We start from the raw sequence: 55,971 nt of genomic DNA, 5'->3' as shown, positions 1-55,971 counted from the left end.
CCGTACAGCCTCAGCAGCATGGCCACTGCACAGGCCGCACATGTTCCCGGAAACCGACTGGCCAAAACCGTATTGCTTGAAGACGAAGCCGGCTACGTGGCGGCAGTGATCCCTTCGTCGCACCACCTGCAGATGGCGGCGATCTGCGCGCAGACGGGCCGCCAGCTGGTATTGGCCCATGAGGACGAGATCCGCGAGGTGTTCAAGGATTGCGACCTCGGCGCGATCCCGCCGTGCGCGACGTCGTACGGCATGCGGACCTACGTGGACGAAAGCCTGCTGGAAGAGCCGGAAATCTGGTTCGAAGCCGGCGACCACATGGAACTCGTGCATATGGATCGCGAGCAGTTCATGAACCTGATGAGTGACGCCGAACGCGGCCGCTTTTCGCACCGCATGATGTAGGCGGGCTCAAGTGCGCGACAGCGTGGCGGATGCCGCGACGCTGTCGTCCTTCAGATCCACGCCGGACTTGCCCAGCGCCACAGCGCCACGCAGCAGGAAGACCAGCCGGTCCGCCGCCTGCGCATATGGCAGTCCTTCGGGCCGCACATTCGAGATGCAGTTGCGCTGCGCATCGGTACGGCCCACGCGCGGGTCGTAGGTCAGGTAGATGCCGAGGCTGTCCGGCGAACTGAGTCCCGGCCGCTCGCCGATCAGCATCACTACCTGTCGTGCGCCCAGTTGCTCGCCGATATCGTCGCCCAGCGCGACGCGAGATTGCCGCGCAATCACCACCGGGCCGATATGCCATTGCCGCAATCGCGCCAGCACCGCCTGCAGCAGAGGCACCGCGTGGCGCTGCGCGGCCAGCGCGGACAAGCCGTCCGCCACGACAAACACCACGTCATAGGGCCGATCGGGACGCGCCTGCGCACGCAGTCGCGCGCGACTGTCATCGTCCAGACGCCGCCCCAGGTCGGGCCGGCGCAGATATTGGTCGCGATCGGCGGCGGCGCTGTGCACCGGCAATCCTGTCAGGCCGATTTCGCGCAGGGCGGCTTCCACCCCCGTCACATCGAGCGGCAGATGTACGGCGTCGCGCGCCTGCGCATGGGCCAGTCCGAACGACAGGATCGTCTGGGTAGTCTGCGCGTGCCCGGTGCGGCCGATGCCAACGCGCGCGCGCGTGAACTGCCGCAGCCGGCGCCACGGATCGTCGGGCCCTGTGTCTTCCGGGGGCGGATTGATTGGCGTCGATTCCATGCGCGGCTCCGGTGCGTCAAAGCGTCTGCGCCATCGTCAGCAGCGGCTGGCGCGCGGGCGGATCGAGCAGTCGTCCGGCCTCGTCGAAGATTCCCATGCGCTGCAGCCATGCTTCGAATTCCGGCGCGGGCCGCAAGCCCATCACCTCGCGCAGGTAAAGCGCGTCGTGAAACGAGGTGCTCTGGTAGTTGAGCATGATGTCGTCCGCGCCGGGCACGCCCATGATGAAGTTGATGCCAGCCGCGCCGAACAGCGTCAGCAGCGTGTCCATGTCGTCCTGGTCCGCTTGCGCGTGGTTGGTGTAGCAGATATCGCAACCCATCGGCACACCCAGCAACTTGCCGCAGAAATGGTCTTCCAGGCCCGCGCGGATGATCTGCTTGCCATCGTAGAGATACTCGGGGCCGATAAAGCCCACCACGGTATTGACCAGCAGCGGCTGGTAGCGGCGCGCCACGGCATAGGCGCGCGCCTCCATGGTCTGCTGGTCGACGCCATGATGCGCATTGGCCGACAGCGCGCTGCCTTGTCCGGTTTCGAAATACATCAGATCGCTGCCGACGGTGCCGCGCCGCAGCGACAGCGCAGCCTGGTGCGCTTCGTCCAGTAGCGCCAGCGAAATACCGAACGCCTCGTTGGCCGCCTGGCTGCCGGCCACCGACTGGAACACCAGATCGACTGGCGCGCCCTGGTCGATGGCGCGCAGCGTGTTGGTAACGTGGGTGAGCACGCACGATTGCGTGGGCACATCGTAGCGGGACCGGATATCGTCGACCAGCTTCAGCAGCGAGACAATCGCGCCAAGGTTGTCGCTGGCCGGATTGATGCCGATGGTGGCATCGCCGCAGCCATAGAGCAGCCCGTCGACGATCGATGCGGCAATGCCGCGCGGATCGTCGGTGGGATGGTTTGGCTGCAGCCGCACGGACAGCCGCCCCGGTAGCCCGATCGTGCTGCGGAACGCCGTGACCACGCGGCACTTGCGCGCCACCGCGATGAGGTCCTGGTTGCGCATCAGCTTGCTGACCGCCGCCGCCATCTCCGGCGTGATGCCGGGCGCCACGCGCGCCAACGCGGCCGTATCGGTGTCGTCACGCAGCAGCCAGTTGCGGAAATCGCCCACGGTCAGGCTGGCAATCTCCCCGAAAGCGTTGGCGTCATGGCTATCGACAATCAGGCGCGTGACGTCGTCGTCCTCGTAGGGCACCAGCGCCTCGGTCAGGCAATGCGACAACGGCATGTCCGCCAGCGCCATGCGCGCCGCCATCCGCTCTTCCTCGCTGACGGCAGCCAGGCCGGCCAGCGCATCGCCCGAGCGCGCGGGGCTGGCGCGCGCCAGCAGCGTGCGCAAATCGGCAAACACATGCCGGCGCGTGCCGACGGTATGGGTAAAGGCCATGCGGTCTCCGGAGAAATCGTTGCGCCGTCCTTTTGCTCCTCACTATAGGCGAGCCAGTCGAGCGGGGACGCAAGATCCGCGCCCGGCCCGGCATCGCGGTCCATGTATGCTCATGCTGACTTGCCATTGTGATGCGCCACATCGACAATCCGCCTCAGCCATTTCCTCCTCCACATCGCGTCCCCGCCGAAACATGCCGCAGCAGTTGGAAACCGAACACACCCAAGACCGCGCCGACGTGGCCGGCGCCGCCCCCACGACTTCCTCGACCACCCGGCCCTGGCTGGCGCCGGGCAGGTGGTCGCCCGTCACGGCGGTGTCATATGTGATTGCCGGCGGCGCGCTGCTGCTGGTCATGCATGCCAATCTGGTTGCCGCGCTGCTGGCCGGGCTGCTGCTCTATTCGCTGGTCGATGTGCTGGCGCCGCGCCTGACCCATTCGCGACGCGACGCGCTCGCCGTGTTCATCCTGTCGGCGGTCATCCTGCTGGGGCTGACCGGCGGCATCTGGGCGCTGGTGCATTTTCTGAGCGTCGACAGTTCCACCATAGACCGGCTGCTCGACCACGCCGCCAGCATCATCGACCAGTCCCGCGCCCAGTTACCGGCCTGGCTGAGCGAGTATCTGCCGAATGGCGTCGAGGAATTGGCGACCACGCTGATTGCCGCGCTGCGCGAACACGCCCAGATGGCGCAACGGCTGGGCACCGACATCCTGCGCACGCTGCTGCATATCCTGGTGGGCCTGATCATCGGCGCAATGGTTGCGCTGTACCGCGCCATCGCGCGACCCAACCGCCGGCCGCTGGCCGGTGCGCTGATCGATCGCGCCCGCACGCTGCAGCAGTCGTTCGCGCAGTTCATTTTCGCGCAGATCCAGATTTCGCTGATCAACACGGTGCTGACGGCAACCTACCTTCTGGTGGTGTTGCCGATGTTCCACCAGCACTTGCCATTGTCGAAGACGCTGGTGGCCGTCACCTTCCTGGCGGGGCTGCTGCCGGTGATCGGCAACCTGATCTCGAATACCGCGATCGTCGTGGCCTCGCTCTCGGTGTCGCTGCCGATCGCCATCGTGTCGCTGCTGTATCTGGTGGTGATCCACAAGCTCGAGTACTTCCTGAACGCGCGCATCATCGGCGCCCGCATCCAGGCCGCGGCCTGGGAATTGCTGACCGTGATGCTGCTGATGGAAACCCTCTACGGCATTTCCGGCGTGATTGCCGGGCCCATCTTCTATGCGTATCTCAAGCGCGAGCTGACCACCGCGGAACTCGTGTAATGGCCGACAGGCGGCGGCTCCTGCGCTGCAACGGGCGCCGCCAAGTGCTTGATTCGATTGGGTTGTGATACGCAGCAATTGGTACGACCAATTGCCCGGCCCAGCGTTGTCCTTAGCCGCCGCTGCCTTCCACCTTGCTGCGCACGAAATCGATATGCGTCTGCATGGCCGTGCGCGCTTCTTCGGGACGCCGCGCCAGAATGGCCTCGCACAGCGTGCGGTGCTGAAGCAGCAGCAGGTCCGACGACGCCGCGTCGGCCTCGCGCAGTCCCGTGCCGTTGATCGTAATGTGCTCGCGCAGCATCCCCAACACACTGGTATGCAGATGCAGGAACATCGTGTTGTGTGACGCCTGCGCGATGGCGTCGTGCAGTCTGGCATCGGCGCTGGCTTCGCCCGCCTTGTCGTCGACCTTGCGCGAACGCTCCAGCTCCTTCATCAGCGCGCGTATACGTTTGAGGTCTGCGGCGTCGGCGCGCAGCGCCGCGAAATATGCGGTGGCCCCTTCAAGCACGCGGCGAAACTCCAGGATGTCGTCGCGCAGCGCGGGATGGTCCGCTACCAGTTGCCCCCAGGGCGATGCAATGCCGGTGCGCAGTTGGTCGGTCACGTATACACCCGCGCCGCGCCGGCTCTGTAGCAGGCCGCGCGCCGCTAGGCGCTGAATCGCTTCACGGATCGTGTTGCGCGCCACGTCATAGCGCTCGGCCAGCACGCGCTCGGCCGGCAGGCGCGCGCCAACAGGCCAAGTGCCGTCCAGCAACGCCGTTTCCAGCTTGCGCATGATGTCTTCCACGCGATTGCGCGCGCTGCCTGCCATCGATCGATCCCTTGCCTGCCGTATTGTTGCCGTGGCGCCCGAAAATTGGTCCAACCAATTTGCGCCCCGGCGCAAGACCGGGAATTATGCGCCGAAAAATGCCGCAGCGCGTATCACGGGCGGTGCCCCATCCCGGAGACAGACAATGCAAGCCAGGCAATATCCCCCCAACGTGCCGCAGCAGGTGTACCTGTTTGGCACGTGTCTCGTCGACCTGTTCGTTCCGCAAGCCGGTCTCGATGCCGTACGACTGCTGGAACGCGAAGGCCTGACCGTTCACTTTCCGCGTGCGCAAAGCTGCTGCGGCCAACCGGCCTACAGCAGCGGCAATCCCGAGCAGGCGCGCAAGGTGGCGCGCGCCCAACTGGATCTGTTTCGCGAGCCCTGGCCGATCATCGTGCCGTCCGGTTCGTGCGCGGGCATGATGCGGCACCACTGGCCCACGCTGTTCGCCGACGATCCCGAAGCCGCCGAGCTGGCCGCCGACATCGCCGAACGGGTCTTCGAGCTGGCCGAATTCCTGCTGAACGTACTGCATGTGCGCTTCGACATGGCGCCCAACGCGGGAGCGGAGCGCGTGGTCCTGCATACGTCGTGCGCTGCGCGCCGTGAAATGGGCACGCGCACGCACGGTGTGGCGCTGGTCGATGCGCTGCCGGGCGTGACGCGCGTCGAGCACGAACGCGAATCGGAATGCTGCGGCTTTGGCGGCACGTTCTCGCTCAAGCACGCCGATATCTCTGGCGCGATGGTGCGCGACAAGGTCGCTTCCGCCTGCGCCACCGGCTGTGACCGGCTGGTTTCTGCCGATTGCGGATGCCTGCTCAACATTGGCCATGCCGCCGCCCACGCGGGCGCGCCGCTACCGGTCGAACATCTGGCGTCGTTCCTGTGGCGTCGGACCGGAGGTGCGGCATGACCACGATGAGCGCGCGCGAGCGCATGCTGGGCCGTTTGCGCGCGGCTACGCCAACCTCCGGCGCAACGCTGGCCGCCGACACCGCGTCGCTGGATCGACGCATCGACACGCACTTCGACCTGCGCCGCGGGCAACGGCCAACAGTGGCCGCGATGGTGGCGTCGATGCAAGCGGCGCTGACGGCATCGCACGCGGAAGTCGTTTGCGCCGATGCCGCCGATTGGCCGATGTGGGTAGCCGAGCGGCTCGCGCAGGACGGCGTGCGGCGGTTACTGATCGATACCTCCGCGCCCGAAGGCGCCGCGCTGGCCCGAGCACTGCCCGCCGGCGTCGCAACGGTGACCTTCGATCGACCGCTCGAGGACTGGAAGTCCGAGTTGTTCGACACCGTCGACGCCGGTTTCACGGTGGCGCGTTCCGGGCTGGCCGCCACGGGCACGCTGGTGCTGGCGCCCGATGCCGGATCGCCGCGCACGGTGTCGCTGGTGCCGCCAACGCATATCGCGCTGGTCTACGCCTCGACGCTGCACCCCGATCTGCACGCGGCGGTGCGCGCCGAAAACTGGGCCGATGGCATGCCCACCAATCTGGTCATGATCTCGGGGCCGTCCAAGACATCCGACATTCAGCAGACGCTGGCCTACGGCGCGCACGGTCCGCGCCGGCTCTGGGTCGTCATCGTGAACGATCACGCAGGAGACCCCGGACAATGAGCCAGCAAACACTGCATTTCGTACCGAGCGAGGACTTCCGCGTCCGCGCGCGCGCCGCGCTCGACGATCCCAAGCTGCGCCGCAGTTTTCGCGGTGCGATGGACTTTCTGCAGCAAAAGCGCGCCGTGCAGTTTCCCGACGGCGACGAGCTGGAACAACTGCGCGATCTCGGCGAGGCCGTGCGCCAGCACGCGCTGGCCAATCTGCCGGACCTGCTGACGCAGCTCGAAGCAAAGCTCACGCAGGCCGGCGTGCAGGTGCACTGGGCCGAGACCGCTGACGAGGCAAACGCGATCATCCACCGCATTGCCCAAGCGCACGCGGCGACGCGCGTCATCAAGGGCAAATCGATGGCCAGCGAGGAAATGGAGCTGAACCATTACCTTGCCGAACGCGGCGTGGATTGCATCGAATCGGACATGGGCGAGTACATCGTCCAGTTGGCCGGGGAAAAGCCGTCGCATATCGTGATGCCGGCAATCCACAAGACCAAGGCCGACATTGCCACGCTGTTCGAACAGCACATCGCCGATACACGCTATACGGAAGACGTCGACGAACTGATCCAGACCGGCCGACGCGCGCTGCGTCAGGCATTCGTGCAGGCCGATATCGGGCTGTCCGGCGTGAATTTCGCGGCGGCCGATACCGGCACGCTGTGGCTGGTGGAAAACGAGGGCAACGGCAGGCTTTCCACCACGGTGCCCGATGTGCACATCGCCGTGATGGGGATGGAAAAAGTGGTGGCCAGGCTGTCGCACATCGTGCCGTTGTCCAGCTTGCTCACGCGCTCGGCCACGGGCCAGGCGATCACCACCTATTTCAACCTGATCTCGGGACCGCGCAAAAACCACGAACGCGACGGCCCGCGCGAAGTGCATCTGGTGCTGCTGGATAACGGCCGCAGTCAGGCCTACGCCGACGAGCAGCTGCGCGCCACGCTGCAGTGCATCCGCTGCGGCGCATGCATGAATCACTGTCCGGTCTACACGCGCATCGGCGGCCACGCCTACGGCACCACCTATCCGGGACCGATCGGCAAGATCATCTCGCCGCATCTGCTTGGGCTCGAAGCCACGGCGGATCTGGCCACCGCGTCCAGCTTGTGCGGCGCTTGCGGCGAAGTATGCCCCGTGCGCATTCCGATCCCACAGCTTCTGGTGCGCCTGCGCACCGAAGCGAATCGCGATCCGGACGAGGCGGTGCCGCATCCGCTGAAGGGCCAGGGCGCGAAGTACAGCCGCCGCGAGCATCTGGTCTGGCGCTTCTGGAGCGGCGCCTTCGCGCATCCGGCCATGTATCGCGTATTCCGGTGGGCCGCCACGCGTCTGCGCGCGTTCACGCCCGCCGCGCAGATGGGCTGGACGCAGCATCGCAAGCCACTGACACCCGCGCCAAAAAGCCTTTCCGATCTGCTTGCCGAGCGCAATCAGCCCGAGTAGCGGCGCGCGGCACACACAAGAATTCAAACACCATCAAGGAGACTTCCAGTGCAACCCTGGACCCAGATCTATACGCCGCTGGGCAGCCTCTGGCTGTCCGCGCTTGCGGCGGCCGTGCCCATCCTGTTCTTCTTCGTCGCGCTGGCGCTGCTGCGCATGAAAGGCCATGTGGCGGCGGCCATCACGCTCGCGCTGGCCGTGGCCGTGGCGATCGGCGCTTACGGCATGCCTGCGCCGCAGGCGTTTGCGGCAGCCGGCTTCGGCTTTGCCTACGGCTTGTGGCCGATCGCGTGGATCATCGTCACAGCGGTGTTTCTCTACAAGATCGTGGTGAAGACGGGCCAGTTCGACATCATCCGCGCTTCGGTGTTGTCGATCACCGACGACCAGCGTCTGCAGATGCTGCTGATCGGCTTTGCGTTCGGCGCGTTTCTGGAAGGCGCGGCGGGCTTTGGCGCGCCGGTGGCCATTACCGCGGCGCTGCTGGTAGGCCTTGGCTTCAATCCGCTCTACGCGGCCGGACTTTGCCTGATCGCCAACACCGCGCCGGTGGCATTCGGCGCGATGGGCATCCCGATCATCGTGGCCGGCCAGGTCACCGGCATCGACCCGATGCACATCGGCGCGATGGCGGGCCGCCAGTTGCCGCTGCTGTCGCTGGCGGTACCGTTCTGGCTCGTTTTCATGATGGATGGCCGGCGCGGCATCCGGGAAACGTGGCCCGCGGCGCTGGTGGTGGGCGCAAGCTTCGCGGTCACCCAGTACTTCACGTCGAACCACATCGGCCCTGAACTGCCCGACATCACGTCCGCGCTGGTGAGCCTGGTTGCGCTGGCGGCGTTCCTGCGCGTGTGGCAACCGCGCTCGGCGTCGCAGCCGGCGCGTGGCGCGGTCTCCGGCGGCACCGTGGCGCTGGCCCGATTTGGCGGCGGCCTCGGTGCGCCGTCGAACCGCCAGGCCTCGCCCTACAGCTTCGGCCAGACGGTGCGCGCATGGGCGCCGTTCGGCATCCTCACGGCGATCGTGACGATCTGGAGCCTGCCGTCGTTCAAGGCCTTGTTCGCCGCAAACGGCGCACTGGCCGGCAGCGTGCTGAAGTTCAAGGTGCCGATGCTCGACCAACTGGTCATCAAGACCGCGCCGATCGTGGCGTCGCCCAAACCCTACGAGGCCGTGCTGAAGCTGGACCTGCTATCCGCCGTGGGCACCGCGATCCTGCTGACGGCGATCATCTCGGTAATCTTGCTGCGCATGAAGCCCCGGGACGCGCTGGTCACGTTCGGCGAAACGCTGATGGAGCTGCGCCGCCCGATCCTGTCGATCGGCCTGGTGCTGGCCTTTGCATTCGTGGCCAACTACTCGGGCATGTCGTCGACGCTGGCGCTGCTGCTGGCCGGCACGGGCGCGGCGTTTCCGTTCTTCTCGCCGCTGCTGGGCTGGCTGGGCGTCTTCCTGACCGGATCCGATACGTCATCGAACGCGCTGTTCTGCTCGCTGCAACACGCCACGGCCCATCAGATCGGCGTGTCGGACACCCTGTTGGTGGCCGCCAACACCACTGGCGGTGTGACCGGCAAGATGATCTCGCCGCAATCGATCGCGGTGGCGTGCGCCGCGACGGGCCTGGTCGGCAAGGAATCCGAACTGTTCCGCTTCACCGTCAAGCACAGCCTGCTGTTCGCGTTTATCGTCGGCGTGATCACGATGCTGCAAGCCTATGTGTTCACGGGGATGATCCCGGGCTGACGATGCCTCGCCACTTCACGCCCCGCGCGCCCAGCGCGGCGGCGTGGAGCGGACTCAGTCGTTTGCCGCTTCCCTTGGCAGGAACGCGTTGCCTTCAGTCAGCGGCGCGTGGCGGTAGGTGGCCGGCGTGCGGCTCAGCTTGATCGGCGCGCCCAGCCCCTTGTAGCCGCCCGGCATCTCCACCACCATTTCGCGATGCACGGTGTGCGGATGCGTCAGCGCATCGGGCACCGACAGCACCGGCGCGCACGGTACGCCCGCATCGGACAGTTGCGCGGCCAGCGCCTTGCCGTCCCACACCGCCATCTTCGCTTCCAGCGTGCCCTTGAGCATGGCGCGATTGACCGAGCGCGCGCCGGCGGTGGCAAAGCGCTCGTCGTCGGCCAGTTCCGGCACGCCGAGGTGGTCGCACAGGATGCGGAACTGCCGGTCGTTGCCCACCGCCAGGAAGATCGGGTCGGTTGCCGTGGCCACGGTGTCGTACGGATAGATGTTGGGATGCGCGTTGCCGGTGCGGCCCGGCGTCTTGCCGCTCATGAACCAGTTGGCGGCGTGCGGATGCAGCAGCGACAGGCCCGAGTCATACAGCGCCGCTTCCACGAACTGGCCGCGCCCGCTGCGTGCGCGTTCCTGCAGCGCCAGCAGCACGCCCAAGGCGGCGTTGAGTCCCGTCACCATGTCGACCACCGGCAAACCCACCCGCAGCGGATCGCGATCGGCTTCGCCGTTGATGCTCATGATGCCGGCCATGGCCTGGATCGCCGCGTCGTAGCCGGGCAGGCCGCCGAGCGGGCCGTCGGCGCCGAATCCCGATACGCGGCAATGCACCAGCCGCGGAAAACGCTGCGACAGCACGTCGTAACCGAGTCCCCATTTTTCCAGCGTGCCGGTCTTGAAGTTTTCGACCAGCACATCGGCGTCGGCCAGCAGGGCCAGCAGCACCTCGCGATCGGCGTCCGCGGCGAGGTCGAGCGTCATCACGCGCTTGTTGCGGTTCAGGCCGAAGTAGTACGACGCCACGCCATCGCGAAACGGCGGGCCCCAGGTGCGGGTGTCGTCGCCTTGCGGCGGTTCGATCTTCAGCACGTCGGCGCCGTGATCGCCCAGGATCTGCCCGCAAAACGGGCCGCCCAGGATGCGCGACAGATCCACTACGCGAATGCCGGCCAGCGCGCCGGGTTGAAATGGCGTCATGTCTCTTCCCTGTTGTTATGTGCGGCGGTCAGTCCAGCTGAGCGCCCGATTTCTGCACCACGGTACGCCATTTGGCCACCTCGGATTTCACGAAGCTGCCAAGTTGGTCCGGCGATGTGGACGGCGCCAGTTCCAGCCCTTGCGCCAGCAGCGTCTTGCGTACGTCGGGCTGCTGCAGCGCATCGGCAAACGCGTGGTTGAGCTTGCCGATCACGGCGGGCGGCGTACCGGCCGGCGCCACCACGCCGAAGAATACCGAAACATCGAAACCGGCGACACCCTGCTCGGCCACGGTGGGCACCTCGGGCAGCGCCTGCGAGCGGCCCTTGGTGGTCACGCCCAGCGCGCGCACCTTACCGCTCTTGATGAACGGCAGCGCCGTCAGCACATCGGTGAAGGTCATGCTGACCTGACCGCCCAGCAGATCGTTCAGCGCGGGGCCGGTGCCCTTGTAAGGCACGTGCTGGAAATCAGTGCAGGCCAGGTTGTTGAACAGCACGCCGGCCAGATGCGACGACGCGCCGTTGCCGGACGATGCATAGGTGAGCTTGCCCGGATGCGCCTTGCCGTAGGCGATCAGTTCCTGCACGTTGCGGGCGGGCACGCCGGGATTGACCACCAGCACGTTGGGCAGATGGCCGATCTGGATCACGGGCGCAAAGCTCTTGATCGGGTCGTAGTTGATCTTGCGATAGAGGCTGACATTGATCGCCAGCGGCGCCGACGTCCCGAACATCAGCGTGTAGCCATCGGGCTCCGCGCGGGCCACGACTTCCGCGCCGATGTTGCCGCCGGCGCCGGCGCGGTTTTCCACCACCACCGGCTGGCCGAGGCTGTTCTTCAGCGCGGCGGCCAGCGTGCGGGCCATCGCGTCGGTGGGGCCCCCCGGCGGATAGGTCACCACCATCATGATGGGCTTGCTTGGAAAATCCTTCTGTGCAAAGGCGGGCGTGGCTGCGGCAAGCAGCGTGCACGCGGTCATGGAAGCGAATGCGGCCAGGGCCGCGCGGCGGTGCCATTGGGGCATGATGCGTTGTCTCCGGTAAAGCTGTTTTTATGTGCGGGGGCGCAGTGGCGCGCCTGTGACGCCGTTCAGAACACGTTGACCTGATCGACCTGCCCGGCCGCGTGCGCAACGCCATCGGTCGGGGCAGCCACCGTTTCGGCCAGCCATTCGGGTTCGGCGCCGCCCGCCAGCGGATCTTGCGGCAGCACGCGATGCACGAGCACCAGTTGCGCCAGGCGCATGCGGCGCACCGATCCGATGCGGCCCGCTTCCCACGCCATGGCGACGGCGCTGGTCACGTGATAAAGCGCGGAGGCAGCCTGGCGCGCCATGACATCGCCATCCGCGCCGGCATCGGCCGCGCGCGCCGCCAGCGCGGCGGCGCTGTCAATGACCGCCTCGAAGGTGGCGCGGGCTGTGGCATGAAGCGGCGTATCGCGCAGCAGGCCCTGCAAATGCGCCTGCAGCACCGGCAGCGACCCTTCGCGGCGGATCGCGCGCAGCACGTCGAGCGCGACGATATTGCTGGTGCCTTCCCAGATCGATCCGAGATGGGCGTCGCGCACCAGCCGCGGATCGCTCCATTCCTCGATATACCCGCAGCCGCCACGGATCTCCATCGCGTCGCCGGTCACCTTGCGCGCATCGCGGCACGCGCGGAACTTGATCAGCGGCGTCAAGATGCGCATCAGCGGATAAGCGTCGGATTCGCCAGCATCGGCGCGGCGCAGCGCTTCGGCGGTCTGGAACACCATCGTGCGCGCCTGTTCGGTCGGCAGCGTGAGCTTGAGCAACTGGCGACGCATCAGCGGCATGTCCGTCAGGCGCTTGCCGAAGGCGCGACGTTCACGCGCGATGAATTGTCCTTCCGTAAGGGCGCGGCGCATCAGGCCGGCGGCACGCACGCCGTTGGACAGGCGCGAGTTGTTGATCATGTCGGCCATCTGCACGAAACCGCGGCCGGGCTCGCCGACGAGGTAGGCATGCGCGCCTTCGAGGCGGATCTCGCCGCTGGCCATCGAGCGCGTGCCGAGCTTGTCCTTGAGCCGGATGATGCGGTAGTGATTGGCGCTGCCGTCGGCCAGCGTGCGCGGCAGCAGGAACAGCGACACGCCCTTGATGCCGTCCACGGCGGTGCCGTCGGCGTCTTCCACGCGCGCCAGCACCATCGCCAGCGCCGCGTCCGGATTCGAGCAGAACCACTTGTCGCCCACCAGACGCCAGCCGCCTTCGGCGCTGTCGTCGCGCACCGCGCGCGTGGCCGTGGCCGCGACGTCGGAGCCCGCGCCCTGCTCGGTCATGAACATCGCGCCCTGGTAGAGATCGTCGAAAACCTGCGTGGTCAGGTTGGGCAAAAAGCGCTCGACCAGTGCCGGATCGCCGAACTTGCGCAGCGTGCGCGTCAGGGAATCGGTCATCGACAACGGGCAGCACAAGCCGAACTCGGCCTGAACGAACAGATAGGTCAGCGCGTACTTGGCAGCGGGCGGCATCGGCTTGTCCCAGCCGAGCACGCCGCCGCGATGCGATGCCGCGGCGAGGCCGAACTCCGCAAACGCCACGCGTTCCAGTTCGACATAGGCGGGATGCTTGTGGATACGCTGCGCATCGAGGCCGCTGCGCGTGCGATGCGACAGCGTGGGCGGCGCGTGGTCGGCCACATTGGCCAGTTCGTCCAGCACGCCACCGGCCAGGGCGCCCATGCGCTCCAGGTGCGGCAGCAGGTGATTGAAGAGGTCGGCCGGCAGATAGAGCGGCAACAGCGCGCGCAGGTCCGGATCCGCCGTGAAAAGGCTCGCGCCGTGACGGTCGGGGACCGGATGAGCGTCGGGCGGGGCGGCGTGCAAAGCATGGGCGGCGGAGGTCGCCTGAAGGGCAGCGGGGCGGACGGCGCTGGTCGGCATCGAATGTGTCTCCGGAAGCTCCCGCCCTGCGAATTGGGGCGGGATGGTTTGGGACGCATTATTTGATGCGCAACGATTCGTGTCTAATTCTAAAATTGACTCGATCCATATAATTTTTATATCGCCATGGAATTTCGCCATCTGCGCTATTTCCTCGTGCTGGCCGAGGAACTGCATTTCGGGCGCGCCGCGAAACGGCTGTCGATTTCGCAGCCGCCGTTGTCGCTCAACATCCAGCAGCTCGAAGCATCCGTCGGGGCGCGCCTGTTCGAGCGCGATAGCCGTGGCGTGCGACTGACCGCCGCCGGGCGGGCGTTTCGGGAATCCGTCACGGCATTGCTGGCGCAGGCGGAATCGGCGCGGCTGCTGGCGCGCGAGATCGAGGCCGGCGCGGTGGGCCGGTTGCGCGTCGGCTTTGTCGGCTCGATGTTGTACCGCGGCCTGCCGCAACGGCTGCAGGAATTTCAGGCGCGCTATCCGGGCATCCGTGTGGCACTGACCGAACTCAATTCGCAGGAACAGATCGACGCGCTGCTGCACGGCGAACTGGACGCCGGCTTCGTCCACACCAGCCGCGTACCCGACGAACTGGCCGCCACGCTCGCGCATACCGAGCCTTTTGTCTGCTGCATGCCCGCCGATCACCCGCTGACGGCGCGTGCCGAACTGGCGCTGGCGGACCTGCGCGGCGAGCCATTTGTGCTGTTCTCGCGCAAGGCGTCGCCGGACTACTACAGCCGTATCTTCGATATGTGCGCGGCGCAGGGCTTTTATCCGCGTATTCAGCATGAAGTGCGGCACTGGCTGTCGGTGGTTTCGCTGGTCTCCCAGGGCATGGGCGTGGCGGTGGTGCCGGCCGCGATGGCACGCTCCGGCATGGCCGGCGCCGCATTCCGGCCGCTGGCCGATTCCACAGTGCCGTCGGAGGTCTATTGCGTCTGGAAAACGATGCCCGACCATCCCGCGCGCGACCACTTTGTCGAAACGGTCAAGGCTGCGATGGCTGCGGAGGCGGGCTGATCGCCGCTGCGATTTGCACGCCATCGGCGCAGATCGGCGCCGGAGAGAAAAAAGCCACTGGCAAGAAGACCAGTGGCTTTTGAAAGTACGCGTGGAACGGGGTGTTCAGCGTGCCCGCAGCTTATGCTGCCGACTGCGTTCGGCCAATACCGCAAATGCGTTATTCGCAAGAACACGCCGGAATTTCCCGCTCATTGCTGCGAGGAACGAGGGGAATCCCACTGCACCTGATGCCGGCCAGCGCCCCTCATTGCATCGATCTTTTCGCCCGCCAGGTTGCGGCCTCGCTTGCCATAAAGGCACGAAAACGGCGTGGATGCTATACAATCGAGAACGATTTCTATTTACGTACCCGACAGGCGTTTTTGGCCTGTTGCGCGGCGGTGATCCCGCCCTTGGACTGGAAGCATATGCGGTTGTCTGAACTGTCCCGGCGCACGGTCGCCATCGTGAAATCGGTGGACGATGCCACCCCGAACGATCCCGTCGCGCGCCGCCTGCGCGATCTCGGCTTTGTGCCGGGAGAAACCGTGCAGATCATCACCTTCGGTCCGTTTGGCAAGGACCCGCTGGTCGCGCAGGTGGGCTTCACGCGATTTGCGCTACGCCGCTCGGAAGCGGACCGCATTGCCGTGGAGATTGCCTCCGCGACGATTTCCAGCATTGTCCCCGCCAGCCAGGCCGATACGCCTGACGCCGCCAAGCGCATTGCGTGAAGGCCGCCCGACGCCGCCAGGATCCCGCTCATCATGTCAGTTGCACAGCATCCCTCCGCCCTGCGCATTGCGCTGGTAGGTAATCCCAACTGCGGCAAGACCGCGTTGTTCAACCGCCTGACCGGCAGCCGCCAGAAGGTGGCCAACTATGCCGGCGTGACCGTCGAGCGCAAGGAAGGAGTATTTACGTCGCCCGCCGGCCGCACGGTCCGCATCCTCGATCTGCCGGGCGCCTACAGCCTGCACTCGGCCAGCCTTGACGAGGCGATCACGCGAGAAGTCTGCATGGGGCAGCGCCCCGGCGAGGCACGCCCGGACCTGCTGGTGTCGGTGGTCGACGCCACCAACCTGCGCCTGCACCTGCGCTTCGTGCTGGAATTGCGCCGCCTCGGCCTGCCGATGGTGGTGGTGCTCAATATGAGCGATGCGGCTGCGCGCCGCGGCATCCTGATCGACCGCGAGGCGCTTTCGCAGGCGCTGGGCGTGCCCGTCGTGCAAACCGTCGCGGTCAAGCGCGACGGCGCGGCCGGGCTGGTCCGCCTGTTCGACGAGTCACTGCCGCCGGCGCCGCCCGCGCAGCCGCTCGACAGCGTGTCGGAATTTGACACGCACGCCGAAGTGAAGCGCCTGCTCGATATCGCCGTCACCATGCCGACGCGCACCGCGCGCTTCGACGATGCGATGGATCGCGTCGTGCTGCATCCGGTATTCGGTCTGGTCATTCTTGCGGTACTGCTGTTCTTCATGTTCCAGGCTGTGTTCTCGTGGGCCGCGCCGATGATGGACGGCATCGAGGCCGGCGTGCACTGGTTCGGCGAATGGCTGGGCGCGATGCTGCCCGACGGCATGCTCAAGAGCCTGCTGGTCGATGGCCTGATCGCCGGCCTTGGCAGCGTGGTGGTCTTTTTGCCGCAGATCCTGATCCTGTTCCTGTTCATCCTGACGCTCGAGGAATCGGGCTACCTGCCGCGCGCCGCGTTCCTGCTCGATCGGCTGATGATGGGCGCGGGCTTGTCGGGACGATCGTTCATTCCGCTGCTGTCGAGCTTTGCGTGCGCGATCCCCGGCATCATGGCCACCCGCACGATCCAGGACCCGCGCGACCGCCTGACCACGATCCTCGTGGCACCGCTGATGACGTGTTCGGCGCGGCTGCCCGTGTATGCGCTGCTGATCGGCGCGTTCATTCCCGAGCGGACCGTCGGCGGCATGTTCAACCTGCAGGGCCTGGTGCTGTTCGCGCTGTATGTGGCCGGCATCGTCAGCGCGCTGGTGGTGGCATACGTGCTCAAGTGGTTCCGCCGCGACCGCACCGATCATCCGCTGCTGATGGAGCTGCCGTCGTACCGCGTGCCCAATCCGCGCGATATCGCCATCGGCCTGTGGGAACGCGCGCGGATTTTCCTGTCGCGCGTGGGCAAGGTGATCCTGACGCTGACCGTGCTGTTGTGGTTTCTGGCCAGCTTCCCGTCGCCGCCGGCCGGCGCCACCCTGCCGCCGATCGACTACAGTTTTGCAGGCATGATCGGCCAGGCGCTGGAACATGTGTTTGCGCCAATCGGCTTCAACTGGCAGATCTGCGTGGCGCTGGTGCCTGGCCTGGCCGCGCGCGAAGTGGCCGTGGGCGCGCTGGCGACGGTGTACGCGCTGTCCGGCAGCGACGACACGGTGGCCGTGCAGCTGGCGCCGATGATCGCCGCGCAATGGTCGCTGGCCACGGCGCTGTCGCTGCTGGCCTGGTACGTGTTTGCCCCGCAGTGCATTTCCACGCTGGCGGTGATCCGCCGCGAGACCAATTCCTGGAAGGTGATGGCCGCCTCGGCCGCCTACCTGACGGGCCTGGCCTACCTCGCGTCGTTCATCACCTATCGCGTGGCGTTGATGTTCAGCTGATCGCACGGAAACGGCAGCGCAGTTATCCAATCCAACAGCCATCATGACGCTCTACCACGCCTTCGAAACCCTGCTGGTCCCGCTGATCGTGCTGGGCTGCGCCGTGCACGTCGTGGCGCGCTACATGCCGCGCACACGCGAGCGCGTGAAGGCGAACCTGGCGGCCGCGCTGGGCGGCGCCTCGGCCAAAGGCTGGCGTGCATGGCTGGTGCAGCGTCTGGCGCCGACGCAGGCGGCGGGCTGCGCCAGCGGCTGCGATACGAACAGCGGCTGCGGCTCGTGCGGATCGAATACATCCGGGGCGACCGGGGCCACGGCGGCAAGCCACGAGCAGATCATCCGCTTCTCACGCAAGCCGTGATCCGGACCACCACGACATGCAAACGGCGACCCTCGGGTCGCCGTTTTTTCTGGGTGATCGAGGTGACTTGCCGACGCGGCGACAGCGCATGAACGCCACGCAGAAACGGGTACGCATCCCGCGCTTTGCGTGCGCTGCCGCTGCAACGAAAAGCGCCTGCCGCAGCCGCGGCCGCAGCAGGCGTTTGCTGGTTCACGGGCGCCGGCCCGTTGCCGTTATTGCACGGTGCCCGGGATGATCAGCGTCACCGGCATCGCCTCCGGTCCGGCGGTGCAAGACACGGTGACCGTGAACGGACCCGAGCCGGTGGGCACGATCGTCGCCAGATTGGGCGGGAATGTCTGGTTGATCGACACCGGTCCGCTTCTGACCGCCCAGGCCCAGGTGCCGTTGCAGCCCATGATGCCCTCGTCGATACCGCGATGCATGATGTGCGCGGCGATCGGTATGCCGCCGCCCGGCACCACCAGCGGATTCGGACCGTCATAGACCAGCGCCCACGTCGGCTGCTCGGTCACCAGCAGCGTGGCACGCGGCTTGGCACTCAACGTGAGGCTGCCGGCCATCTCCGACAGCACGCTTTGCAGCGGCGACGCGCCATTTGCGCGGCTGGTGCTGACCGTAGTCACGCGCGTAGCCGAATTGGGCAGCACGGCCAGCGACGGCGAAGTGGTCATATACGTCCACAGGCCGCTGAAATCCGCCGTGGCATCGCTTTCATCGTGACGCACCACGCGCGAATCGTAGGTTTGCGGATAGCCGTTGAGCACGTTCAGCGCGTTGATCTGCGTGCCGAACTGCGACAGCACCAGTCGATACGTCGATACGCTGCTCTTGAACACCGAGACGAAGAACGATGCGGTCAGCGTGTTGCCGTCCGGGGCCGTCACCTGAACGCTTACGGTCGATTGCGCCGGCGTGTCGCTGGCATTTACGCCGCGCAAGGTGCCGACATTGGCCGCGCCCGTGACCTGCACCGCCGCCGCGCTGCTGCGCCAGGTCCAACCGGTGGCCGTCGCGGAGCGATCGGCGCCATCGCTGTCGATCAGCGACGCAGTGACCGGCAATACCTGCCCGTCTGTCATCGACAACACCGGATAGGGCAGCGCCAGGCTGTACGTCTTCACGCCCGGCGCCACCACGGTGATGGTGGCCGCGGACTGCGGCAGCACGGTAGTGGCGCCGCTGGCAGCGGTCACGGTCGCCACCACGCTGATCGTGGCCGTGCCCGTGCCGATGCCGCCAACCAGCGCGCTACCCGGAACAGTGCTGCTGGATACCGCTGCCACAGCGTTGTTCGAAGTCGACCAGACAAAGGCTGTGGAGCCCGTCACGTCGTTGCCAAGATCGTCGACGACAGACGCCACCAGCGTGATCGAATTGCCGATGCTGACCTGGCCCGAGGTCTGGTTCATCACCAGCGTGTAAGACTTGGCCACGGCCGCCGTGCCGCCTGGGCTGCCGCCGGCTCCGCCGTTGCTGCCCGCAGGCGCCGCGCCGCTTGTCCCCGATCCACCCCCGCCACCGCCGCATGCCGCCATCAACATTGCCGTTGCCATGCAGGCAAGCCAGCTTATCCACGTGCGCGTAAGCATGTTTCGCTCCCCCGTTCGTTATTTTTGGGCCCGTTCCCTGTATCAACCAGCCTAGGCGCGATGTGCCCCGCGATGTACCGGCCAGACGATTGAGCGGCATCCCACATATCGGTTGGATGCCATCCGTTGGGGGGAAAGCGTGCGCAGCGGCACGCGGCCAGTGAGGCGCGCGCGGCGCGCCAAGATGCGGGCAGCGAGTTGACGCCTGCGCGCGTTTTGCACTACGCTGCGGTCTGTCGCTCGCATCCGTCGGGCGATTTACACCTCCGCACGATGAACGCCTTCACCCTCAACCTCCGCCACGCCGCCGATGCCTCGCGCATCGATGCAGCCGTGCGCGCGTGCGTTGCGGGCCTGCTGTCGTGCCGCGCCCTGCGCGCTTCCTCGCTACTGCTAAGCCTACCGATCGGTTGCCGGGCCTAGGGCCTCGTGGCAGTTCGGCAGCCTTCTGGCCACCTTTATTTCGTTTTCCGATCGATCCGGAACGCTCGCACGACGAGACGTTTTCCATTGCTTCCTTAGCGAGGAAGGAGAAACCCATGCCCATGTTGCGCAACCCCGCCGCCAAATACCGCCCCGCCACCGTCGTCGATCTGCCTGATCGGACCTGGCCATCGCAGACCATCACGCGTGCGCCGCGCTGGATGAGCACCGATCTGCGCGACGGCAACCAGGCGCTGATCGAGCCGATGAACAGCGCGCGCAAGCTGCGCTTTTTCGAACAGCTGGTGAAGATCGGCGTGAAGGAGATCGAGGTCGCATTCCCGTCCGCATCGCAAACCGATTTCGATTTCGTGCGTATGCTGATCGAAGAAGACCGCATCCCCGAGGACGTCACGATTGTGGTCCTGACGCAGGCGCGCGACGACCTGATCCGCCGCACGGTCGAATCGGTGCGCGGCGCCAGGCGCGCGACCGTGCATCTTTACAACCCGATCGCACCGGCGTGGCGTCGCATCGTGTTCAATGCATCGCGCGAGGAAATCAAGGAAGTGGCCGTGTCGGGCACTCGTCTGATCCGCGCGCTGACCGATGCGATGCCGGAAACCGCCTGGTCCTACGAATATTCGCCCGAAACCTTCAGCCTGGCCGAACTCGATTTTTCGCTGGAAGTATCGGACGCGGTCTCGGCCGTGTGGCAGCCCGACGCCTCGCGCCCGATGATCCTGAATCTGCCCACCACGGTGGAATGCAGCACGCCCAACATCTTTGCCGACCAGATCGAATGGATGCATCGACGGCTGGCGCGCCGCGAGCACATCGTGCTGTCCGTGCATCCGCATAACGATCGCGGCACGGCGGTGGCCGCGGCCGAACTCGCCGTGATGGCCGGCGCCGACCGCGTGGAAGGCTGCCTGTTCGGCAACGGCGAGCGCACCGGCAATGTGGATCTGGTCACGCTGGCGCTGAACCTCTATACGCAGGGCGTCGATCCGGAGCTTGATTTTTCAGATATCGACGAAGTCCGCCAGTGCGTCGAGCACTGCAATCAGTTGCCCGTGCATCCGCGTCATCCGTACGTTGGCGACCTGGTGTTCACGGCATTTTCGGGCTCGCATCAGGACGCCATCCGCAAGGGCTTTGCGCAGCAGAAGCCGGACGCGATCTGGGAAGTGCCGTACCTGCCGATCGATCCGGCCGATCTCGGCCGCAGCTACGACGCGGTGATCCGCGTCAACAGCCAGTCCGGCAAGGGCGGCATGGCGTATCTGCTGGAGCAGATGCATGGCATCTACATGCCGCGCCGCCTGCAGATCGAATTCAGCCGTGCGGTGCAGGTCATGACCGATGAAACCGGACTCGAGGCCAGCGCCGAGGATCTTTACGCGCTGTTCCGCCGCGAGTACCTCGATGTGCAGGCGCCGCTGCGCTATGTATCGCACCGGATGGTATCGACCGACAGCCACGCGGCGGAAATCGACATGGAAATGCTGCGCGACGGCCGCACGGTACAGGTGCGCGGTACGGGCAACGGCCCGATCGACGCCGCGGTCGATGCATTTTCGCGCGGGCTGGGCATTGCGGTGCGCGTCATGGACTATCACGAACATGCGATGGCCAGCGGCGCGGATGCCAGGGCGGCGTGCTATGTCGAGGTACGGGTGGGCGATTCGCCGACCGGCTTCGGCGCCGGCATGGACGCAAATATCGTCACGGCATCGCTCAAGGCCATGGTGTCGGGCGTGAATCGCCATCTTGCGACAAACGCCGTCGAGCAGCCGCAGGCGGCCTGACCGGCTGGCGCCGCTGCCAAGAAAAACGGTGTGCCCTGCCCCCACAGGGCACACCTGGAAAGACGTCCGGCAGGACGTCCACGACATGCGTGGTGCACAACCACGAGCCCACAGCGTACGGGCCGCGAGGCCCGTACGCCACGAATAAATCCGCATGTAAATAGAAACATCGGCACGCTTGCGCAGGCATTGCGCCAGCCATGTTTCAATCTGTCGCGCATTGACGACGATTCTTCGTTGAATGTGTGTCGGCTGCCATTCACTTGTCCTGCATCAAGGTCCAGCGCATTCGCGAACGACAAACTGGTCGCACTTTTTGCTCATTAGTGCCTGACCACCATGACCACTGCACCCACTTCAACCACTGTAACCACCGTAACTACTGCCCGCCGCAAGCCCCTCGCCTCCTCCATCTGCATGGCGCTCGCCGCCGCAACCATCGGCACCCTTTCTGCCCCGGCCTTTGCCGCCGAAGAGGCTGAAGGCAACTGGATGGTCCGCCTGCGCGGCACATTCCTGGATATGGGTCCCACCACCGCGGCGCCGATCGGCGGCGTAGGCCCTTCGGACCGCATCAGCGTCAACAACAAGTGGATTCCGGAAGTTGACGTCACGTACTTCATCGTGCCGCACATCGCCGCCGAGCTGGTACTGACCATTCCGCAAAAGCAGGACGTCAGCCTGGACGGCACGCAGATCGGTACGTTCAAGCACCTGCCGCCAAGCCTGCTGCTGCAATACCACTTCCTGCCCAACGGCACGTTCCGTCCGTATATCGGCGCCGGCGTCAACGCCACGCGCGTCTACGGCGCCAACCTGGGCGGTCTCACGCTGGACAACTGGAGCGTCGGTCCCGCGCTGCAGATCGGCATGGACTACAAGCTCAACAAGAACTGGTTCCTGAACGTCGATGCCAAGAAGGTGTGGATCTCCACCAACGTCTACGCCGGCAACGTCAAGGTATCGTCGTTGAACCTGGACCCGTGGCTGTTCAGCGCCGGTATCGGCTACCGCTTCTAAGAAATTACGATTCTCCGAACGACACTTTCCATTGTCGTCTTTTGGCCAGGGCGTCTATCGACGCCCGTCCCGGCTCACAGCGCGCGGCGATCCCGCGCGTTTTTTTATTTTGATCGTTATATTTCTGCGCGCGGGAAAACAGGTTCGTCGATCGACCTACCGGAACGCCGGCTCGTCGAAGCTGCGCAGCTTGCGCGAGTGAAGTTGTTCGACACCGCTTTCGCGCAGGATGCGAATCGCCTCGAGGCCAATCGTCATATGCTGACTGACTCGCTGGCGATAGAACGCGTTGGCCATGCCGCGCAGCTTCAGTTCGCCATGCAGCGGCTTGTCCGAAACGCATAGCAACGTGCCGTACGGCACGCGCAGGCGGAAGCCGTTGGCGGCTACGGCGGCGCTCTCCATATCGATGGCAATGGCGCGCGACTGGTTGAAACGCGCATACAGCGCCTTCGATTTCAGTTCCCAGTTGCGGTCATCGGTCGATACCACGGTGCCGGTGCGCATGCGCGTCTTCATTTCCGTGCCCGAGAGGCCTGTCACACGGGCCACGGCTTCCTGCAGCGCCACCTGGATTTCCGCAATTGGCGGCACGGGCACCCAGGGCGGCAGATCGTGATCGAGTACGTGGTCGTCGCGGACATACGCGTGGGCCAACACATAGTCGCCAAGTTGCTGCGAGCGGCGCAGGCCGCCGCAGTGCCCCACCATCAACCAGCAATGCGGGCGCAACACAGCGAGGTGATCGGTCATGGTCTTGGCGTTTGACGGCCCCACGCCGATATTTACCAGCGTGACACCAAGCCCGTCATCGCGGACGAGGTGATAGGCCGGCATCTGCGGCAGCGCGCGCGGACGCGCGGCGTCGTCGGGCTCCGCCTGTCCAAGCTGCTGCACGATATCGCCGGGCTCGACAAAGCGCACGTAGCCGTCGCCGCCGTCTCCGGACATGAGATCGCGGCCCAGCGCGACGAACTCGTCGACATAGCGTTGATAGTTCGTGAACAAAACAAACCGCTGGAAGTGTTGCGGCGCCGTGCCGGTGTAGTGATAGAGGCGTTGCAGCGCAAGGTCCACCCGTTCGGCAGGAAACAGCGCCAGCGGCCACGCCTCGCCCGGCGTCGGCTCATACGTGCCGTTGGCGATGGAATCGTCGATGCGGCTCAGTTCCGGCAATACGAACGAGGCCTCCAGCTCGCGCGCCTGCGTGAAGCTGATGTCGGTGGTGGACGCCTCGATGACAAACGGCAGCGGAATTGGGCGGCGCGACAAACCCACCACCACGGGGACACGGTGATAGCGCAGCAGTCGCTCGATCTGGTCGCGATAGTAATCGCACAGCAAATCCGGGCGTGTCACAGTGGTGCCGTACACGCCAGGGTAGGCCACGGTGCCCCATGATGGCCGACTGTCGGTCACCATCGTTTCCAGGTTCACCGAGATGCCCAGGTACGGATAACACGCATGCGCGGCCGATGGCAGCGGTTTTCCCTGTGCAAACGCATCGAAGCGCGCGCGCACGGCTGCAACCGAGCTGTCGTATATCTCGCGAATGCGCGCCAGCGCGCTATCGGCATCGTTGAACTCGGCCAGTTGGTCGGCGGGATGAGCGGAGGAGAAGATCGGGGCGTTCATGGCAGCCATGATACCGCCAGCTTTCGAAGCACGACAGACCGGCACGCGCGCACCGTGCGCGGGCGAACGCTGGCATTTCCAGACAAAGTTGTTTGACTCGCTGGCATTCGCTTCGCTACACTCTGTCGCCGAAACGCGCTCCAAAACGCGCAACCGCAAGGTGTGACGCGTGGCGCAAGCGCCCTGCGCCCCCCACTTCTGGAGGGACTGCACACATGCGCGCCGGAATCAGGCTGGAGGAATCGTCGATGGAAATCCGTAACCCGTTGCCCGCAGAAATCGAAGCGGCCAGACAACTGCTGGCTGCGAACGGGTGGGAACAACGGGTCGGCAATCCCGAGCGGTTTGCGCAGCTGATCGCCAACTCGCAGCGCGTGGCCGTCGCGGTTGAAAAAGGCGAAGTCATCGGCTTTGCCCGCGCGCTTTGCGACGATATCTCCAACGGCTACATCTCGATGGTTGCGGTGGCGCCCCAACATCGCCGGCGCGGCATCGGGCGCGCGCTGCTGCGCCACGTGATGGGCAACGATCCCGATATCACTTGGGTACTGCGCGCGGCGCGCTCGTCAGAAGCGGCATTCTTCGGCCAGCTCGGCTTCACCCCGTCGATGGTGGCCATGGAGTGGCGGCGCCGCTAACAGCCCGCGCGCGCCGCTAGCGCACCATCGCTGCACCATTACTGCGCCATCGCGCGCCTGAATTCCTCGGCGCTGCCGACCTGATGGAATAGTTTGCCGCCAGGCGCAAAGCGATCGGCGCTGGAAAGCCCGCCCACTACGACCGGTTCGAATCCCGCATCGCGAACCAGATCCGCAGCCACCGCCAGCGCTGCGGCGTCGTCGCCGGCCAGCGGCACCGCCATCAGCGGCGGCTGACGATGGCTTTCACGCGCGAAGTCGCCGGCACTCGTGAAGTTGAAAACGCGCACCACGCGCGCGCCGCGCAGGTATTTTGCCGTGGTCGTCCCGATGCCATTGGCTTTGACCTCGTCGACGATGGCGCCGTCGCGCGGCGACACCGCGTTGGTGGCGTCCAGCACGATCTTGCCCGCCCAGCTATTCTGTTGCGCCACGTCCGGCACGGCGCCATAAGGCACCGCCAACAGCAACACATCGGCAAACGCCACGGCCTGGGCCACGGTGCCCGCATGCGCCAGCGGCCCGAGCGATTCGGTCAGGGTCTTCAACGATTCCGGGTGGCGCGACGAGAACATCACGGGATGGCCGGCCTTGACCCACAGGCCGCCCACCGTTCCGCCGATGCGGCCGGAACCAATCACGCCGATCCTCAAGGGTTCCCGCGGCCGCGATGACGGGGACGCACCGGGCATCGCCCCGGGTTGCCCCGATTGCGCCGACGCATGCCCAAGGGTCCCTGCCAGCAGCACCGACCAGCCACCCGCGATGAGTATCCGACGCCGTGCGTGCGATGCCTTGTATGTCGTCCTCATGGCGCGTCTCCGATGATTCCGATGGAGTCACTTTAGGCGAAATCGTGTCGCCGTGACGCCGCGAGGCTCTCTCGCAAGTCTCGCCCCATATATCGACGGACGCCCGACAAGTGTCGTGGCATCGACATGCGTGAACGAGGAAGCGCCGCCTATGCATGACATGCAAAGCAACCTCGCAGCTATGTCATCCGGGCTCGCGGACATCCGCCGCCATTTGGCATCGCTTTGGCATTCCGCGTCGATCGCCCCCGATGATCAGGCTGTTCGATAGGCGACGTACCCGTTTCTGCGTACCGCAAATTACTCGGGCTGGATCCCTGCGGCCTTGATGATGCGGCCCCATTTTTCCGATTCCTGTCCCTGGAACTTGGCCAGCTCGGCTGGCGAGCTCGTGAACACATCGGTGCCGGTCGACTTGTAGAACGTCGCAGCCGTGTCGCTCTTGGCGGCTTTCACCAGCAACTGGTTGAGTTTGGTCACCACGGCCGGCGGCGTGCCGGTCGGCGCGTACGCGGCGAACCAATAGCTCATTTCATAGCCCTTGACGCCCGCTTCGTCGATGGTCGGCACGTCCGGCGCCAGCGGCGAGCGCGATTTGCCCGACACGCCCAGCGCGCGCAGCTTGCCGGTTTTCACCTGCGGCAGCCCCGTCGCGGTATCGGTGATCATCATCTGGATCTGGTTGCCCAGCAGGTCCGTGATGGCCAGCGGATTGCTCTTGTAAGGTACATGCAGCAATTGCACATGCGCCATCTGCTGGAACAGTTCGCCCGCAATGCGCGACGATGAACTGCCGCTGCCGAAGCTGATCTTGCCGGGCTCTTTGCGGGCCAGCGCGATGAATTCGCCTACCGTCTTTGCCGGCAGTTGCGGATTGACCACCATGATCTGCCCGCCGCGGCCCAGCGCCGTCAGCGGCGCATAGTCCTTCACCGGGTCATAGGGCAGTTTCTTGAACAAATGCTCGTTGGCCGCGTGCGTGGTGTTGGTGGTGATCAGCACCGTGTAGCCGTCGGGCGCGGCCTTGGCCACATCGCTTGCCGCGATGAAACCGTTCGCTCCCGGCTTGTTATCCACCACGACGGTGACCTTGCTGTCTACCGTCACGGCCTGCCCGATCGCGCGCGCCAGTTGGTCGGTGGCGCTGCCCGCCGCAAACGGCACGACAAAGCGGATCGGCTTGTCGGGATACTCGGCCCACGCGCTGCCCGCGGGCAAGGCCAGGCACGCGAACGTGGCTAGTGCGGCAATGGCCAGCGGTCTGCGAATTCCGTACATCTGTGTCTCCTCGATTCGTTTTGAAATATGGGACGGCTCGGCAGTCATGGGGCGCCGCCGGCGAGCCGCGGCGGCAAGGGGATGGGCAGACCCAACAGCAGAAAGGCCAGCGCCTTGCCGTGGGCGTCGAGATTCAGGGCATCGTTGACGCCGCCGTCGAGCGCGCCATCGATCACGAAATTCATGGCCTGGATCGACGGCACCACATAGCGTTTGACCGCGGTGGGCCGGCGCGCGGCAAACAACGCGCGCACGGCATCCTCGGTCACATGCTCGACCAGATGATCAAAATCGCGCGCGTCATACGCGATCACGCTGATATTGGAGCGATCACCCTTGTCGCCAGTGCGGCCGTGGGCAAACTGGTAGAGCGGTGCGGTGGCGCTGGCGGTGCCGGTGGCGTTTGCGATCATGGCGGGCTCCTGTCAGGCAATAAAGGAATGCGTGGCCGCTACGGCATCGCGCGGCACCAGACATGACGTGGCGTTCAGCCGCGTACGCAGCGCGGTGCGCACACCGCCTCCGCCGGCCGGCCCGCAGGTATAGAGCGCGTTGACTTCGCGCAGCAGCGCTTCAGCAATCGCCTTGTCCTCGTGCGCCATCGCGGCGCGCATGCGCACGTCCCGCGCGTCGGCCTCGCCCGGCTGCGGCGTGGCCAGCATCGCGCCATCGTCATCGGCAAAGACGCTTAGCACGCCGATCAGATCGAAACGGATCGGTACGTCGTAGCCAAGCCCCGCCATGCGCTTGCGAACGATATCGGCGGCCAGCCGCGCACGCGCCGCCGCGTTGGGGCCCGCATACGAGATCTCGCCCTCGGCGAACCAGCCGCCCTGGTGAAACAGATTCGCCTTGAGCTGCGCCGGGCGCGCATGGCCACGAATGTTGCGCACCGCCACGCGGTCGACACCGATCTGCTCGACGGTCACGCCGCCGATGTCGGCCACCACGTCGGGCGTCAAATACGCGCAGGGGTCGTGCACTTCGTACAGCAGTTGTTCTTTCACGGTGCGCAGGTCGACACAGCCGCCCGTGTCGGCCGCCTTGAAGATCTCGATGCCGCCGTCGGCGTCGATCTGCGCGATAGGGAAGCCCACCGCATGCACATCGGGCACGTCCTTCATGCCCGGATCGGCAAAATAGCCGCCGCTGACCTGCGCGCCGCATTCCAGCAAATGGCCCGCCATCGTGGCGGCCGCCACGCGATCCCAGTCATCCCAGGCCCACCCAAAATGCGCCATGGCTGGGCCGACCGCCAGCGCCGGGTCCGCCACGCGGCCGCACACCACCACCTGCGCGCCGGCGCGCAGCGCATCGGCGATGCCCTGTGCGCCGATATAGGCGTTGGCGCAGACAAAACGCGCGTCGGCAACAGCATCGCCCACGATACCGCGCAGTGTCGCGCCACCGGCATCGTGCGACAGGTCATCGCCCTCCACCACCGCCACGCGCGGCGCTGGCAGCCCCAGCGCGTGCGCAAGCGCCAGAACGCGGCGCGCCGCCGCACGCGGGTTGGCGGCGCCGAAATTGCCGACGATCGGAATACGGTTGGCCAGGCACAGGCCCAGCACCGGCGTCAGCAACTGATCCAGCAAGGGCTCATAACCATGATCGGGATTGCTGCGCCGCGCCAGTTGGGCCAGCGCTAGCGTGCGCTCGGCCAGCGTTTCGAAGATCAGCGCAGCGGGGCCGCCAGCGGCGATCAGCGTCCGCACCACGGGTAGTGCGGCGTCGGTGCGGTCGCCGGAGAATCCGGCGCCGCACCCGATCAGCAGGGGAACAGTCATGGTCGAGGGCACAAGGGGCAGTGGCAGCGGTACGCGGCAGGGATTGGCAGCGATGCCATTCTAGGCCCGCATCGTTTCCCTCAACAAACGGATGATTTGGATTAATCTATCGAATCGCTCAATGAATCTGCCGGCCTGTTCGCGCGCCGGATCGCCATGCTGTCAAACCTGTCAGTCAAGCATCTGCGCGCGTTTATCGCGCTGGCCACCCATCGCAATTTCACCCGCGCGGCGCAGGCCACCCATCTGTCGCAATCGGCGTTCAGCACATTGATCCAGACGCTGGAAGAGCAGGCCGGCAGTCGCCTGTTCGAACGCACCACGCGCCACGTGGACCTGAGCGCCGACGGCCGGCGCTTCGAGGAAGTGGCGCGGCGCCTGCTGGCCGACTTCGAAACCGCCTTCGAAGACCTGCGCGATCATGCCGAGCGGCGCAAGGGCCGCGTGTCGATCGCTGCGCTGCCGTCGCTGGCTGGCGGCGATCTGCCGCCGCTGCTGGCGGATTTCCATCGCCGCTACCCGGGCATCTCGCTAGCGCTGCACGATCAGTTGGCCGACGGTTGCATCGACCTGGTCCGCCGCGGCCAGGCCGATTTCGCCCTGGCGCCGGCACCGGCGCAGGACAGCGATTTGCGGATCGAACCACTGGTGCACGACAGCTTTCATCTGGTCTGCCCGATCGACCATCCGCTGGCAGCCAGACGCCGTATCGCGCCGCAGGCGCTGGCGGGACTGCCGTTCATTCAGTTGTCGCGTACCAGCAGCGTGCGCCAGCATCTGGACGCGGCGCTGCATCCGCAGAAACTGCACGGCGTGATGGAGGTGGAACACCTGGCTACGGTCGCGGCGCTGGTGGAGGCGGGGCTGGGCGTATCGGTCGTGCCGGCGCTGGCGCTGTTCCAGTTTCGCCGCGCGGGGCTGGCGATCCGGCCGATGCAGATGCCAACGCTGGTGCGCGACATCTGCCTGGTCCGCCTCAAGGAACGCAGCGATTCAGCCGCCGCCACGGCGCTGATCGACTGCCTGCGCGCGCACTACAGTAGCGCCCGGCGCGCGTGATGGCGACAGTCAGAAATGGCCGAGATATCCACCATCGACAGCGAGCACCTGCCCGCTGACGTAGGACGCGGCGGGCGACGCCAGAAACACCACGGCGCCGGCCACTTCGTCCGGCTGCCCCCAACGCCCCAGTGACGTGCGATCGCGCAGCCACTGGGCGACCGTTTCATCGGCCACCATGCTTTGGTTCGGTTCGGTGGCGAAGTATCCGGGAGCAATCGCGTTGACGGTGATGCCCTGCCGGCCCAGGTCGGCCGCCATCGCGCGCGTGAGCGCATCGAGCCCGCCCTTGGTGGCCGGATAGAGCACGTCGTTGGCGCGCGCGATCTGGCCGGCGATCGAACTCACATTGACGATGCGTCCGTAGCCGCCGCGCCGCATCAGCTGCGCGGCGTGCCGGCACATTGCGTACGGCGCGACGAGGTTGGTTTCGAGCATCGCGCGCAGATCGCCGGCATCGAGTTGCGCCATGCCGTTGCGGTTGCGCGCGCCCGCGTTGTTGACGAGGATGTCGAGCCGTCCATGCCGCGCTGCGAGATCGGCAAAGGTCTGCGCCACCGCGGCCTCGTCGGTGATATCGAGCACGCATGATTCTGCACTGGCCCCGCGCGCCTGCAATTGCGTCACGGCATCCGCGACGCGCGCGGTGTTGCGCGCGCAGACCAGAACATGCGCGCCCGCATCGGCCAGACCGGCGGCAATCGCCAGGCCCAGACCCTGCGCGCCGCCAGTCACCAGCGCAACGCGGCCGGTCAGCGAAAAAGGATGGGAAGCGGGAGAGGTCAGCATGGCGGCAACTATACCGCAGCAGCTTGCGCGCGCCACCCGGGCCGCCGTGCCGCCCCAGTGAGCCCCGGCGCGGCGCGGGGACGGCCGGCCCGCTCAGCGGATCAGCTTGCCCGTCGACGAGACGATAGACATTTCGACGAACGACGAACCGGTGTGGCGCGTGGGGCTGTAGCTGATCAGGATGCCGCCGAGATCGTAGTCGCGCAGGTTTTCCAGCGAGGCGATCAGCTTTTCGCGCGTGGGCTCGGGCCCGGCGCGCCGCAGTCCTTCCACCAGCACCTTGGCCGACATGAAACCTTCCATGCCGGCATTGCTGGGCTCCACTTTCTGCGCCTTGGCCATGCCGCGATACTCGCTGGCAATGCTCATCTGGCTGGAATTCATGCCGGGAACCACCTGCGTGATGATCAGGCCCTTGCCGTCGTCGCCCAACTCCTTGATGAATGAATCGGCGGCGTTGTTGGACAGCGTGACGAACTGCGCCGCGCTGCCGGCCTTTTTCATCTCGCGGATGATCCTGGCCGCTTCCGAACCCGAGCCGATCACCATCACGGCCTGTGGATTGGCCTTGTTGACGGTGGCCACGCCCTGGCTGATATCGCCCATCGGCCGATTGAACGACGCCGCGCCCGCCGGTTGCACGCCGCGCGCCTGTAATGCCGTGTTGAAGCCTTCGAACACATCCTGACCAAAGCCGTCGTTTGCATAGAAGATCGCGATGCGACTCATGCCGGACGTGGCCAGGTGATTGATCGCACGCGCCACTTCATCCTGGTATTTGGCGCGCACGTTGAACACGTAGCGGTTGACCGGACGATGCAGCGTGATGGCGCCGGTCAGCGGTGCAATCAACGGCACCTTCTCCGCGCCGATGATCGGCAGGATGCTTTCGTTCTGCGGCGTGCCGCGCACCATGAACAGCGCAAAGACCTTGTCTTCGCCAATCAGCTTGCGCACGTTGTCGGGCGTGCGCTTGGCGTCGAAGCCATCGTCATAGGTCAGCAGTTCGATCTTGCGCCCCGCCACGCCGCCATTGGCGTTCACGTGGTTCAGGTACACCTGCGCGCCAGCGATCTGTTCCTTCACCGACCCCGCCACCGGCCCGCTCACGCCCGCCGATTGCCCGATCCGGATGGTGGATTTGCCAATGCCGGGCTCGGCCAGCGCCGTCATCGGCGCGACCCATCCGAGCGTGGCGGCGAGTATGCCGCACGCCACCTGTCTAGCGTTCTTCATGTTGTCGACCCCTCCAAAAGCGCTGGCTTGAATGATGTTTTTTGCCGCGACGCGCCGCGCAAGCCCTGCACCCGAAGGTGCGCTGCACAGCGCTTTGGGAAGGTAACTCAAAGGACCGGCTTGTTCCAACAGATGCAGCCGACAATTTGCTGGGGACGGCCGAAGTGTTGCGGGAAATGCACGGCCGGGGTGTGAGCGCCGCCGCGCGTATCAGGACCGCAAACGATAGGGGAAGCACCGCCGGTTCATGACGCGCAGCGACATATACTCATTCTCGCAATCGGCTCGAGACGAGCGCGATTGCATGGAACCCGTCTGTCCGGCGCATGACCACGCGCAACGTCAAATGGCTGCCGCTTTGCCAAGCTTCCGTTTCTCAAAAAACGGCCAGATTATCGACCGTTTGGGCACTTAAAGGACACCTACAAACCATGCGCATCAAGACATTCAAATTTGACCAGCTGCATGTGGTCAATCATTCACGCCGGTCAGGCTGGTGCGTAGGAATAACGCTCTGGCTGATTTCCCGCTTGCAGAATGGCAATGGGCCGCTCGCGGCCATTTCCGCCAACGACGCCTTGCAGCGCATCTGTCGAGACACAGGCATGCTGGTAAATTCGGTCGGCAAGAACACGATTACCCCGGGCTACGGGCAATTGCGTCTGGACATCAGCGTACTGCAGGAAAACTACTGCAATCTGATCGACTCGGGCATACCGGGAACCTGGCTGACCGGTGAAACGCTGCCCCCGGCCGGAATCGCCGTAATGCAGCTGTGTTACCAGGAAAGGGGGCTGCCCGGCTTGAAACACAGGCGCGGCAACCATGCTGGCCTTTGCGTTTGGAATCCCGGTGAGGCGTTGCTGTTCGATCCCAACATGGGTGCCCTATATCTGGACTTCGCGCCCGAACAGAACAACATTCTACTGACCAGAAAAATCATCGATCGGGCACTGACCAAAATGGCCGCCGAGCTGGCTCCAAATTCAAAGTACGAGTCTCGCTTCGTTGGCATGTACGTGGAGATCGGCCACACGCTTGGCCGGCAAAGGACATAAGCATCGCAAACCTGTTTCGATGGCCACGCACGCATGGCATGCCTCGCCGACGCACCGCATTGCACGGTGCGCCGTCACAACGACAGGCGAGGATCGGTCAGGGAAATGCCGGCACTGCCGGATCCATGCCGGCAAAGCGTGCTTCGGGATGGGCGCGTTGCAGCAGCGCCTCGATTTCCTCGATGCGGCCGCGCGGCACGTCGACCATCAACAGCAGCTTGCCCGATTCGATCTCAGTTTCGAACGCGCGCAGGCGGCTGTTGGGCGCCGAACTGCCGATCATGCTGGCTGCCCACGCGCCAAACACCGCGCCCAGCACGGCCAGCACGCCGACCAGACCCCATTGCGGGGTGTCGCTGACAATCGGGAACATCGCCACCACCACGCCGGCGACGATACCCACTCCGCCGCCCACCATCAGGCCCATTTCCGCCGCGTGCACGATGTCCGAAGTCTGGAACAGGTTGGCTTCATGCAACCCGGTCATATCGGCGCCATCCTTCGCCACAAAGTGAATATGGCGATTCTCGACGCGCGCGAGCAGCAGGTCGTCCATGGTGCGGCGGGCGCTTGCCAGGTCGGGCAACAACCAGAAGATCCGTTTGCGCATGACTTGCCTCCTCTGTCAGGCCGCCCCGGTTTCGTCGCGATCCGTCTGGGACGGTTTCGTTCGTTCTACTACCTTGCAGATAACTGTGCAAGGCATCGAACGGATGACTGCGGGATGACCCGCGCGAGAAGAATTTCGCGCGTCACCTCGCGGTGCATCACGACGTCAGAATGTGATCGGCAGGCGCAGCGTGACGGTCAAATCGGGCGTATCGCGCGTGAGGCCCGCGCCCACTGAAAGGTTGAGCGTGTAGCGGTTGTTGAAGCGATACGAATAGCCCACCAGCAGCGTGCCCTGCGTGATGCGCACGGAACCGGGAATGGTCTGGCCGTTCTGCTTGGTCGGCCAGATGATGCTCTGGTCGTAGCCGATACTGAATGATGCGTGTTCGTTCAGCGACAGACCCATGCCGAAGTTGAACTGGAAAATGTCGCCCGGCGCTATCTTGCCGAGATTCTCCTTCTCGCCATTGAGCACGGTTCGGCTGACGTTGTCGCGCGCGAAGTTGTGCAGATAGCTGAAGGTGCCGAAGAACACCGCCGGATCGGTCGGCAACAGCCACGTCACGCCGGGCTGGATCGCCTGGAAGCCCGTGCCGGTCGGCATGCCCAGCGGCAAGCCGGTACCGGTGGTGTTACTCACGCAGCGTGTGACGCAATCGGTCACGACTTCGAACGGATCCTTGCCGGTGTTCGACTTGTAGCGCAGCCAGCCGATGAAGAACGGCATCCTCTCGTTGCCGAAGTTGAGCTGGTAGCGCACGGTCGCTTCCACATCGCCCAGCCCGCTGCCGCTGGAGTTGAACACGTTGTCGACCGCCGTGCCCGTGAAGACTTCGCGGCTCACGGTATCGGAGCTGGAATGCACGTAGGGCACCTTCGCTTCGATTTCCAGCCGCTTGGTCAGGCCGTAGCGGAAGGCCACCGCGCCGATGTAGGTGGTGGTCTTCACCTCGCGCACGTCGATCAGGCCGATCAGCACGGCGGGAATTACCGTGTAGCCCACCAGCGCCACGCGATTGCTGGACGAATAGCCGTACTGCAGGCTCGGTTCCACCACCACCTTGCCGGCGGGCGTGAGCACGCCAGGCTGGTCGAAGATCGGCGCGATTTCCGGCGGACGCGTATCGCGTTCGGGCGGCCGTCCGACGGGCTCCTCGGCACCTGCGGCCGCTTCCCCGGGCTGCGCACCCTGCGCATTGCCCATGTTGTTGGGCGGCGCTGCGGACGGCGCCTGTTGCGCCTGCACGCCCTGCTGCACGGTGCTGTCGATCTGCGTGGCGCTTGCGCCGGCGGCGGCCGCCGCGGCATTGGTGGCGGCATTGCCCGGAGTCATGCCGGTGCCCTGCCCGCCGCGCTTGCGCGACAGCGTTTCGTTGTTCACCGTGCTGCGCAATTCGCGAATCGTATCCTGCTGCTCCGCCAGCGCGCGCCGCATGTCCTCAAGCTGGCGCGCCTGGTCGGCAAGTTCCTTCTGCAACGATTCCAGCCGTGCGGCGGCAGGCGGTCCCGCGTCTGGCGGTGTCTGTGCCTGCGCCATGCTGCCAAGCAGCAGCATTGTCGAGCATCCCGCATAGCGGATGCCCTGCAGCGAACGCTTCTTCATGACGTCTTCCTCCCCCGGGGCGGCGGGCACACTGCAAGGCCCGCACCTGTTCGTTCATGACTACACGCGATTTACCTCATTGCGGCGGACCTTTGGATAACGCTGTTCAACGCGGTGTTTGCCATTTGCGCGCGGAACGCGGCCAGGGTGTTCACGCTTGCGTTGAGAGTCATCAGGCTCTGGATGTTCTGGTTGTTGAGGTTATTCTGGATCACCGTGCCCGGCATGTTCGATAGCGCACCTACGTTTGCCGAGTTGCCCGCGCCGTTCTGCACGACGGTAAGCAGGCCGTTGGTCACCACGGTGCCGGTGGCATTGGCCACGGCTTGCTGCGCCAGGCCAGCCGCGCCCGCTGCCGTGGCAGCCGCGCCGTTCGCCGCGGCACTGGCAGCGCTGCTCGCCGCACCGGCCGCACCTTGCGCGGTAGTGGCGGCGCCGTTGGCCGTGGCCACGGCCGGGTTGGCGGCGCCCTGCGCGGCAGCGGCTGCGGCCTGCGCTGCGGCCACGGCTGCATTGGCCGCGCTGTTGGCCGCCGTCACCGCCACGGTTACCTGACCCAGCGCCTGCGCCAATTGCGCTGCCTGCGCCGAGGTGATGTTGCTGACATCGGGAATCGTGATGCTGGTCGATACGGCCAGCGCGCCGTTCACGAACACGGCGCGATCGATGCCGAATCCCACTTGCAGCCCCGCGGCATCGAAGCCGCCGCGCAAATCGTCAAGCCGCGCCTGCGCGACCGGTTTCCACTTGGCCATTTCCTTGCGCGCCGCGCTCACCGGTGCCTCGGGATCGCGCCTGGCCAACGTCATGGCCTGCGCAAGCGGATCGTCGATCGGGTGATGCGTGGCCACGCTGGCCTTGTTCACCGGCACCACTCGCGCAGGCGCTTCGGCAACGGTTTGCACTGCTGCAGCTTCGGCGGTCGCGGCGATTGCGATATCGGCCGCCGCCGCGCCCGGGTTGGCTTCGGAGAGCGCCGGCAGTTCGGTTGCCGAAGGCGGCGGCGCCATGTCGATCGCCGATGGCATGGCCACGGCGCCGGCGGTGTCGATCGCTTCGGCGGCCAGCGGCTCGCTGCTGGCGTGCGCAATGCCCGTGCACGCCAGACCCGCACCCAGCAACACGGCGGCAGTTGCCTGCCCCGCCGCGCGCCGCGATGCGCTTGAAACGGATGTCTGGACCATGATGTTCCTCAGCTCAGAAATCAGAGGCGCCATGCTTGGGCATGACGGTGAAGAACAGACTGTCTCGCGGAACCCCCATCCAGTAAGGACCCGTCGGGGCCACGCGCCAGTCGGCTGCCATGTTGAAGCGCGCGTTGTCCGTACGGTTGTGGATGACGAACAGCAGGCTGCTGTCCCAGATTTTTTCGAAGTGTTCGCGTTCCAGTGCGCGAGTGCCGCGGGCGGGATCGCCAATCAGGACACGATCGCCCTTGACGCCCTTCACCACGACGAAATGGTGGTAGCCGTTCTCGACGATCAGCACGATCGCCGGGATCTGCGCTTCCTCCAGCTTGGACAGCGGCAGTTCATAGCCGTCGGCCTCGAAGCCGCGCGACGCGAGAAACCGCTTCATGTCCAGCAGCGAAAAACCTTCGGCGCGGATCTTCGCCTGGTCGCCGTTGACGAACATGTTGGCGAAGACCGTCTCCTCGGTGGTCGGCACGTTGTACTGGTACGTGAGCAAGGTGGCCACCGCCGCCGATCCGCAACTGAAGTCGTAGCGCTGCCGGATCGTGGTGCGGAACCGCGCCTCGCGCAGGCTCGTCACCGGCACGTTATACGTATTGCCCTGGTCTCCCGGCACGCGGATGGTGTCGGCGCGGGCATCGGGAACGACGCCCAGCGCCGCCATCACGCAAACGACAGCGAGCAGCAGGGTGCGCATGATCATTTGAACTGGACGTTGAGAATGGTCGCGTTCTGGATCAATACATTGCTGCCGGAGTTCTGGATCACGGTCGGCAAGCCGGCTGCGTTCGCGAACGATCCTTCGGAAACGATATTGCTGCCGGACAACGTGTTGATCGCTGCGTTGTCGGCCACCGTGCCGTGCAAACGCATGTCATTGACCACCAACTCGGCGCCACCGCGCACGTCGTCGAGCTTGTCGGCGCCGACCGCCTTCGCGGTCATGCCGAAGATGTTTGGTTTGCGTCCGGCGTCGGCGGACATCGCCGACACGCTGGCCGCCGCGCCCGCGACTGCGGCGGCTGCGCCGGTATCACTGCTGGCGACCGCCACGGCCGTGGCGGATGCCTCGGCCAACTGCGGCCCTGCACTGGCCGGCACGAAGGGCCAGGCCAGAAAGGCTGTCGACAATGCGGCAACAGCTACGCGATGCGATCGCATGGTGCGTCTCCTCATGCTCCGTGCTACGGCCCCCATCCGGGCCGCAACATCGGACCTGCAGGCATCTGACAGGGCCGTGCATGGCGCGAGAGCTTGCGCCATGCACGGCTTCAGCCGGATTCAACCCTGAAGGCGCCGTGCGCTCCGTGCGGAGCGCCACAGACGCGCCAGGGGCTGCTTACTTGCCGACTGCCAGGTTGGCCTGGACGTTGACGCTTTGCTGCACCAGCGATGCCATCCCGCTGTTCTGGTTGGCGATCATGATGCCGGCGGCGGATTGGCCGACGCTGGTCATCATGTTGGACATGTTGAACGTGCCGGCATCGACATAGTTGGTGCCGCCGTTGCCGCCAGCGCCGCCCACCGCTCCGTTGCCAGTACCGCCCGTGCCGCCCATGCCCACACCGCCGGCGCCACCTGCACCGCCGGTACCCGAAGCAGCGCCGACTGCGCCGCTGCCGGCCGTTGCGCTACCGTTGGATGCCGTGGTGGTCGAGCTGCCATTGGTGGCCGAGCCGCCAGCGCCGCCCGCACCAGCCAGGCTGGTTTGTGCGCCGCCCGCACCGCCGGTGCCCGAACCCGCGCCGCCGGTGGCTGCACCCGCCGTGGCCGTGCCCGCGCCGCCAGCGCCGCCGGTCGAGGTTGCCGCGCCCGCGGTGGCCGTGGCCGTGCCGCTTGCGCCAGCACCGCCAGCGCCGCCAGTGGCGGTGCCCGCCGCGCCTGCCCCGGTACCCGTACCAGTGCCCGTGCCCGAACCCGAGCCGCCGGCGCCGGCCGTAGCCGTACCGGTGCCGCCCGCGCCTGGGCCACGTTCATTGGACGAGTTGGTCGAGCCGCTGCTGCCGCCAGCACCAAGGCCGCCGCCCAGGCCAGCGCCCAGGCCCGAACCGCCGCTGCCGCGTGCCCAGCCGCCGTCGCCGCCCGAACCGCCGCGTCCCGACGAGCCAGCGCTGCCACCTGCGCCAAGCGACGAGCCGCCGCGACCGCCAGCGCCCAGGCTTGCCGACAGCGCGCTGCCGCCGGAGCCGCGAGCATCGCCGCCATCGCCGCTGTAGCCGGAAGCGTTGCCGCCGCGGCCGCCATTGCCGGCTTGGGCGCCATCGTTATAGGCCGAGCCGGAGGTAGCGCTGCCATTGGTCGCCGAGCCACCCGAGCCGCCCGATCCGCCATTGCCGCTGTTGCCGCCATTGCCGCCATTGCCGCCCGATCCGCCCTGGCCGGTGCCGCCATAACCCGTGCCGCCACGGCCGCCGGCCGCGCCATTGGCGTTGCCGTTGTTGGTGGCGTAGTTGCCGATGTTATGGATCGCGTTGCCCGATACCGTGCCGCTCAGCTTGCTGATCGCCAGCGCCTTGCTGCTGTTGAACGAGTTGCTGAACGCCGCGGTGGCCGTGCTGCCATTGGCCGCCGAAGCATTGCCATAGCCGCTCATGTCCTGGTCGGTGGTATTGCGCGAGTTGGTGTCCGTGGTGGTCCTCGTGGACGTCCGGGTCGACGTCCGGTTGGATGTGAAGGTGCTGGTCCGCGTGGAAGTCGCGGTGCTGTTGTCCTGGTAGGCCTTCGAATTTTCATTGGCCGAAGCGCCAGACCCTTGTGTCGACGTTGCAGTCGCTGTGTTGGTATTGTTGCCGTTACCCTCATTCGTGTTGGTCGGATTCGCCATTGCCTGACCGGCGAAGCCGAGGGCAATGCCTACCGCCGACGCGAGTAAAGTCTTTTTCATACGAAGCTCCCAGGAAGTTTGTGCTACGGCTCAGCCTCCGGCAGGTGCTCTCGAGAACATCCGCTGGAGGATCAGGTCCAGCGAGGTGCCAGACCGGACCACCCTGGCGCATATTCAGTGCCAGCGCACGACGCCGGTGCACGTAATCCGTTGAAATACAACGGCTGCAGGGGTGTTACGCGGGAACTTTCCGGCCGATTTTGCTGCCGCTCTGCAGCATCGAGCTGTGCTTGGCAGTAGACATGTCACAGCGCTGTGACAGCGATTTGGGACGCTTGTCGAACATGCGTCTCATGGCGCCAAAAATCCGGTATGCATTCAAGGAGTTAGCACACACCCCCAGTGCAGCCCGCAAGGCGGCGCGGCGTAACGGGCATGAAACAAGGACAGGCCGGGGTGCGTCGCGGCCCGCGCCGCGCACTGAGGGGGCAAGCACCAAACCCGGTCAGATGTCGCAGCGTGCGCGTCGACGATCGGCTGGCGTGCGACCGGCGATTCCCTAGCGCGCACGGGCAATCCAGACGATTCGGACCCGATTCCTGCTCAACTTCGGCACAGTCGACGCCTGACCGCAACAAATTCAGGCCCCCACCGCGTAGCCGGCCCCGCTTGCGTGTTTCACGCTAGGCGCTATGTCTGATTTAAAGTACATTAGTAGCATTCAAGACTTGTCAGCATCCGCAAGGGAAACCATGAGTGAAGCCGTCGTTCCCCTGTATCACCAGATTTACGTGGTCCTGCGCCAGCAGATCGTCGAAGGCCGCTTCGGCCAGGGACCACTGCCCGGCGAAATCGACCTTGCCAAGCAGTTCCACGCCTCGCGCGTGACGATGCGGCGCGTGTTCGACCGTCTGGTGCAGGAGGGCCTCGTGCGCCGGCATCGCGGCCTGGGCACCTTCGTGAATCCGCATCCGGTCAAGCCGCAGGGCAGCGAGGAACGCGCCACCAGCCTGCTCGGCACCATCATCGACATGGGCGAGAAGACCGCGGTCAAGGTCATTTCCATCGACGAAGTCCACGCCACGCCCGAAGTCGCCGAAGCGCTCAAGATCCAGGTGGGCGATCCGGTGATCAAGATCGTGCGGGTGCGCCACTACAAGAATCGCCCGCTGTCGCACATCACCGCGTACTTGCCCGCCGATCTCGGCCGCCCGCTGGCGCGCAAGGATCTGGAAGCCACGCCGATGCTGCGGCTGCTGGAATCGTCCGGCGTGGAGCTGGGCCGCGCCTCGCAGACACTGACGGCGCGCCTTGCCGACGTCGTGGTCGCGCCGCTGCTCGATGTGCCGGTGGGAGGCGCACTGCTTGCCGTCCGCCGCGTGGTGCTCGACAAGGCAGGCCGCCCGGTGCAGTTGCTGATGGGCCAGTATCGTCCGGATCGCTACGAATACCGTATGGAACTGTCGCCGATGGGCGGTGGTGACAGCGCCAATGTCTGGGTGGAAAACGAAACCCGCACCGGCCTGCGCGACTGAGAACGCGGCTCACGGCGCAACTGGCACGCGCACCGTCGGCATCGTCCGCATCGTTCCTGGTGCGGGTCACCGCGGGCGCGCGCAAGCATCCTGCAAGGACATCCATGCCGCCGCACCGGGCATTCGCCCGGACATTTCCGGACCGGCCCTTCCGGGCGCATACTGCGCACTCCTGATCACACGTCGAGGAGCCTCAGACATGCCAGTCGTTTGCCCGGGCACCCATGCATCCGCCCGAAAATCCATTCGCTCGCGCACCGCACTCGGCCGCCGCCTGTTTGGCGCGACGCTGCTGACGGCGGCGTCGCTGCTGATCGTGCCGGCCGCGCAGGCCGCCATTGCAGGCGGCAAGCCGATCCGCATCCTGGTTGGCGCACCCGCGGGCGGCACCACCGACACGCTGGCGCGCACCATCGCGCAGGAAATCTCGCAGACGCTCGATCAACCGGTAGTGGTCGAGAACCGGCCCGGCGCGGGCGGCAATATCGCCGCCGACATGGTGGCCAAGAGCGCGCCGGACGGCACCACGCTGCTGATGAGCTTCACCAGCCATACCATCAACGCCTCGCTGTACAAGAAGCTGCCGTTCGATCCGATCCAGGACTTCACGCCGATCACGCTGGTGGCTACGGTGCCGAGCGTGCTGGTGGCCACGCCAAAGCTGCCGGCCAACAATATTCCCGAACTGATCCGCCTGGCCAAGTCGGAGCCGGGCAAGCTCAATTTCGGCATCGGGTCGGTCGGCTCGTCGGTGCATCTGGCGGGCGACATGTTCAAGATGATGACGGGCACCTACATCGTCAACATTCCGTACAAGGGCACCACGCCGGCCATCACCGACCTGCTGGCCGGCCAGGTCGACCTGATGTTCGCCAGCACGCTGAACGTGGCGCAGCACGTCAAGGCCGGCAAGCTCAAGGTGCTGGGCGTGACCAGTCCCACCCCGCTGCCGCAGTTTCCTGGCGCGCAGCCGATTGGCGCGACGGTGAAGGGCTTCGAATCTAACGCGTGGTTCGGCCTGTTCGGACCCGCCAACCTGCCCGCCGACATCACCCAGACGCTGTATCAGGCCGCGCGGCACGGGCTGGAGACGCCCAGCGTGCGCAAGCGCCTGGAAAACGATGGCGCGCAACCGAGCGCCATGCCGCCGGAAGCGTTCGCAACCTTCGTCAAGCAGGACGTCAAGCGCTGGGCCACGGTGGTGAAGTATTCGGGAGCCCAGCCGGAATGACGCGCGCCAGCGGCCTTGCCGTCGACCCACTCCCGTTGCCCGCCACGCTCGCGCAGAAGCTCGTCGCGCGCGCCGCCGGCGTGCCGCACGTCGCGCCGGGCAGCATCGTGATGTGCAAGGTCGATCTGGCGATGTCGCACGATTCCAGCGGGCCGCGCCGCGTCGCGCCGTTGTTGCGCGATCTGGGCGCCCGCGTGTGGGATCCCGCGCGTTTCGTGGTGGTGACCGACCACTTTGTCCCGGCATCCGATCCAGACGCCGAGGCGATCGTCCGTTTCACGCGGGATTGGGTGCGCGAGACGGGCTTGCCGAACGTGATCGACAACGAAGGCATCTGCCATGTCGTGCTGCCCGAACGCGGGCATGTGCTGCCGGGCCGCTTCATCGTCGGCGGCGACAGCCACAGCCCCACGGGCGGCGCGTTTGGCGCGTACATGTTCGGCATCGGCGCCACCGAGATGGCCGGCGTGCTGGCAACCGGCGAGATCTGGCTGCGCGTGCCGCAGACCATCCGGATCGACTGGCAAGGCGCGCTTGGCGACGGAGTCTGCGCCAAGGACATCATGCTGTTCCTGTGCGCGACGCTGGGACTGGCCGGCGGACGCTACGAAGCGATCGAATTCACCGGCCCGGCCATTACCGCGCTGCCAATGCAGGAGCGTATGACGCTCACCAACATGTGTACCGAACTTGGCGCGCAAACCGGACTGATCGCACCCGATGCGACGACGATGTCGTGGCTGGCCGGCGCCGGTGTCGATGCGGACACGCTGGCGGCCATCGACCCGCGTCAATGGCGCACCGACGCCGACGCGCCGCTGCTGGCCGTGCATCGCTTCGACGCCGACACGCTGGCGCCGCACGTGGCCGCGCCGCACTCGCCGGCAAACAGCGCGCCGGTGGACCAGGCGGTGGGCCAGGACATCGACATCGCCTATCTGGGCGCGTGCACGGGCGCCAAGCTGGAAGACCTGCGCATGGCCGCGCGCGTGCTGCGCGGACGCAAGGTGGCGCCGGGCGTTGCGCTGCGCGTGGCGCCGGCATCGCTGCGGGACCAGCAGCAAGCCGCGCGCGAAGGCACGCTGGCCGCACTGACCGACGCGGGCGCAACCTTGCTGCCCAACGCCTGCAATGCCTGCGCCGGTTACGGCGCGAGCCGCTTTGCGGCCGGCAGCCGCGCGATTGCATCGACTGCGCGCAATTTTGAGGGCCGCATGGGAGACGCCGGCAGCGCGGTCTGGCTGGCATCGCCGATGACCGTCGCCGCCACGGCCGTGACGGGCCGCATTACCGATCCGCGCACGCTGCTCGCATGACGCCGGCGCCCGATTTCTCCCACCTGCCCTGCGGCCGCATCTGGCGTTTTGGCGACGACGTCGATACCGACGCGATGGCGCCTGGCAGGTACATGAAGGGCGGCCTCGATGCGCTGGCCCGGCATTGTCTGGAAAATCTGCGGCCCGAATTTCCGGGCGCGGTGCGCGCCGGCGATATCGTGGTCGCCGGCAGCAACTTCGGCATGGGATCGTCGCGCGAACAGGCGGCGCAAGCGCTGCGGCATCTCGGCATCGTGGCGGTGCTGGCGCCGTCGTTCGCGGGCCTGTTCTATCGCAACGCGATCAATATCGGCCTGCCTGTCCTGGTATGTCGACAGACTGACGCGCTCTCCGACGGTGCACGCGCCAAGGTCGATCTCGATGCCGCGCGCGTGCGGCTTGCCGACGGCGTGCAGATCGCCTGCGAGCCGATACCCGATTTTCTGCGCGTGCTGCTGCGTGCAGGCGGCCTCGTGCCGCACCTGAAGGCGCGCTTCAAGGCGCAACAGGACAGCCGCTGAGGACTTTGAGGCGTGCGGCTCAGCGCACGGCCGGACCGTTCCTGAACGGCGCGTCGTCGCGCTGCCATGCGGCAAAACGCGGCTGTGTCGATGCGCAGCCCGCCTCGCGCAACAACGCCATCGCCTCGTCGTCGGACGTCTGCGTGAAATCGAGATAGAACGACCCTACCGCGCCAAAGTTGGCCGGCGTATTCAGGCACACCACCTGGTCGGCTGCATCGCGCAACGTCGCCAGCCCGTCGGGCGATCCCACCGGCACGGCCGCCACCACCTGTGCGGCTCCGGCCATGCACACCGCGTCGAGCGCTACGCGCATGGTGGCGCCGGTGGCCACGCCATCGTCCACCACGATCACGCGGCGGCCAGCCATCGCCGCCACGGGACGCCCCTGGCGGTAGTGCTGCTGGCGACGGCAGATCTCGCCGAGCTGGCGCCCGCGCTCGGCATCGAACGCACCCGATTCCATCGCGCGGCGCGCCCAAGGATCGTCGTTGACCACGGTGTGGGGATCGCGCCCGCTGGCATCGCCTTCCACCACGGCGCCTAGCGCGAGCTCCGGATATCCCGGCGCGCCGATCTTGCGGACCAGCAGGATATCGAGCGTGCCGCCAATGACTCGCGCCACTTCGCTGGCCACGGGCACGCCGCCGCGCGGCAGGGCCAGCACCAATGCAGGCTCGCCGCCCGCGGCACGTGCGAAGCCCAGTTCGGCCAGCCGGCGACCAAGGTATTGACCCGCCTCGCGGCGGTCGGCAAAGCAGGGCGGCAGGCTCATGGCAAGCTCCCGCGTGAGGTGACTGGCATTGGCGCGGCAGGAGAAGTGAAGAACCGCTTCGGCGCAGTTCCACAGCAACTATAGACGCGAGGGACCACGCCGGCGGCGAGAGTTTTCCCGGTCGTTGCGCGCGCCAAACGCAGCGCAGCGCACTTCACATGTCAGATGCAGCTCCGCGCACCCGCGGCTGCGCCTGCGCCCCTATGGATCCGATAGGCACGGACGATTGATCCGGGTTCTGAAACAGTCTTTTCGACATTGGCCCGCTGATCCCGGGGGCGCGCTTGCGTAGGATTGCTGCATGGCGGCAAACCCGTCAGATATCGATCCCCATGCCACGCGGCGCCAACCGGCCCGCCTTCGATTGAGTGAGCGTTACCGTGAATCCGCAACATATCTCCCGCACCGACGACGTGATCGAACAACCCGAAGCCGATCTCGACATCCCCTTTGGCTCGCTGGACGCGGCCGCCATGGCCGAACTGCCCTACACGTTCCGGCAGACCGGCACATGCACGCGCTATTACCAGGAATTTTTCGGCTGAGTTGCTTCGGCTGAATCGCTTCGGCTGAATGGCCGGTCCGCGCCGGCAGCGGCCGGATGTCCAGCGCAGCCCGCCGGTCTGGCTGGCTCCGCTGGCGCCCCAGTGCATCGGGACGCACCACCGCACGGCCTGCGGCGCGGCGCCGACGCGGGGTCGGTCCGACCGCGGCCGCGCGCTCAGTACGTCTTGTAGGGCAAGAACTTGCCGGACATCTCGATACGCACGCGATCGCCGTTCGGATCGGCCTCGCGTTGCAGGTCCATGCGGAAGTCGATGGCGCTCATGATGCCGTCGCCAAACTCCTCGTGGATCAGTGCCTTGAATGTGGTGCCATACACGCTGACCAGTTCGTAGAAGCGGTAGATCAGCGGGTCAGTGGGTACTTGCGTCGGCAGGGAGCCTTTGTAGGGCACGGTGCGCAGCCAGGGCTCGGCCTCCGCCGGCAGATCGAAGATCTCCATGACGGCGCGCGCGCCGGCCGCATCGAAAGTCATCTGCCCCAGGCACGCGGCGGTCGTCCATTCCTTGCTCTTGCCGACGCGCTCGGCCACCTGCGCCCAAGATATTCCGCGCTTTACCTTGGCCTCGATGATGAGGTCCGTCACGTCACTGCGATTCATTGTCAGTCTCTCCGTTTATCGTCAAGGAATACCGGAGAGGACGGCCATGCAGGCAATGACGCGATGGCGCTAGGGCGACTGCGTGCGCTCCAGGACCGCCGCGACGGCGTCGGCGCCGCCATCGTCGAATCGCACGCGTGCGAAATGCGGCACGCTTAGCGGGCTCAGCCCTTCGATCGCCTGCAGAACCAGCACGATGAGCATGACCGGCATGACGTCCTCCCTCGGGAATACGGCAAACAGACAGGCGCAAGCTTCGTGCCACGAAACCGGCCGCAAAAGCGTTGCAAGTTGACGCATCGTGGGGCGCGCCGGCGCCTCCCTGGCCCAGCCGACACCTGGTTGCGCACCGTATCGGGGAAGGCGACGGCGGCCCGACATGGCTGAAGCGTACCCGTTTCTGCGTTCCCGCGTACGGCCCGCGCGGCGCGCCGACAACACGCAGGAAACCCCACGAAGCATCCGGAAGCCGGTTCCGCCATCGCAGAATCTTTGCATGACTCATTTCCGATGTAACGCCAGATTACCTGCGACTGACCTGTCAGCGATCTCCCAGACGTTCACGTCACATTGCCGCTAACCCTTGTCACACAACGCCTGGCGGGCAAGCGCGGGCGACGTCGGACAGCCCTGCGCGCGCGGCGGCCATGTGAAACAGCCTTACAAGTGCAACCGTTCCAGCACAGGGTGCGCCGCTAGAGTGAAGCCGTGTTCAACGCGAACCGGAAATGGAGTCCCTCATGAAACGCGCAATCACCCTGGCCATCCTGCTTGCCACCACCAGCGCCCTGCTCTCGGCGTGCATCGTGGTGCCGCCGCGGGGGCCGCACTACCACTACTACCACGACCGTTATTGAGTACCGCCGCGCGCCTGACGATCGACTGAAATTTCCGGCCGCCCCGGACTGAAGGAGAAAAAACATGAAACGCCAACTCTTGCTTGCCGCTGCCGTGCTGGCCACGGGCGGAGTATTCGGACTGCTGTCGCCTGCGCAGGCCCACGGTTACTACGACAACCCGCCGCCCCCGCCGCGCCACGAGGCACGCCCCGCGCCACGGCCGGGGCAGGTCTGGGTGCCGGGGCACTATGACCGCGCCCATGACAAGTACGCCTGGCGCAGCGGCTACTACCAGTCCGCGCGCCCCGGTCACCACTACGTGCCGGGCCGCTGGGTGCATGGGCCGCATGGCTGGTATCAGCGTCCCGGCTACTGGGGCCGCTGACCGCGGCAACATAGAAAGTCAGCGCACGCTCCGCATGACGGCCCCACCATCGGCACGCCATGCGGCAAGCTGACCTGACGTCACGAGCAATGGCGCAAGCGGGCCGCAACCACGGGCATGGGAAGCGGCCCGCAGCCATGTATGACCATCGATGACCGCCGCGCGCAAGCGACCGGATCGGGATGACAAGCACAGGCGCAAGGCAAGGCGGATGGTGGTGGCAAACCATGCGGCCGGCGCGTTACAAGGCGTTTGTCCGTCCTGCCGATGCACGAATTGGCTCTCATTCTTTTGCACTAGTCCAAGCGGTGCCTCGCAAAACACCCACTCGTGAATATTGACTTTGGAAATACTTCCGAGCCGTTTCAATATTGCGCCACCACGCACGATTTTCGTTAATGCCACACCCCCCAAGCGGGTGAGCTTTTGATATTCAAGCAGTCATTTTCTTTCCAAATGGTTGCATGCGTGAAACAGTTTTGGAGCTCCCTGTTTCACGCGTGAAACTGCCCCGCCGCCTGATGCCGCATGGCCTTGTGCATACTTATCCCGCCAAATGCACGAGCCCGGGGGCGGATTATGCGATGAATGGTATTAGACCGGGCAATCCCCCCCGACCCGACGGCTTGCATTCGAACGGACCAGCCCATAAGATGGTTTTAAGTTCGATTTTGGAGCGAGATTTTCTTTCGGGTACGGGTACGGGTCATCCTTCCGGTCGCGCGGAGAAATCCAGACTAACAACTGGAATCGATCGACACGGGAGCATGGGTTTCCAGCTGCTTTCGCGGCATCGGCGCACCGATGCCCGCATTGCCGCCGCGCATTCCCACACGCAAAGCGTCCCGCTCTCTCACCCACCGAAACGGGGAGTCAAGAAGAATGAACGCCTTGCTGATCGAGGAGCACCCGCTGCTCCGGCTCGGGCTTTTGCAGATGCTCGAAACCATCCAGGAATTTGGACACGCGCTGGCAATTTCGTCGGCCGATATTCACCGCCTGGAGTCACCACACCGTAACGCCGAACTGCTGGTATTCGGCATGCCGGCCGACCAGGCCGCCGGCTGGGAACAACTGGAACAGGCGCGGGACCGCCTGGCTCCGCATCGCATCCTGGTATTGGCCGATACGCTGCCCCTGCATGTGCCGACCCCCGATGCCGCGCGCGGCATTTGCGGCTGCCTGCCCAAGTCCGCGTCCTTGGCCGTGATCGAGGCGGCCATTCGTCTGGCCATTTCCAGCGTGCAGGGATTGATGTTTGCCGGCGACGTCGCTGGCCTCGGCGGCGCCGCTGCCGCTGTCGTCGAGCCTGCCCCAGGACGGCGTGTCCCCAGTGGCCTGCGCCAGCGCGTTGCGTGCGGCGGTGGCCGTGCGCGATCTGACCAGCCTGCGCCCGGGCCAACCGATCGCATCGTCGTCGACCACCGCCACATCGCGGGCGCTGACCGAAGAAGAGCCGAGCTACGACGAAGCGGAAATGCTCAAGATCACGCCGCGCCAGTACGAAGTGCTGGTGTTGCTGGCGCGCGGCTATCCGATCAAGACTGTCAGCCGCATGCTCAATATCTCGGTGGCCACGGTCAAGAGCCACGCCTGCACGCTGTATCAGCGACTCAAGGTCCGCAACAAGGGCGAGGCTGTCTACGCGGCGCTGCAACGTGGCGCCACGCTGGAATGGGTCAGCGGCGACGAGCACGCCGCACGGATCCAGCCCCCACGACGCGACGATTCGCGCTTTCCCGCCGCGCCCGGCCCGTCGGTCACGCTCTGACCGATCGACGATCGGCGCAACACACCTGCGCCGTTCTGGCGGGTACATCCTCGTACCCGCCGGTTCTCCGGCATCTCTTCCCTATCGATGGTTCTGCACCGCGCGGCCGCTTGTCTCGCCGCACCGCTTTCCCCGCCCGATGCCTGCGCACCCGACGCGGCATAAACCATCCTGAACCAGCCTGAACCCGTCTGAAGCCTGAACCCGTCTGAAGACACGCGAGCGTGCCGCAACGTGATGGAGTCGTGCCGACTTCCACCGGCAGCGTACCCATTTCTGCGTCCGCACTTTGACTGACCGTGTGCATCTCTGTGGGCTAGCCAACAGTGCCGTCGAATGCGCGCCGCTACAGTCGCCTCACGGGCATGCCGCGGCCCGGCGGACACCGTTTGCGGTCATCAGCCAGGAGCACAGGAAGATATGGGAGCCAACGACCTCCAGCCTCTTGCAGGAATCGGCGAACCGGCGCTCGCGCCGGCGCAGCGCCCGAAGCGCGCCCTGATCACCGGCATCACCGGACAAGACGGCGCCTATCTGTGCGAGTTGCTGCTTGCCAAGGGCTACGAAGTGCACGGCATCAAGCGCCGCAGTTCGCAGTTCAACACCGAGCGTATCGATCATCTCTATCAGGACCCGCAGGCGCCGGATCGCCGGCTCTTCCTGCACCATGGCGACATGACCGATACGGCCAGCCTGATGCGCGTGGTCCAGCAGTCGCAGCCCGACGAGGTTTACAACCTGGCCGCGCAAAGCCACGTGCAGGTGTCGTTCGAAGAGCCCGAGTACACCGCCAACACCGATGCGCTCGGTACGCTGCGCCTGCTCGAAGCGCTGCGCATCCTCGGTCTGGAACGCACCGCGCGCTTCTACCAGGCGTCCACGTCAGAGCTGTACGGCCTGGTGCAGGAAATCCCGCAGAAGGAAACCACACCGTTCTATCCGCGCAGCCCGTATGCGGCCGCCAAGCTCTATGCGTACTGGATCACGGTGAACTATCGCGAAGCCTATGACATGTACGCTTGCAACGGCATCCTGTTCAATCACGAGAGCCCGGTGCGCGGCGAGACCTTTGTCACGCGCAAGATCACGCGGGCCATCGCGCGCATCGCGCTGGGCCTGCAGGACACGCTGTACCTGGGCAATCTTTCGGCGCTGCGCGATTGGGGCCACGCGCGCGACTACGTGCAGATGCAGTGGCTGATGCTGCAGCAGGCGCAGCCCGAGGATTTCGTGATCGCCAGCGGCCAGCAGCACAGCGTGCGCGAATTTGTCGAACTGGCCGCCCAGCATCTGGGCATCACGGTCACGTTCGAAGGCCACGGCACCGAAGAGGTTGGCGTGGTCAGTGCGATCGATGCCAACGCGCAGCAGCAGCGTCCCGCATGCCAGGTCGGCGATGTGATCGTGCGCGTCGATCCGCGCTATTTCCGGCCGACGGAAGTCGAAACGCTGCTCGGCGATGCCAGCCGCGCACGCGACAAGCTGGGCTGGTCGCCGCAAACCGGGTTCGAAGCACTGGTGCGCGAGATGATCGAATCCGACTACGCCGCCGCGCGGCGCGACGCGCTGGTGCGCCTGGCCGGTTTTCGCGCCTACGATCACCATGACTGAGTCCCGGCCCCGCATCTTCGTCGCCGGCCACCGCGGCATGGTCGGCTCCGCCATCACGCGCGCGCTGCACGCGCAAGGCCGCGCCGATATCGTGACGCGAACCCACGCCGAACTCGACCTGACCAACCAGCAGCAGGTGCAGGCGTTCTTTGCCGGCGAGCGCATCGATCAGGTGTATCTGGCCGCCGCGCGCGTGGGCGGCATCCACGCCAACGACACCTATCCCGCCGAATTCATCTACCAGAACCTGGCGATTGCCACCAACGTGATTCACGCGGCGTGGCAGCACGGCGTGCGCAAACTACTGTTTCTGGGATCGAGCTGCATCTATCCTCGTCTGGCCACGCAGCCGATCCGCGAGGACGCGCTGATGACCGGCGCGCTGGAGCCGACCAACGCGCCCTACGCGCTGGCCAAGATCGCGGGCATCCTGCTGTGCGACAGCTACAACCGGCAATTCGGCACCGACTACCGTTGCGCCATGCCGACCAATCTCTACGGGCCCGGCGACAACTATCATCCCGACAACAGCCATGTGATACCGGGCCTGTTGCGCAGGTTCCACGACGCCGCATCGCGCGGCGCATCGCATGTCGCGGTATGGGGCACCGGGCGGCCGTTGCGCGAATTCCTGCATGTCGACGATCTGGCCAACGCATGCCTGCACATGATGTCGCTGCCCGAGGCCGAGTATCGCCAGGCGGCGCGCCATGGTTTTCTGAACGTCGGCAGCGACGACGAAGTCAGCATCGCCGCGCTGGCCGCGCTGGTAGCGCAGGCCACCGGCTTCAACGGCACGATCGGCTTCGATCCGTCGCGTCCCGACGGCACGCCGCGCAAGCGCCTGGACAGTGGCGCCATCGGCGCCACCGGCTGGCACGCGCGCATTGCACTGCGCGACGGCTTGCGCGACACCTATCACCGCGCCGTGGCCGATGGCCTGCTGCGTGCGCACGATCCCCTGGTCACGACATAAGCGCCCCGTGCGCAACGCTGGCGAGCAACGATGAAGATCCTGATGGTCAGCCTCAACTACGCGCCGGAGCTGACCGGCATCGGCAAGTACACCACCGAGCAGGCCGAATGGCTGGCCGCGCGCGGCCACGCGGTGCGCGTGATCGCCGCGCCGCCGTACTATCCAGCGTGGCGCATCGGCGACGGCTATCGCGCGTGGCAATACCGGCGCGAAACCCTGCGCGGCGTCGATGTCTGGCGCGCGCCGGTCTGGATTCCCGCACGGCAGTCGGGCCTGCGTCGGCTGCTGCATCTGGCCAGCTTTGCCGTGTCGACGCTGCCGCTTCTGGCGCGCCAGTGGTTCTGGCGTCCCGACGTCGTGTTCACGGTGGAGCCGCCGCTGATGTGCGCGCCGGCCGCCACGCTGATGGGCCGGCTGGCCGGCAGCAAGACGTGGCTGCACGTGCAGGATTACGAAGTCGACGCGGCCTTCGCGCTCGGCCTGCTCAAGCGCCCATGGTTGCGGCGCGTGGCCACGCGATGCGAACGCTGGCTGCTGCAGCGCCAGGACTGCGTGTCGTCGATTTCGCACAACATGGTGGCGCTGGCCATCGCCAAAGGGGTGCCGCCCGCGCGCGCGGCGTTGCTCCCAAACTGGACCATGCTGCATCGGACCGATCCCGCAGCGGTGCGCGCCATGCGCCAAGAGCTTGGCGTGCCCGATGATGCGGTGCTGGCGCTGTACTCGGGCAACATGGGCGCCAAGCAGGGGCTGGAACACCTGTCGGCAGCGGCCGCGCGCCTGCGTGATCGCGCCGACATCCATTTCGTGTTCTGCGGCGACGGCGGCGGTCGCGCCGCGCTGCAAGCGGCCTGCGCCGGGATGGAGCGCGTGCGCTTTCTGCCGTTGCAGAGCAACGAGCGTTTTCCAGCCCTGATGGCGGCGGCCGACATCCATCTGCTGCCGCAACGTGCCGATGTCACCGATCTGGTCATGCCGTCGAAGCTGACCGGCATGCTGGCCAGCGCGCGCGCGGTGGTCGCCACCGCGGCAGCCGGATCGGCGCTGGCCGAGGCAGTCGGACGTTGCGGCCTGGTGGTGCCGCCCGGCGACGAGGACGCCTTCGCATGCGCCGTCGCCACGCTGGCGGACGCGCCCGAGCGGCGCGCCGCGCTGGGCGCAGCGGGTCTGGCCTGGGCGCGTCAGCATCTGGAGCGCGATGCCGTGCTGGCAAGATTCGAGCAGACGCTGCTGGAAATGTGCCCCGCCGCGCAACGCGCGCCCAAGCCGAAGGACGACGTTCGCGCAGTGGAGGCGCGCCGCTAGGGCGCGTCGCGAGAGATCACACGTGGCTCACGTCGTGCGCAGCTTGCGCGCCACGAAGTGGAACCAGAACACGCGGCGAAGATCGTCGCCGGCATTCAGTTCTTGCTCGCTGAGATTGCCGAAGACATGCTCGGTGTGAAGCCCGTAGTCGGCCAGCGCGCGCTTCTGCGCTTCCAGTTCCGTGTAGTAGATCACGATGCCAAAGCGGTGCGCCGCGCAGACGCGCAGGCCAAAACCATCGTACTGGCGATTGAGCCGCGAATGGCGCACGAAGTTGAACGCGCCGCTCGGCAGCCGCGCAATCACGCGCGCCGTCTTCAGGCCGAAGTCCAGCGCATTGCGCGCATCGTTGGGCCAGTTCAGCATATTGAGCAGGTTCTCGCGATAGCCCGGGCCCAGCATGTTGTGCGTGGAAAACAGCAGCAGCCCGCCCGGGCGCAGCACGCGCGTGAATTCGTGCAGGATCGCCTGGCGGCCCACCGGATCCACCGCGTCGATACCGTTCCAGCTGAACATCACGAGCGAGAAGCTCTCATCGTCAAACATCGACAGGTCGCGCGCATCGGCATGCAGCACCCTCACATCGGGATAGTTGCGCTTGCAGACGTCGACCAGTTCGGCGGTGTAGTCGACCGCCGTGTAGTTGTCGCTGAGCTGCCGCAGCAGCGGGACCGTACGTCCACCGCCCACGCCGACATCGAGCAACGCCTCGCCGCGCACCTCGTCGGCCACACTGGCAAGCGCGCCCGCTTCGCCAGGGTCTGTGAAGCCGGTCAGCGCGCCGAACAGGCGCCGCGCTCCGCCGCTTCGCCACGCCTTGCGATTGATCTGATCCTGCGCCGTGTACGTCATCATGATGAACTCCGTTGGGCATCGGAAAAACAGCGTCGCGGCCATGCTGTCTGGCTGGATCGACCGTTTGAAAAAACTACCGGTCTGCTGGGACTTGCAGATGGTAGGGAGTTTCAATCGCGTGTTTTGTGCGGCAGCGCACATAGCGCGAAACGATGGCCGGCGGCACGCGCCGGCCGGTACAAAGCCCGTAGCGCTTGAGAGCGGCTAAGCGCGCGCGTGTGCCTGAAGCACGTCCCGATAGATCTTTTCATAGGCATTCAGTGCGCTGTCGGCGGAAAAGCCGGCCGCATGCGCGATCGCCCGCTGCGCGTGGCGCGCACGTATCGATGGCGACCACGCCGCTATGTCGCCCAGCACCGGCGCATGGCGCGCGGCCCAGTTCTGACGATCGTGCTCTCCGCTTTCGGGCATGCGTTCGATCAGCGTGGCCACATCGCCGCCGATCTCGTTCATCGGCGCGCGGTCGGTGGTCAGCACCGGCGTGCCGCACGCCATCGCCTCGATGATCGGCCAGCCGAACCCTTCCTCGAGACTCGGGAACAGGAACACCGCCGCCAGCGCGTAGGCGGCGTGCACCGCTTCGGTAGGCAAGCCGACCAGCCAGCGCACCTCGCCGCCCGCCTGCGCCGCTTGCGCGGCCAGTTGCTGCATGGCCGGCTCCGGCTGCACCGGCCCGAGCATCCACAGCACACGCGGCTGCGCGGTGATGCGGCAGTACGCCAGATAGAGCGCCAGCACGCCAAGGCGGTTCTTGTACCACTGGTTGCCGCCGATATGCAGCAGCATGCCCGGCGCGAGGGGTTCGGAGACATACCTGCGCAGCGTCGCCAGCGCCTGCTGCGCGGCCATCGGGGCGAACGGATAGTTCAGACCGTTGTAGACCACATCGCAGCGCGGCGGCGGGCCCGGATGAAAGCGCGCAAGATCGCGCGCGGTCGCTTGCGACACGGCGATGAACGCATTGCCGCGCCCAAAGCCGCGCCGGATCAGCGACTGATACAGGCGGCCGGTCCACTTGAGTCGACGGCTCGGGAAATCGCCGGCCAGTTCGCGCTGCGGATTGAAATCGTGACTATGGATGACATGCGGCCAGCGCCACAGGAACGACATCCACATGCCCAGCGCGTGATCGCCCAGCACCACCAGCGGCGGCCCCTGCATATGGCGCAGCCGCATCGTCGCGGACAGCGGGAACAGCACGAACTGATCGATATAGCCAAGCCACTTGCGCGAGCGCGGGCCGATGCCCAGGCGTCGCACCAACCCTTCGGGCCGCCACAGCTCCACATCGTGCCCGCGCGCGCGCATGCCGTCGGCCACCATCGTGACAAAGCCGTTCATGCTGGGACTGCCAAAATAGGCCGGATGGCCGAACACCACGATCTTCACGGTCTTGCTCTCCGTCGACGGCCGACGCCGCGGCCAAACCTTGCCGCCATGGATGGCCGAATTGCAGCGCCGATGGCCGCGCCAATTGTCACGCCGCGTGCCACGCCGTACGTCACGGATCATGCGCGGCACACCGTCGCGCGACTGTTCGGCACCCAACGCTGGCGGCCGCTGGCGCGCAAAGTGTGCTAGCCCACATCCGCATGCGGTGATCCCCGGTAGGCTGCGTTTCATCCGCCTTCAGGAGGCCGTCATGTCCACCATCACGTTGCAGAGCATCGCCGCACCGCGGCCGCTGCGCTTCCAGCGCTGGCGGACCGTGCTGCTGCTTGGCTGGATCGCGGTGGTGGGGGTGCAGGCGCTGATCTGGCTGAATGCCGCCAACGTGGCCGCCGCGCTGATGGCCATCGCCGGCGGCAGCCTTGCCGTGCATCTGATGGCACGGCCCGCGCGCTTGCGCGCCTATCCGATTTCGTCGTCGATGCTGCTTGGCTACGCCACGTCGTACTTCCTGTTGCCGCCCGTGGCAACGCTGATGGAATGGAAGCCGCTGACCTATAACCTGCTGCATCCGGTACTGGACTTCGCCCATGCGCTGATCTGCATGCTGGCGCTGCTGGGCGCGCACAAGCTGTACCGCAAGAGCAGCGCCGCCATGCAGGCGCGGCTGGTGATCGTCAATCACGTGTACCGTCCGCTTGGCTTCTTTCGCTCGCCGGGCAACGTGCAGTTGATCATGATGGGCAGCATGGGCCTGGGCGCGATGGTGTACCAGGTGTTCGTGGTTGGCGCGATCACCGAAGGCAGCGGCGGCGCACTGAACCGGCTGATGCAGGCGATGTATCCGCTGGCGTACCTGCCGTTCTGCATGATCGTGCGCCCGCTGATCGGTGTGCATACCTACATGCCGCTGTCCGCGCGCTGGAAGTTCATCCTGACCATGTACACGGTGGTGCTTGCCGTGGTGTCGATCGGCAGCAACAGCCGCGCGCTGGTGTTGATCGGCACGATTTCGGTATGCCTGATCATGGCTTATGGCTTTATCACCCGCACGCTGCCGATGCGATTGTTCCGGCCGCGTCGGCTGGTGCTGATCGGGCTGGCGCTGGCGCTGCTGCAGGGGCCGGTCTCGGATCTGGCCACCAGCATGGTAATCGCCCGCGCGCAGCGCAATGACGTACCGGCCAGCCAGTTGATCAGCGCCACCATCGAGACCATGCAGGACCAGAACGCGATCCGCGAGCGCCGTCTGGCCGACGTCAACGACGATCACGCCACATGGGACGAGCGCTATCTCGATAAC

General features: G+C 66.0%; 50 protein-coding genes and 1 pseudogene (2 of these 51 only partly in view). 26 read left to right on the top strand and 25 right to left on the bottom strand.

From position 1 onward, the window contains the following. Window positions 1-405, top strand: partial view of an aminoacyl-tRNA deacylase gene (locus AC1RKI_RS24410; RefSeq protein WP_061957630.1) — the 3' portion only. Its footprint begins 69 nt before the window's first position; the window shows 405 of its 474 coding nt (coding positions 70-474); its start codon lies beyond the left edge, outside the window; the stop codon is at window positions 403-405. 6 nt (window positions 406-411) lie between these two features. Here the strand turns inward: AC1RKI_RS24410 and eutC are convergent, their stop codons facing one another. Together eutC and AC1RKI_RS24400 are read right to left on the bottom strand one after the other, a co-directional pair. Beyond that, entirely contained in the window at window positions 412-1,206 is a 795-nt protein-coding gene (eutC, locus tag AC1RKI_RS24405) for an ethanolamine ammonia-lyase subunit EutC (protein WP_492797702.1), read from the bottom strand. Window positions 1,207-1,222: 16 nt separating this feature from the next. After that, window positions 1,223-2,605, bottom strand: coding sequence for an ethanolamine ammonia-lyase subunit EutB (locus tag AC1RKI_RS24400; protein WP_492797704.1), 1,383 nt, complete (start codon window positions 2,603-2,605; stop codon window positions 1,223-1,225). A gap of 193 nt (window positions 2,606-2,798) precedes the next feature. On the opposite strand from AC1RKI_RS24400, the gene AC1RKI_RS24395 reads away from it, so the two are divergent. Next, complete coding sequence (locus AC1RKI_RS24395) at window positions 2,799-3,887, top strand: AI-2E family transporter (RefSeq protein WP_061957627.1); 1,089 nt, start codon at window positions 2,799-2,801, stop codon at window positions 3,885-3,887. Between the two features lie 112 nt (window positions 3,888-3,999). On the opposite strand, the gene AC1RKI_RS24390 is transcribed toward AC1RKI_RS24395, so the two are convergent. Continuing rightward, window positions 4,000-4,707 (bottom strand): FadR/GntR family transcriptional regulator, encoded by a 708-nt coding sequence (locus AC1RKI_RS24390; protein ID WP_223506000.1) that lies wholly within the window; start codon window positions 4,705-4,707, stop codon window positions 4,000-4,002. 145 nt (window positions 4,708-4,852) lie between these two features. Here AC1RKI_RS24390 and AC1RKI_RS24385 point away from each other — a divergent pair, with 145 nt between their 5' ends. From AC1RKI_RS24385 to AC1RKI_RS24370, 4 genes are read left to right on the top strand one after another with little or no spacing between them, the layout of a single operon-like run. Continuing rightward, window positions 4,853-5,626, top strand: a complete 774-nt coding sequence (locus tag AC1RKI_RS24385; RefSeq protein ID WP_492797706.1) for a (Fe-S)-binding protein — start codon at window positions 4,853-4,855, stop codon at window positions 5,624-5,626. After that, a complete protein-coding gene (locus AC1RKI_RS24380; RefSeq protein WP_251164851.1) occupies window positions 5,623-6,339 on the top strand; it encodes a LutC/YkgG family protein in 717 nt (238 codons plus the stop codon). The genes AC1RKI_RS24385 and AC1RKI_RS24380 overlap by 4 nt, the downstream gene beginning before the upstream one ends. After that, window positions 6,336-7,781, top strand: a complete 1,446-nt coding sequence (locus AC1RKI_RS24375) for a LutB/LldF family L-lactate oxidation iron-sulfur protein (RefSeq protein WP_492797708.1) — start codon at window positions 6,336-6,338, stop codon at window positions 7,779-7,781. Before AC1RKI_RS24380 ends, AC1RKI_RS24375 begins: the two co-directional genes overlap by 4 nt. A gap of 48 nt (window positions 7,782-7,829) precedes the next feature. Further along, window positions 7,830-9,527: a lactate permease LctP family transporter gene (locus tag AC1RKI_RS24370; RefSeq protein ID WP_227460523.1), complete on the top strand. Its 1,698-nt coding sequence runs from the start codon at window positions 7,830-7,832 to the stop codon at window positions 9,525-9,527. A gap of 54 nt (window positions 9,528-9,581) precedes the next feature. Here the strand turns inward: AC1RKI_RS24370 and AC1RKI_RS24365 are convergent, their stop codons facing one another. The 3 genes from AC1RKI_RS24365 to AC1RKI_RS24355 form a co-directional block, all read right to left on the bottom strand. Continuing rightward, entirely contained in the window at window positions 9,582-10,721 is a 1,140-nt protein-coding gene (locus tag AC1RKI_RS24365; RefSeq protein ID WP_251164854.1) for a CaiB/BaiF CoA transferase family protein, read from the bottom strand. A 28-nt stretch (window positions 10,722-10,749) separates the two neighbouring features. Further along, the gene (locus tag AC1RKI_RS24360; protein WP_492797710.1) at window positions 10,750-11,748 is read right to left on the bottom strand and encodes a Bug family tripartite tricarboxylate transporter substrate binding protein; all 999 of its coding nucleotides are present in this window, start codon (window positions 11,746-11,748) and stop codon (window positions 10,750-10,752) included. Window positions 11,749-11,813: 65 nt separating this feature from the next. Further along, window positions 11,814-13,631, bottom strand: coding sequence for an acyl-CoA dehydrogenase family protein (locus AC1RKI_RS24355; protein ID WP_492797712.1), 1,818 nt, complete (start codon window positions 13,629-13,631; stop codon window positions 11,814-11,816). 126 nt (window positions 13,632-13,757) lie between these two features. On the opposite strand from AC1RKI_RS24355, the gene AC1RKI_RS24350 reads away from it, so the two are divergent. The 4 genes from AC1RKI_RS24350 (at window position 13,758) to AC1RKI_RS24335 (ending at window position 17,621) form a co-directional block, all read left to right on the top strand. Continuing rightward, window positions 13,758-14,651 carry a LysR family transcriptional regulator gene (locus tag AC1RKI_RS24350; RefSeq protein ID WP_492797714.1) on the top strand — a complete coding sequence of 298 codons (894 nt, stop codon included), beginning with the start codon at window positions 13,758-13,760 and terminating at the stop codon, window positions 14,649-14,651. Between the two features lie 410 nt (window positions 14,652-15,061). Beyond that, a complete protein-coding gene (locus AC1RKI_RS24345; protein WP_061957658.1) occupies window positions 15,062-15,367 on the top strand; it encodes a FeoA family protein in 306 nt (101 codons plus the stop codon). A 33-nt stretch (window positions 15,368-15,400) separates the two neighbouring features. After that, complete coding sequence (gene feoB, locus AC1RKI_RS24340) at window positions 15,401-17,260, top strand: ferrous iron transport protein B (protein WP_244788483.1); 1,860 nt, start codon at window positions 15,401-15,403, stop codon at window positions 17,258-17,260. Between the two features lie 43 nt (window positions 17,261-17,303). Continuing rightward, a complete protein-coding gene (locus tag AC1RKI_RS24335) occupies window positions 17,304-17,621 on the top strand; it encodes a DUF6587 family protein (RefSeq protein WP_492797717.1) in 318 nt (105 codons plus the stop codon). 215 nt (window positions 17,622-17,836) lie between these two features. Here the strand turns inward: AC1RKI_RS24335 and AC1RKI_RS24330 are convergent, their stop codons facing one another. After that, entirely contained in the window at window positions 17,837-19,180 is a 1,344-nt protein-coding gene (locus tag AC1RKI_RS24330) for a hypothetical protein (RefSeq protein ID WP_492797718.1), read from the bottom strand. 581 nt (window positions 19,181-19,761) lie between these two features. Between AC1RKI_RS24330 and leuA the strand changes: the two genes are divergently transcribed. Continuing rightward, entirely contained in the window at window positions 19,762-21,450 is a 1,689-nt protein-coding gene (gene leuA / locus AC1RKI_RS24325) for a 2-isopropylmalate synthase (RefSeq protein ID WP_244789183.1), read from the top strand. A gap of 417 nt (window positions 21,451-21,867) precedes the next feature. Next, window positions 21,868-22,470, top strand: a complete 603-nt coding sequence (locus tag AC1RKI_RS24320) for an OmpW/AlkL family protein (RefSeq protein ID WP_061957615.1) — start codon at window positions 21,868-21,870, stop codon at window positions 22,468-22,470. Window positions 22,471-22,626: 156 nt separating this feature from the next. Here AC1RKI_RS24320 and AC1RKI_RS24315 read toward each other — a convergent pair whose 3' ends face one another. Next, entirely contained in the window at window positions 22,627-24,114 is a 1,488-nt protein-coding gene (locus tag AC1RKI_RS24315; RefSeq protein ID WP_061957614.1) for an AMP nucleosidase, read from the bottom strand. A 239-nt stretch (window positions 24,115-24,353) separates the two neighbouring features. Between AC1RKI_RS24315 and AC1RKI_RS24310 the strand changes: the two genes are divergently transcribed. After that, complete coding sequence (locus tag AC1RKI_RS24310; RefSeq protein WP_061957657.1) at window positions 24,354-24,743, top strand: GNAT family N-acetyltransferase; 390 nt, start codon at window positions 24,354-24,356, stop codon at window positions 24,741-24,743. 38 nt (window positions 24,744-24,781) lie between these two features. Here the strand turns inward: AC1RKI_RS24310 and AC1RKI_RS24305 are convergent, their stop codons facing one another. The 4 genes from AC1RKI_RS24305 to AC1RKI_RS24290 form a co-directional block, all read right to left on the bottom strand. Then, complete coding sequence (locus AC1RKI_RS24305) at window positions 24,782-25,555, bottom strand: NADPH-dependent F420 reductase (protein WP_227460528.1); 774 nt, start codon at window positions 25,553-25,555, stop codon at window positions 24,782-24,784. Between the two features lie 300 nt (window positions 25,556-25,855). Next, window positions 25,856-26,833 (bottom strand): Bug family tripartite tricarboxylate transporter substrate binding protein, encoded by a 978-nt coding sequence (locus tag AC1RKI_RS24300; protein ID WP_150982075.1) that lies wholly within the window; start codon window positions 26,831-26,833, stop codon window positions 25,856-25,858. A gap of 44 nt (window positions 26,834-26,877) precedes the next feature. After that, on the bottom strand, window positions 26,878-27,246 hold the full coding sequence (locus AC1RKI_RS24295) for an AtuA-related protein (RefSeq protein ID WP_490714249.1): 369 nt from the start codon (window positions 27,244-27,246) through the stop codon (window positions 26,878-26,880). 12 nt (window positions 27,247-27,258) lie between these two features. Next, entirely contained in the window at window positions 27,259-28,620 is a 1,362-nt protein-coding gene (locus AC1RKI_RS24290) for an acyclic terpene utilization AtuA family protein (RefSeq protein WP_492797721.1), read from the bottom strand. 156 nt (window positions 28,621-28,776) lie between these two features. Between AC1RKI_RS24290 and AC1RKI_RS24285 the strand changes: the two genes are divergently transcribed. Beyond that, on the top strand, window positions 28,777-29,679 hold the full coding sequence (locus AC1RKI_RS24285; RefSeq protein ID WP_492797723.1) for a LysR family transcriptional regulator: 903 nt from the start codon (window positions 28,777-28,779) through the stop codon (window positions 29,677-29,679). A 9-nt stretch (window positions 29,680-29,688) separates the two neighbouring features. On the opposite strand, the gene AC1RKI_RS24280 is transcribed toward AC1RKI_RS24285, so the two are convergent. Together AC1RKI_RS24280 and AC1RKI_RS24275 are read right to left on the bottom strand one after the other, a co-directional pair. Further along, window positions 29,689-30,468 carry an SDR family oxidoreductase gene (locus AC1RKI_RS24280; protein ID WP_492797725.1) on the bottom strand — a complete coding sequence of 260 codons (780 nt, stop codon included), beginning with the start codon at window positions 30,466-30,468 and terminating at the stop codon, window positions 29,689-29,691. Between the two features lie 93 nt (window positions 30,469-30,561). Continuing rightward, on the bottom strand, window positions 30,562-31,704 hold the full coding sequence (locus AC1RKI_RS24275; protein WP_492797727.1) for an ABC transporter substrate-binding protein: 1,143 nt from the start codon (window positions 31,702-31,704) through the stop codon (window positions 30,562-30,564). Window positions 31,705-32,030: 326 nt separating this feature from the next. On the opposite strand from AC1RKI_RS24275, the gene AC1RKI_RS24270 reads away from it, so the two are divergent. After that, on the top strand, window positions 32,031-32,762 hold the full coding sequence (locus AC1RKI_RS24270; RefSeq protein ID WP_150982071.1) for a hypothetical protein: 732 nt from the start codon (window positions 32,031-32,033) through the stop codon (window positions 32,760-32,762). A 97-nt stretch (window positions 32,763-32,859) separates the two neighbouring features. Here AC1RKI_RS24270 and AC1RKI_RS24265 read toward each other — a convergent pair whose 3' ends face one another. From AC1RKI_RS24265 to AC1RKI_RS24240, 6 genes are all read right to left on the bottom strand, one after another. Continuing rightward, window positions 32,860-33,372, bottom strand: a complete 513-nt coding sequence (locus AC1RKI_RS24265; RefSeq protein WP_061957607.1) for a hypothetical protein — start codon at window positions 33,370-33,372, stop codon at window positions 32,860-32,862. 165 nt (window positions 33,373-33,537) lie between these two features. Beyond that, entirely contained in the window at window positions 33,538-34,977 is a 1,440-nt protein-coding gene (locus AC1RKI_RS24260) for an acetate kinase (protein WP_061957606.1), read from the bottom strand. A 71-nt stretch (window positions 34,978-35,048) separates the two neighbouring features. Beyond that, window positions 35,049-36,161 carry a hypothetical protein gene (locus tag AC1RKI_RS24255; RefSeq protein WP_223505996.1) on the bottom strand — a complete coding sequence of 371 codons (1,113 nt, stop codon included), beginning with the start codon at window positions 36,159-36,161 and terminating at the stop codon, window positions 35,049-35,051. Between the two features lie 13 nt (window positions 36,162-36,174). Then, complete coding sequence (locus AC1RKI_RS24250; protein ID WP_061960274.1) at window positions 36,175-36,873, bottom strand: C39 family peptidase; 699 nt, start codon at window positions 36,871-36,873, stop codon at window positions 36,175-36,177. After that, window positions 36,870-37,331, bottom strand: a complete 462-nt coding sequence (locus AC1RKI_RS24245) for a hypothetical protein (RefSeq protein ID WP_061960275.1) — start codon at window positions 37,329-37,331, stop codon at window positions 36,870-36,872. The genes AC1RKI_RS24250 and AC1RKI_RS24245 overlap by 4 nt, the downstream gene beginning before the upstream one ends. Window positions 37,332-37,509: 178 nt before the next feature. After that, the gene (locus tag AC1RKI_RS24240) at window positions 37,510-39,054 is read right to left on the bottom strand and encodes a hypothetical protein (protein ID WP_222156793.1); all 1,545 of its coding nucleotides are present in this window, start codon (window positions 39,052-39,054) and stop codon (window positions 37,510-37,512) included. A 692-nt stretch (window positions 39,055-39,746) separates the two neighbouring features. On the opposite strand from AC1RKI_RS24240, the gene AC1RKI_RS24235 reads away from it, so the two are divergent. From AC1RKI_RS24235 to AC1RKI_RS24220, 4 genes are all read left to right on the top strand, one after another. Further along, window positions 39,747-40,529 (top strand): GntR family transcriptional regulator, encoded by a 783-nt coding sequence (locus AC1RKI_RS24235; protein WP_061955562.1) that lies wholly within the window; start codon window positions 39,747-39,749, stop codon window positions 40,527-40,529. A 199-nt stretch (window positions 40,530-40,728) separates the two neighbouring features. Further along, a complete protein-coding gene (locus AC1RKI_RS24230; RefSeq protein WP_150981771.1) occupies window positions 40,729-41,760 on the top strand; it encodes a tripartite tricarboxylate transporter substrate binding protein in 1,032 nt (343 codons plus the stop codon). Then, a complete protein-coding gene (locus AC1RKI_RS24225; RefSeq protein ID WP_492797731.1) occupies window positions 41,757-43,076 on the top strand; it encodes a 3-isopropylmalate dehydratase large subunit in 1,320 nt (439 codons plus the stop codon). Before AC1RKI_RS24230 ends, AC1RKI_RS24225 begins: the two co-directional genes overlap by 4 nt. Further along, complete coding sequence (locus AC1RKI_RS24220) at window positions 43,073-43,597, top strand: LeuD/DmdB family oxidoreductase small subunit (protein WP_061955568.1); 525 nt, start codon at window positions 43,073-43,075, stop codon at window positions 43,595-43,597. The genes AC1RKI_RS24225 and AC1RKI_RS24220 overlap by 4 nt, the downstream gene beginning before the upstream one ends. A gap of 19 nt (window positions 43,598-43,616) precedes the next feature. Here AC1RKI_RS24220 and AC1RKI_RS24215 read toward each other — a convergent pair whose 3' ends face one another. Beyond that, window positions 43,617-44,372 (bottom strand): phosphoribosyltransferase, encoded by a 756-nt coding sequence (locus tag AC1RKI_RS24215; protein ID WP_492797733.1) that lies wholly within the window; start codon window positions 44,370-44,372, stop codon window positions 43,617-43,619. 380 nt (window positions 44,373-44,752) lie between these two features. Here AC1RKI_RS24215 and AC1RKI_RS24210 point away from each other — a divergent pair, with 380 nt between their 5' ends. Next, window positions 44,753-44,917, top strand: a complete 165-nt coding sequence (locus tag AC1RKI_RS24210; protein WP_167585438.1) for a hypothetical protein — start codon at window positions 44,753-44,755, stop codon at window positions 44,915-44,917. A gap of 176 nt (window positions 44,918-45,093) precedes the next feature. Here the strand turns inward: AC1RKI_RS24210 and cynS are convergent, their stop codons facing one another. Beyond that, on the bottom strand, window positions 45,094-45,537 hold the full coding sequence (gene cynS / locus AC1RKI_RS24205) for a cyanase (protein ID WP_061955573.1): 444 nt from the start codon (window positions 45,535-45,537) through the stop codon (window positions 45,094-45,096). Window positions 45,538-45,606: 69 nt separating this feature from the next. Then, window positions 45,607-45,750: a hypothetical protein gene (locus AC1RKI_RS24200; protein WP_157779484.1), complete on the bottom strand. Its 144-nt coding sequence runs from the start codon at window positions 45,748-45,750 to the stop codon at window positions 45,607-45,609. 708 nt (window positions 45,751-46,458) lie between these two features. Here AC1RKI_RS24200 and AC1RKI_RS24195 point away from each other — a divergent pair. The 5 genes and pseudogenes from AC1RKI_RS24195 (at window position 46,459) to AC1RKI_RS24175 (ending at window position 52,424) form a co-directional block, all read left to right on the top strand. Further along, entirely contained in the window at window positions 46,459-46,761 is a 303-nt protein-coding gene (locus AC1RKI_RS24195; protein WP_061955575.1) for a YXWGXW repeat-containing protein, read from the top strand. 882 nt (window positions 46,762-47,643) lie between these two features. Next, a pseudogene (locus tag AC1RKI_RS24190) lies at window positions 47,644-48,532 on the top strand (helix-turn-helix transcriptional regulator). 420 nt (window positions 48,533-48,952) lie between these two features. Further along, a complete protein-coding gene (gene gmd / locus AC1RKI_RS24185) occupies window positions 48,953-50,143 on the top strand; it encodes a GDP-mannose 4,6-dehydratase (RefSeq protein WP_061955579.1) in 1,191 nt (396 codons plus the stop codon). Further along, the gene (locus tag AC1RKI_RS24180) at window positions 50,136-51,119 is read left to right on the top strand and encodes a GDP-L-fucose synthase family protein (RefSeq protein WP_061955581.1); all 984 of its coding nucleotides are present in this window, start codon (window positions 50,136-50,138) and stop codon (window positions 51,117-51,119) included. Before gmd ends, AC1RKI_RS24180 begins: the two co-directional genes overlap by 8 nt. Before the next feature lie 30 nt (window positions 51,120-51,149). Next, complete coding sequence (locus tag AC1RKI_RS24175; protein WP_492797736.1) at window positions 51,150-52,424, top strand: glycosyltransferase WbuB; 1,275 nt, start codon at window positions 51,150-51,152, stop codon at window positions 52,422-52,424. A gap of 27 nt (window positions 52,425-52,451) precedes the next feature. Here the strand turns inward: AC1RKI_RS24175 and AC1RKI_RS24170 are convergent, their stop codons facing one another. Continuing rightward, window positions 52,452-53,279: a class I SAM-dependent methyltransferase gene (locus AC1RKI_RS24170; protein ID WP_492797738.1), complete on the bottom strand. Its 828-nt coding sequence runs from the start codon at window positions 53,277-53,279 to the stop codon at window positions 52,452-52,454. Window positions 53,280-53,483: 204 nt separating this feature from the next. Continuing rightward, a complete protein-coding gene (locus AC1RKI_RS24165) occupies window positions 53,484-54,668 on the bottom strand; it encodes a glycosyltransferase (RefSeq protein ID WP_061955730.1) in 1,185 nt (394 codons plus the stop codon). Window positions 54,669-54,921: 253 nt separating this feature from the next. Between AC1RKI_RS24165 and AC1RKI_RS24160 the strand changes: the two genes are divergently transcribed. Beyond that, window positions 54,922-55,971: the 5' portion of a hypothetical protein gene (locus tag AC1RKI_RS24160; RefSeq protein WP_492797740.1), read on the top strand. The gene runs 600 nt beyond the window's last position; 1,050 of the gene's 1,650 nt are visible here — the first part of the coding sequence; its start codon is at window positions 54,922-54,924; the stop codon falls past the right edge of the window.

The organism is Cupriavidus sp. GW822-FHT06G04, assembly GCF_058799075.1.
The sequence above is the reverse complement of the archived record's forward strand: the minus strand, read 5'-3'. Positions and strand labels throughout refer to the sequence as shown.

Excerpts from the sequence above, each read along its gene's own strand:
- eutC (WP_492797702.1), bottom strand. The coding sequence starts at position 1,206 with ATGGAATCGACGCCAATCAATCCGCCCCCGGAAGACACAGGGCCCGAC.
- AC1RKI_RS24400 (WP_492797704.1), bottom strand. The coding sequence starts at position 2,605 with ATGGCCTTTACCCATACCGTCGGCACGCGCCGGCATGTGTTTGCCGAT.
- AC1RKI_RS24395 (WP_061957627.1), top strand. The coding sequence starts at position 2,799 with ATGCCGCAGCAGTTGGAAACCGAACACACCCAAGACCGCGCCGACGTG.
- AC1RKI_RS24390 (WP_223506000.1), bottom strand. The coding sequence starts at position 4,707 with ATGGCAGGCAGCGCGCGCAATCGCGTGGAAGACATCATGCGCAAGCTG.
- AC1RKI_RS24385 (WP_492797706.1), top strand. The coding sequence starts at position 4,853 with ATGCAAGCCAGGCAATATCCCCCCAACGTGCCGCAGCAGGTGTACCTG.
- AC1RKI_RS24380 (WP_251164851.1), top strand. The coding sequence starts at position 5,623 with ATGACCACGATGAGCGCGCGCGAGCGCATGCTGGGCCGTTTGCGCGCG.
- AC1RKI_RS24375 (WP_492797708.1), top strand. The coding sequence starts at position 6,336 with ATGAGCCAGCAAACACTGCATTTCGTACCGAGCGAGGACTTCCGCGTC.
- AC1RKI_RS24365 (WP_251164854.1), bottom strand. The coding sequence starts at position 10,721 with ATGACGCCATTTCAACCCGGCGCGCTGGCCGGCATTCGCGTAGTGGAT.
- AC1RKI_RS24360 (WP_492797710.1), bottom strand. The coding sequence starts at position 11,748 with ATGCCCCAATGGCACCGCCGCGCGGCCCTGGCCGCATTCGCTTCCATG.
- AC1RKI_RS24355 (WP_492797712.1), bottom strand. The coding sequence starts at position 13,631 with ATGCCGACCAGCGCCGTCCGCCCCGCTGCCCTTCAGGCGACCTCCGCC.
- AC1RKI_RS24350 (WP_492797714.1), top strand. The coding sequence starts at position 13,758 with ATGGAATTTCGCCATCTGCGCTATTTCCTCGTGCTGGCCGAGGAACTG.
- AC1RKI_RS24345 (WP_061957658.1), top strand. The coding sequence starts at position 15,062 with ATGCGGTTGTCTGAACTGTCCCGGCGCACGGTCGCCATCGTGAAATCG.
- feoB (WP_244788483.1), top strand. The coding sequence starts at position 15,401 with ATGTCAGTTGCACAGCATCCCTCCGCCCTGCGCATTGCGCTGGTAGGT.
- AC1RKI_RS24335 (WP_492797717.1), top strand. The coding sequence starts at position 17,304 with ATGACGCTCTACCACGCCTTCGAAACCCTGCTGGTCCCGCTGATCGTG.
- AC1RKI_RS24330 (WP_492797718.1), bottom strand. The coding sequence starts at position 19,180 with ATGGCAACGGCAATGTTGATGGCGGCATGCGGCGGTGGCGGGGGTGGA.
- leuA (WP_244789183.1), top strand. The coding sequence starts at position 19,762 with ATGTTGCGCAACCCCGCCGCCAAATACCGCCCCGCCACCGTCGTCGAT.
- AC1RKI_RS24320 (WP_061957615.1), top strand. The coding sequence starts at position 21,868 with ATGGCGCTCGCCGCCGCAACCATCGGCACCCTTTCTGCCCCGGCCTTT.
- AC1RKI_RS24315 (WP_061957614.1), bottom strand. The coding sequence starts at position 24,114 with ATGGCTGCCATGAACGCCCCGATCTTCTCCTCCGCTCATCCCGCCGAC.
- AC1RKI_RS24310 (WP_061957657.1), top strand. The coding sequence starts at position 24,354 with ATGGAAATCCGTAACCCGTTGCCCGCAGAAATCGAAGCGGCCAGACAA.
- AC1RKI_RS24305 (WP_227460528.1), bottom strand. The coding sequence starts at position 25,555 with ATGAGGACGACATACAAGGCATCGCACGCACGGCGTCGGATACTCATC.
- AC1RKI_RS24300 (WP_150982075.1), bottom strand. The coding sequence starts at position 26,833 with ATGTACGGAATTCGCAGACCGCTGGCCATTGCCGCACTAGCCACGTTC.
- AC1RKI_RS24295 (WP_490714249.1), bottom strand. The coding sequence starts at position 27,246 with ATGATCGCAAACGCCACCGGCACCGCCAGCGCCACCGCACCGCTCTAC.
- AC1RKI_RS24290 (WP_492797721.1), bottom strand. The coding sequence starts at position 28,620 with ATGACTGTTCCCCTGCTGATCGGGTGCGGCGCCGGATTCTCCGGCGAC.
- AC1RKI_RS24285 (WP_492797723.1), top strand. The coding sequence starts at position 28,777 with ATGCTGTCAAACCTGTCAGTCAAGCATCTGCGCGCGTTTATCGCGCTG.
- AC1RKI_RS24280 (WP_492797725.1), bottom strand. The coding sequence starts at position 30,468 with ATGCTGACCTCTCCCGCTTCCCATCCTTTTTCGCTGACCGGCCGCGTT.
- AC1RKI_RS24275 (WP_492797727.1), bottom strand. The coding sequence starts at position 31,704 with ATGAAGAACGCTAGACAGGTGGCGTGCGGCATACTCGCCGCCACGCTC.
- AC1RKI_RS24270 (WP_150982071.1), top strand. The coding sequence starts at position 32,031 with ATGACCACGCGCAACGTCAAATGGCTGCCGCTTTGCCAAGCTTCCGTT.
- AC1RKI_RS24265 (WP_061957607.1), bottom strand. The coding sequence starts at position 33,372 with ATGCGCAAACGGATCTTCTGGTTGTTGCCCGACCTGGCAAGCGCCCGC.
- AC1RKI_RS24260 (WP_061957606.1), bottom strand. The coding sequence starts at position 34,977 with ATGAAGAAGCGTTCGCTGCAGGGCATCCGCTATGCGGGATGCTCGACA.
- AC1RKI_RS24255 (WP_223505996.1), bottom strand. The coding sequence starts at position 36,161 with ATGGTCCAGACATCCGTTTCAAGCGCATCGCGGCGCGCGGCGGGGCAG.
- AC1RKI_RS24250 (WP_061960274.1), bottom strand. The coding sequence starts at position 36,873 with ATGATCATGCGCACCCTGCTGCTCGCTGTCGTTTGCGTGATGGCGGCG.
- AC1RKI_RS24245 (WP_061960275.1), bottom strand. The coding sequence starts at position 37,331 with ATGCGATCGCATCGCGTAGCTGTTGCCGCATTGTCGACAGCCTTTCTG.
- AC1RKI_RS24240 (WP_222156793.1), bottom strand. The coding sequence starts at position 39,054 with ATGAAAAAGACTTTACTCGCGTCGGCGGTAGGCATTGCCCTCGGCTTC.
- AC1RKI_RS24235 (WP_061955562.1), top strand. The coding sequence starts at position 39,747 with ATGAGTGAAGCCGTCGTTCCCCTGTATCACCAGATTTACGTGGTCCTG.
- AC1RKI_RS24230 (WP_150981771.1), top strand. The coding sequence starts at position 40,729 with ATGCCAGTCGTTTGCCCGGGCACCCATGCATCCGCCCGAAAATCCATT.
- AC1RKI_RS24225 (WP_492797731.1), top strand. The coding sequence starts at position 41,757 with ATGACGCGCGCCAGCGGCCTTGCCGTCGACCCACTCCCGTTGCCCGCC.
- AC1RKI_RS24220 (WP_061955568.1), top strand. The coding sequence starts at position 43,073 with ATGACGCCGGCGCCCGATTTCTCCCACCTGCCCTGCGGCCGCATCTGG.
- AC1RKI_RS24215 (WP_492797733.1), bottom strand. The coding sequence starts at position 44,372 with ATGAGCCTGCCGCCCTGCTTTGCCGACCGCCGCGAGGCGGGTCAATAC.
- cynS (WP_061955573.1), bottom strand. The coding sequence starts at position 45,537 with ATGAATCGCAGTGACGTGACGGACCTCATCATCGAGGCCAAGGTAAAG.
- AC1RKI_RS24200 (WP_157779484.1), bottom strand. The coding sequence starts at position 45,750 with ATGCCGGTCATGCTCATCGTGCTGGTTCTGCAGGCGATCGAAGGGCTG.
- AC1RKI_RS24195 (WP_061955575.1), top strand. The coding sequence starts at position 46,459 with ATGAAACGCCAACTCTTGCTTGCCGCTGCCGTGCTGGCCACGGGCGGA.
- gmd (WP_061955579.1), top strand. The coding sequence starts at position 48,953 with ATGGGAGCCAACGACCTCCAGCCTCTTGCAGGAATCGGCGAACCGGCG.
- AC1RKI_RS24180 (WP_061955581.1), top strand. The coding sequence starts at position 50,136 with ATGACTGAGTCCCGGCCCCGCATCTTCGTCGCCGGCCACCGCGGCATG.
- AC1RKI_RS24175 (WP_492797736.1), top strand. The coding sequence starts at position 51,150 with ATGAAGATCCTGATGGTCAGCCTCAACTACGCGCCGGAGCTGACCGGC.
- AC1RKI_RS24170 (WP_492797738.1), bottom strand. The coding sequence starts at position 53,279 with ATGATGACGTACACGGCGCAGGATCAGATCAATCGCAAGGCGTGGCGA.